This window comes from Alteromonas sp. MmMcT2-5 (assembly GCF_022348315.1).
GTDB classification, from domain to species: Bacteria; Pseudomonadota; Gammaproteobacteria; order Enterobacterales; family Alteromonadaceae; genus Alteromonas; species Alteromonas macleodii.
This window is the reverse complement of sequence record NZ_JAKRFB010000002.1, coordinates 57,672-115,342: the sequence shown is the minus strand read 5'-3', so window position 1 is coordinate 115,342 and position 57,671 is coordinate 57,672. Positions and strand designations below refer to the sequence as shown.

General features: G+C 44.6%; 52 protein-coding genes (1 of these 52 only partly in view). 20 read left to right on the top strand and 32 right to left on the bottom strand.

Going from position 1 to position 57,671, the window contains the following annotated elements; all coding sequences use genetic code 11:
• The 3 genes from MHN09_RS02550 to proB all read right to left on the bottom strand — a co-directional run.
• Window positions 1-542 carry the 5' portion of a D-2-hydroxyacid dehydrogenase gene (locus MHN09_RS02550; protein ID WP_239238959.1) on the bottom strand. Its footprint begins 475 nt before the window's first position, so the window shows 542 of its 1,017 coding nt (coding positions 1-542); the start codon lies at window positions 540-542; its stop codon lies off the left edge, out of view.
• A gap of 3 nt (window positions 543-545) precedes the next feature.
• Window positions 546-983: a thioesterase family protein gene (locus MHN09_RS02545; protein WP_014951416.1), complete on the bottom strand. Its 438-nt coding sequence runs from the start codon at window positions 981-983 to the stop codon at window positions 546-548.
• 125 nt (window positions 984-1,108) lie between these two features.
• Window positions 1,109-2,209, bottom strand: coding sequence for a glutamate 5-kinase (gene proB, locus MHN09_RS02540; protein WP_014951417.1), 1,101 nt, complete (start codon window positions 2,207-2,209; stop codon window positions 1,109-1,111).
• A gap of 193 nt (window positions 2,210-2,402) precedes the next feature.
• Between proB and MHN09_RS02535 the strand changes: the two genes are divergently transcribed.
• The 4 genes from MHN09_RS02535 to MHN09_RS02520 all read left to right on the top strand — a co-directional run bounded on the left by MHN09_RS02535 (window position 2,403) and on the right by MHN09_RS02520 (window position 7,886).
• On the top strand, window positions 2,403-4,865 hold the full coding sequence (locus MHN09_RS02535) for a M1 family aminopeptidase (RefSeq protein WP_014980757.1): 2,463 nt from the start codon (window positions 2,403-2,405) through the stop codon (window positions 4,863-4,865).
• Window positions 4,855-5,439 carry a DUF6702 family protein gene (locus MHN09_RS02530; RefSeq protein WP_239238956.1) on the top strand — a complete coding sequence of 195 codons (585 nt, stop codon included), beginning with the start codon at window positions 4,855-4,857 and terminating at the stop codon, window positions 5,437-5,439. The genes MHN09_RS02535 and MHN09_RS02530 overlap by 11 nt, the downstream gene beginning before the upstream one ends.
• A 284-nt stretch (window positions 5,440-5,723) precedes the next feature.
• On the top strand, window positions 5,724-6,143 hold the full coding sequence (locus MHN09_RS02525) for a hypothetical protein (RefSeq protein ID WP_239238953.1): 420 nt from the start codon (window positions 5,724-5,726) through the stop codon (window positions 6,141-6,143).
• Window positions 6,144-6,518: 375 nt separating this feature from the next.
• A complete protein-coding gene (locus tag MHN09_RS02520; protein WP_239238950.1) occupies window positions 6,519-7,886 on the top strand; it encodes an AarF/ABC1/UbiB kinase family protein in 1,368 nt (455 codons plus the stop codon).
• A gap of 174 nt (window positions 7,887-8,060) precedes the next feature.
• Here the strand turns inward: MHN09_RS02520 and MHN09_RS02515 are convergent, their stop codons facing one another.
• Both MHN09_RS02515 and MHN09_RS02510 read right to left on the bottom strand, forming a co-directional pair.
• Window positions 8,061-8,369 carry a DUF6482 family protein gene (locus tag MHN09_RS02515; protein ID WP_014951422.1) on the bottom strand — a complete coding sequence of 103 codons (309 nt, stop codon included), beginning with the start codon at window positions 8,367-8,369 and terminating at the stop codon, window positions 8,061-8,063.
• Between the two features lie 90 nt (window positions 8,370-8,459).
• Window positions 8,460-8,852, bottom strand: a complete 393-nt coding sequence (locus MHN09_RS02510; RefSeq protein WP_014951423.1) for a hypothetical protein — start codon at window positions 8,850-8,852, stop codon at window positions 8,460-8,462.
• A 381-nt stretch (window positions 8,853-9,233) separates the two neighbouring features.
• Between MHN09_RS02510 and MHN09_RS02505 the strand changes: the two genes are divergently transcribed.
• The 6 genes from MHN09_RS02505 to MHN09_RS02480 all read left to right on the top strand — a co-directional run bounded on the left by MHN09_RS02505 (window position 9,234) and on the right by MHN09_RS02480 (window position 13,551).
• Window positions 9,234-10,094 carry a DUF3014 domain-containing protein gene (locus MHN09_RS02505; RefSeq protein WP_239238947.1) on the top strand — a complete coding sequence of 287 codons (861 nt, stop codon included), beginning with the start codon at window positions 9,234-9,236 and terminating at the stop codon, window positions 10,092-10,094.
• On the top strand, window positions 10,081-10,665 hold the full coding sequence (locus MHN09_RS02500) for a DUF1285 domain-containing protein (RefSeq protein ID WP_061486859.1): 585 nt from the start codon (window positions 10,081-10,083) through the stop codon (window positions 10,663-10,665). The genes MHN09_RS02505 and MHN09_RS02500 overlap by 14 nt, the downstream gene beginning before the upstream one ends.
• Window positions 10,666-10,814: 149 nt before the next feature.
• The gene (locus MHN09_RS02495) at window positions 10,815-12,107 is read left to right on the top strand and encodes an amidohydrolase family protein (RefSeq protein WP_239238944.1); all 1,293 of its coding nucleotides are present in this window, start codon (window positions 10,815-10,817) and stop codon (window positions 12,105-12,107) included.
• A gap of 24 nt (window positions 12,108-12,131) precedes the next feature.
• Entirely contained in the window at window positions 12,132-12,722 is a 591-nt protein-coding gene (locus MHN09_RS02490; RefSeq protein ID WP_049586428.1) for a VTT domain-containing protein, read from the top strand.
• Between the two features lie 162 nt (window positions 12,723-12,884).
• Window positions 12,885-13,346 carry a hypothetical protein gene (locus tag MHN09_RS02485; RefSeq protein ID WP_014951428.1) on the top strand — a complete coding sequence of 154 codons (462 nt, stop codon included), beginning with the start codon at window positions 12,885-12,887 and terminating at the stop codon, window positions 13,344-13,346.
• Between the two features lie 25 nt (window positions 13,347-13,371).
• On the top strand, window positions 13,372-13,551 hold the full coding sequence (locus MHN09_RS02480; RefSeq protein WP_014951429.1) for a hypothetical protein: 180 nt from the start codon (window positions 13,372-13,374) through the stop codon (window positions 13,549-13,551).
• Between the two features lie 21 nt (window positions 13,552-13,572).
• Here MHN09_RS02480 and tusA read toward each other — a convergent pair whose 3' ends face one another.
• Genes tusA through rph form a run of 3 tightly spaced genes read right to left on the bottom strand, consistent with a single transcriptional unit; the run spans window position 13,573 to window position 15,235 of the window.
• The gene (gene tusA / locus MHN09_RS02475) at window positions 13,573-13,833 is read right to left on the bottom strand and encodes a sulfurtransferase TusA (RefSeq protein WP_014951430.1); all 261 of its coding nucleotides are present in this window, start codon (window positions 13,831-13,833) and stop codon (window positions 13,573-13,575) included.
• On the bottom strand, window positions 13,823-14,464 hold the full coding sequence (pyrE, locus tag MHN09_RS02470; RefSeq protein WP_014951431.1) for an orotate phosphoribosyltransferase: 642 nt from the start codon (window positions 14,462-14,464) through the stop codon (window positions 13,823-13,825). Before pyrE ends, tusA begins: the two co-directional genes overlap by 11 nt.
• A gap of 57 nt (window positions 14,465-14,521) precedes the next feature.
• On the bottom strand, window positions 14,522-15,235 hold the full coding sequence (gene rph / locus MHN09_RS02465; RefSeq protein WP_014951432.1) for a ribonuclease PH: 714 nt from the start codon (window positions 15,233-15,235) through the stop codon (window positions 14,522-14,524).
• Window positions 15,236-15,536: 301 nt separating this feature from the next.
• Here rph and MHN09_RS02460 point away from each other — a divergent pair, with 301 nt between their 5' ends.
• A complete protein-coding gene (locus tag MHN09_RS02460; protein WP_014977829.1) occupies window positions 15,537-16,400 on the top strand; it encodes a YicC/YloC family endoribonuclease in 864 nt (287 codons plus the stop codon).
• Between the two features lie 175 nt (window positions 16,401-16,575).
• Window positions 16,576-17,823, top strand: a complete 1,248-nt coding sequence (locus tag MHN09_RS21560) for an integrase arm-type DNA-binding domain-containing protein (RefSeq protein ID WP_239238941.1) — start codon at window positions 16,576-16,578, stop codon at window positions 17,821-17,823.
• 1 nt (window position 17,824) lies between these two features.
• Here the strand turns inward: MHN09_RS21560 and MHN09_RS02450 are convergent, their stop codons facing one another.
• Window positions 17,825-18,775, bottom strand: a complete 951-nt coding sequence (locus MHN09_RS02450) for an IS30 family transposase (protein WP_004587125.1) — start codon at window positions 18,773-18,775, stop codon at window positions 17,825-17,827.
• A 139-nt stretch (window positions 18,776-18,914) separates the two neighbouring features.
• Between MHN09_RS02450 and MHN09_RS02445 the strand changes: the two genes are divergently transcribed.
• Window positions 18,915-19,550 carry a hypothetical protein gene (locus MHN09_RS02445; RefSeq protein ID WP_239238938.1) on the top strand — a complete coding sequence of 212 codons (636 nt, stop codon included), beginning with the start codon at window positions 18,915-18,917 and terminating at the stop codon, window positions 19,548-19,550.
• Here the strand turns inward: MHN09_RS02445 and MHN09_RS02440 are convergent.
• From MHN09_RS02440 to MHN09_RS02425, 4 genes are all read right to left on the bottom strand, one after another.
• Window positions 19,526-19,771, bottom strand: a complete 246-nt coding sequence (locus MHN09_RS02440) for an AlpA family phage regulatory protein (RefSeq protein ID WP_049586422.1) — start codon at window positions 19,769-19,771, stop codon at window positions 19,526-19,528. The genes MHN09_RS02445 and MHN09_RS02440 overlap by 25 nt on opposite strands.
• Window positions 19,772-20,023: 252 nt before the next feature.
• A complete protein-coding gene (locus tag MHN09_RS02435; RefSeq protein ID WP_239238935.1) occupies window positions 20,024-21,748 on the bottom strand; it encodes a DUF927 domain-containing protein in 1,725 nt (574 codons plus the stop codon).
• A gap of 485 nt (window positions 21,749-22,233) precedes the next feature.
• On the bottom strand, window positions 22,234-22,611 hold the full coding sequence (locus tag MHN09_RS02430; RefSeq protein ID WP_239238932.1) for a hypothetical protein: 378 nt from the start codon (window positions 22,609-22,611) through the stop codon (window positions 22,234-22,236).
• 47 nt (window positions 22,612-22,658) lie between these two features.
• On the bottom strand, window positions 22,659-22,874 hold the full coding sequence (locus tag MHN09_RS02425; protein WP_049586417.1) for a hypothetical protein: 216 nt from the start codon (window positions 22,872-22,874) through the stop codon (window positions 22,659-22,661).
• A gap of 114 nt (window positions 22,875-22,988) precedes the next feature.
• On the opposite strand from MHN09_RS02425, the gene MHN09_RS02420 reads away from it, so the two are divergent.
• On the top strand, window positions 22,989-23,258 hold the full coding sequence (locus tag MHN09_RS02420) for a helix-turn-helix transcriptional regulator (protein WP_049586416.1): 270 nt from the start codon (window positions 22,989-22,991) through the stop codon (window positions 23,256-23,258).
• 12 nt (window positions 23,259-23,270) lie between these two features.
• The gene (locus MHN09_RS02415) at window positions 23,271-23,858 is read left to right on the top strand and encodes a hypothetical protein (protein ID WP_239238929.1); all 588 of its coding nucleotides are present in this window, start codon (window positions 23,271-23,273) and stop codon (window positions 23,856-23,858) included.
• Between the two features lie 76 nt (window positions 23,859-23,934).
• Here MHN09_RS02415 and MHN09_RS02410 read toward each other — a convergent pair whose 3' ends face one another.
• The 10 genes from MHN09_RS02410 to MHN09_RS02365 all read right to left on the bottom strand — a co-directional run bounded on the left by MHN09_RS02410 (window position 23,935) and on the right by MHN09_RS02365 (window position 39,379).
• Entirely contained in the window at window positions 23,935-24,801 is an 867-nt protein-coding gene (locus MHN09_RS02410; protein ID WP_239238926.1) for a phage integrase N-terminal domain-containing protein, read from the bottom strand.
• Between the two features lie 838 nt (window positions 24,802-25,639).
• Window positions 25,640-26,389 carry a SprT family zinc-dependent metalloprotease gene (locus MHN09_RS02405; protein ID WP_239238924.1) on the bottom strand — a complete coding sequence of 250 codons (750 nt, stop codon included), beginning with the start codon at window positions 26,387-26,389 and terminating at the stop codon, window positions 25,640-25,642.
• Between the two features lie 14 nt (window positions 26,390-26,403).
• Window positions 26,404-29,685 (bottom strand): type I restriction endonuclease subunit R, encoded by a 3,282-nt coding sequence (locus MHN09_RS02400; protein ID WP_239238921.1) that lies wholly within the window; start codon window positions 29,683-29,685, stop codon window positions 26,404-26,406.
• A 43-nt stretch (window positions 29,686-29,728) separates the two neighbouring features.
• The gene (locus MHN09_RS02395; protein ID WP_239238918.1) at window positions 29,729-32,671 is read right to left on the bottom strand and encodes a reverse transcriptase domain-containing protein; all 2,943 of its coding nucleotides are present in this window, start codon (window positions 32,669-32,671) and stop codon (window positions 29,729-29,731) included.
• 227 nt (window positions 32,672-32,898) lie between these two features.
• Complete coding sequence (locus MHN09_RS02390) at window positions 32,899-34,638, bottom strand: ATP-binding protein (RefSeq protein ID WP_239238915.1); 1,740 nt, start codon at window positions 34,636-34,638, stop codon at window positions 32,899-32,901.
• Between the two features lies 1 nt (window position 34,639).
• The gene (locus MHN09_RS02385) at window positions 34,640-35,725 is read right to left on the bottom strand and encodes an SIR2 family protein (protein ID WP_239238912.1); all 1,086 of its coding nucleotides are present in this window, start codon (window positions 35,723-35,725) and stop codon (window positions 34,640-34,642) included.
• A gap of 9 nt (window positions 35,726-35,734) precedes the next feature.
• The gene (locus MHN09_RS02380; RefSeq protein ID WP_239238910.1) at window positions 35,735-36,895 is read right to left on the bottom strand and encodes a restriction endonuclease subunit S; all 1,161 of its coding nucleotides are present in this window, start codon (window positions 36,893-36,895) and stop codon (window positions 35,735-35,737) included.
• Window positions 36,885-38,429 carry a type I restriction-modification system subunit M gene (locus MHN09_RS02375; RefSeq protein ID WP_239238908.1) on the bottom strand — a complete coding sequence of 515 codons (1,545 nt, stop codon included), beginning with the start codon at window positions 38,427-38,429 and terminating at the stop codon, window positions 36,885-36,887. The genes MHN09_RS02380 and MHN09_RS02375 overlap by 11 nt, the downstream gene beginning before the upstream one ends.
• 2 nt (window positions 38,430-38,431) lie before the next feature.
• On the bottom strand, window positions 38,432-39,031 hold the full coding sequence (locus MHN09_RS02370) for a restriction endonuclease subunit S (protein ID WP_239238906.1): 600 nt from the start codon (window positions 39,029-39,031) through the stop codon (window positions 38,432-38,434).
• Window positions 39,032-39,088: 57 nt separating this feature from the next.
• Window positions 39,089-39,379 carry a CRISPR-associated protein Cas2 gene (locus tag MHN09_RS02365; RefSeq protein ID WP_239238904.1) on the bottom strand — a complete coding sequence of 97 codons (291 nt, stop codon included), beginning with the start codon at window positions 39,377-39,379 and terminating at the stop codon, window positions 39,089-39,091.
• Window positions 39,380-39,812: 433 nt separating this feature from the next.
• Between MHN09_RS02365 and MHN09_RS02360 the strand changes: the two genes are divergently transcribed.
• The gene (locus tag MHN09_RS02360) at window positions 39,813-40,046 is read left to right on the top strand and encodes a hypothetical protein (RefSeq protein ID WP_049586398.1); all 234 of its coding nucleotides are present in this window, start codon (window positions 39,813-39,815) and stop codon (window positions 40,044-40,046) included.
• A 297-nt stretch (window positions 40,047-40,343) separates the two neighbouring features.
• Here MHN09_RS02360 and MHN09_RS02355 read toward each other — a convergent pair whose 3' ends face one another.
• The 5 genes from MHN09_RS02355 to MHN09_RS02335 form a co-directional block, all read right to left on the bottom strand.
• A complete protein-coding gene (locus MHN09_RS02355; protein ID WP_231514345.1) occupies window positions 40,344-40,625 on the bottom strand; it encodes a helix-turn-helix transcriptional regulator in 282 nt (93 codons plus the stop codon).
• Entirely contained in the window at window positions 40,615-41,952 is a 1,338-nt protein-coding gene (locus MHN09_RS02350; protein WP_049586395.1) for a HipA domain-containing protein, read from the bottom strand. Before MHN09_RS02350 ends, MHN09_RS02355 begins: the two co-directional genes overlap by 11 nt.
• 294 nt (window positions 41,953-42,246) lie before the next feature.
• A complete protein-coding gene (locus MHN09_RS02345; protein ID WP_239238902.1) occupies window positions 42,247-43,752 on the bottom strand; it encodes a tryptophan halogenase family protein in 1,506 nt (501 codons plus the stop codon).
• Window positions 43,730-45,403 (bottom strand): tryptophan halogenase family protein, encoded by a 1,674-nt coding sequence (locus MHN09_RS02340; protein WP_239238900.1) that lies wholly within the window; start codon window positions 45,401-45,403, stop codon window positions 43,730-43,732. The genes MHN09_RS02345 and MHN09_RS02340 overlap by 23 nt, the downstream gene beginning before the upstream one ends.
• A gap of 143 nt (window positions 45,404-45,546) precedes the next feature.
• The gene (locus MHN09_RS02335; protein WP_014977831.1) at window positions 45,547-48,477 is read right to left on the bottom strand and encodes a TonB-dependent receptor; all 2,931 of its coding nucleotides are present in this window, start codon (window positions 48,475-48,477) and stop codon (window positions 45,547-45,549) included.
• Between the two features lie 525 nt (window positions 48,478-49,002).
• On the opposite strand from MHN09_RS02335, the gene MHN09_RS02330 reads away from it, so the two are divergent.
• Genes MHN09_RS02330 through MHN09_RS02320 form a run of 3 tightly spaced genes read left to right on the top strand, consistent with a single transcriptional unit; the run spans window position 49,003 to window position 53,012 of the window.
• Entirely contained in the window at window positions 49,003-50,340 is a 1,338-nt protein-coding gene (locus MHN09_RS02330) for a GH1 family beta-glucosidase (RefSeq protein WP_239238898.1), read from the top strand.
• A gap of 17 nt (window positions 50,341-50,357) precedes the next feature.
• Window positions 50,358-51,965, top strand: a complete 1,608-nt coding sequence (locus MHN09_RS02325; RefSeq protein ID WP_239238896.1) for an MFS transporter — start codon at window positions 50,358-50,360, stop codon at window positions 51,963-51,965.
• A 45-nt stretch (window positions 51,966-52,010) separates the two neighbouring features.
• Window positions 52,011-53,012 (top strand): LacI family DNA-binding transcriptional regulator, encoded by a 1,002-nt coding sequence (locus tag MHN09_RS02320; RefSeq protein WP_239238893.1) that lies wholly within the window; start codon window positions 52,011-52,013, stop codon window positions 53,010-53,012.
• A 140-nt stretch (window positions 53,013-53,152) separates the two neighbouring features.
• Here the strand turns inward: MHN09_RS02320 and MHN09_RS02315 are convergent, their stop codons facing one another.
• A complete protein-coding gene (locus MHN09_RS02315) occupies window positions 53,153-54,322 on the bottom strand; it encodes a heparan-alpha-glucosaminide N-acetyltransferase domain-containing protein (RefSeq protein WP_239238890.1) in 1,170 nt (389 codons plus the stop codon).
• A 201-nt stretch (window positions 54,323-54,523) separates the two neighbouring features.
• On the opposite strand from MHN09_RS02315, the gene MHN09_RS02310 reads away from it, so the two are divergent.
• Window positions 54,524-54,991 (top strand): nuclear transport factor 2 family protein, encoded by a 468-nt coding sequence (locus MHN09_RS02310; protein WP_014977834.1) that lies wholly within the window; start codon window positions 54,524-54,526, stop codon window positions 54,989-54,991.
• Between the two features lie 51 nt (window positions 54,992-55,042).
• On the opposite strand, the gene MHN09_RS02305 is transcribed toward MHN09_RS02310, so the two are convergent.
• The 3 genes from MHN09_RS02305 to MHN09_RS02295 all read right to left on the bottom strand — a co-directional run bounded on the left by MHN09_RS02305 (window position 55,043) and on the right by MHN09_RS02295 (window position 57,640).
• A complete protein-coding gene (locus tag MHN09_RS02305; protein ID WP_014951442.1) occupies window positions 55,043-55,684 on the bottom strand; it encodes an OmpA family protein in 642 nt (213 codons plus the stop codon).
• Window positions 55,685-56,034: 350 nt separating this feature from the next.
• Entirely contained in the window at window positions 56,035-57,234 is a 1,200-nt protein-coding gene (locus MHN09_RS02300; RefSeq protein ID WP_075177149.1) for an HD-GYP domain-containing protein, read from the bottom strand.
• A 67-nt stretch (window positions 57,235-57,301) separates the two neighbouring features.
• Window positions 57,302-57,640, bottom strand: a complete 339-nt coding sequence (locus tag MHN09_RS02295) for an MGMT family protein (RefSeq protein ID WP_239238887.1) — start codon at window positions 57,638-57,640, stop codon at window positions 57,302-57,304.
• Window positions 57,641-57,671 lie beyond the last annotated feature (31 nt).

The window sequence follows — 57,671 nt, the reverse complement described above, 5'->3', positions numbered from 1 at the left end:
AGCTCGCCATGCCCAACAATTACCGCATGCTTACCCGCCAATTCCACCACGGGATGATTGAGTAAGCAGAAATGAGAAGATGTAGACCATGCTTGATTGCGCATATCGCGCTGATACGCCACAAAATTGGTGGCCAAATTCAACGCCAAGGTCAACGTATGTTGAGCAACGCTATCAGTGCCATAGCCCTCTACATTTTGAACGGTAATACCAGCCTGTTCGCAGTAATCACGGTCGATATTGTTCATGCCGGTCGCAGTTACACCAATATAGCGAAGCTGACTGGCCTGCTGTAAATCTTTGGCTTGTAGCACGACTTTGTTAACCAGCACAGCATCGGCATTTTTAATGCGCTCGGCCACATCTTCGGCTTGAGTTTGTTGATGAAGCGTAATCGCGGCGTCGAAATTGTTTTGTACGTCATCTAGTGACGAGGTATCAAGGCTGGGCAAATCCATGGTTTCGGCGTCTAGAAAGACAACCTGCTTTTGATTGCCGTTGCTCATCGCTTGTGATGCATTGTGTTTCGTCATTTTTGCCATGCTCTACATTACTTCCACAATCGACTCTAACGCTGTTTTCACATTAACAGGAATAGGAATGGCCTTGTCGGTTTTTCTATCTACAAACACATGCACAAATTGGCCATGAGCCACGCGTCGCTTATTCTCTCCGGCATAAACCGATAGACCATAAGTCACTGAACTTCTACCAATTTTGATAACGCGCAAGCCTACAAAAATGTCTTCAGGGTAGGCTGCCGGAGCAATGTACTGACACTGACTGCTTACCACATACGCCACGGATTGCCCGTTGTGTATATCTAGCCCACCTTCTTCGATTAAAAAACGGTTTACCGCGGTATCAAAGAAACCATAGTACACAACATTGTTGATATGTCCGTACGCATCATTGTCTTGCCAACGCGTGGCGATAGTGACTTTGTAAGGGTAGTCGGCAAGTGTAGGTGTGATATCAGTCATGATCGTCCCTTAGTGAATAAATGTATCGCTTTGTTGTTGGCGCAAATAATGAAAATCGATGAACGACTAACGCCAATTAATGTTTAATGTGCGGTAGTCTATTGCAGCGATTCTTTTGAGTAGCGCTATGAGTAAAGCACCATATCGTCACGGTGAATGGCAACATCCGTTGTTTCATAACCTAACACACTGGCAATTTCTTTCGACTTTTTCCCTTTTATAAGCGTTAAGTCTTTTGCGTTATACAGGCAAAGCCCCTTGGCAATAACTTCGCCTTGGCACACCACTTCAACAGCGTCGCCTTGTTCAAACAAACCGACGACATCAACAATACCCGATGGCAGTAATGACGCACCTTTTCGCACTAACGCCTCTTTCGCACCGCTATCAACGTCTATTCTGCCAGCGGTTTTTAGAGTATGGGTAAGCCACAGTCTGCGCGCGCTGGCGGGAGTGCTACTAGCATTGAATAGGGTTCCCGGCACTTTACCTTCAAGTAATGCATCGAAGGTTTCGCCTTTTCGACCGTTTACAATAAGAGTTTGAATACCGCTACTGGTGCACTTGTCTGCCGCTTCAATTTTTGTGCGCATGCCGCCAGTTCCTACCGCAGTTCCAGCGCCGCCGGCAAGACCGTAAATGGTGCTGTCTATTTTATCTACCTGTGGAATGAGTGTGGCGCTGGCGTCTTTTCTTGGATCTGCGGTAAATAAACCATCGATATCTGAGCAGATAATCAGCGTGTCAGCTTGAGCAACTAACGCCGTATAGGCACCTAAGTTATCGTTGTCACCCACTTTAAGTTCATTCACTGCAACCGTGTCGTTTTCATTCACAATGGGTAACGCATTGTGATTCAAAATTTCGCGCAAGGTATTTTTAATATTTACGTAGCGGGTTCTATCGCGTAGATCATCCGCCGTTAACAATACTTGTGCACAGGGAAAATCGAAAAAGCGCTGCCAGTTGGCCATCATTAAATTCTGGCCAATCGCAGCCATGGCTTGTTTTTCTGCAATAGATGCGTTGTGACGAACCTTCACTTTGCTGCGGCCCGCGGCAACACTGCCAGAAGAGACAAGAATAATTTCTTTGCCAGCTTCGCGACTAGCAGTAATAAATCGAGCAAGAGACAGTAAATAACGCCCACTACACTCATTGCCTTCAGGAGCAATAAGCGCACTGCCAACTTTTATAACGGCACGTTGCCAATTAAAACGGTTCATAGGGGGAAGAAAAAAGAAAACAAGAGCTTAAGAATACGACAGTTAAAGCGCGAAACAAAACGATCTGTTACAGTTTTTTTGCGTTAAAACATGGTTAGTTTACGGTCAAAAAATTGGATTGTGACAGGCATACTTATATACTAGGCGGTGTTATCTTATAACAATTCTAACTTACAAGTTGCAAGGAACCTGCATGAGCACCGCAAAACGACACTTTTTCTGGCTAGCGCCAGTGTTGTCTATGCTGATTTCTCTTCCTAGTACCGCCGCTATTAAACAAACTAAAGGCGATTTCGAAGATAAATTCCGTCAGCTGGACGAAGTTCTTCCTACTCCAAACGTATACCGTAACGCCGCTGGTGAGCCAGGCCACCAATATTGGCAACAACAAGTAGATTACGATATTGACGTAAAGCTACTTGAAGACAAACGCCGCATTGAAGCAAGCGAAACCATTACTTACCACAACAACGCGCCAGATACGCTTAAGTACTTGTGGATCCAGCTTGACCAAAACAAATTCCGCGACGATTCAATGTCTGCGCTTACTACCACGTTTGGCGGTATCGGTAACCGCGGGCCGGGTACGCAAGCTGCTAGCGGCGATGCGCCAGCTAAGCTAAGCATGGGTGCATTGCGCCGTCAGCAGTTTGTTGACGACAACGAGCTGGGCTATACCATTTCTCGTGTTGAAGACAAAGCGGGCAACGACTTACGTCACACAGTAGTTGGCACCTTAATGCGTGTTGACTTGGCTCAACCGTTGAAGCCAGGCAGCAAAGTTACGTTCGATATCGATTTTGCGTTTAACATTGTAGAAGAAGACGCGGTTTCAGCACGTGCAGGTTACGAGCACTTCCCAGATGACGAACGTGAAGGTGGTAACGACATCTTCTTGCTAGCACAGTGGTTCCCACGCCTAGCTGCATACACCGACTACGAAGCATGGACTAATAAAGAATTTATTGGCCGTGGCGAGTTCACGCTAGAATTCGGTAACTACGAAGTAGATATTACGGTTCCGGCTGACCACATCGTATCGTCAACGGGTGTGCTTCAAAACCCGAAAGACGTGTTAACTAAAACACAGCGCGACCGTCTGAAAAAGGCAGAAAAAGCTGACCGTATCGTATTCATTGTTTCACCAGAAGAAGCAATCGAGAACGAAAAAGAAGGCACGACTAAGCTTAAAACCTGGACCTTTAAGGCAGAAAACGTACGTGACTTTGCATGGGCCTCTTCGCGTAAATTTGCGTGGGATGCGCGTGGTTATCAGCAAGGCGGTGACACTCAACCATTGGTAATGGCTATGTCTTTCTACCCGAAAGAAGGTGGCGAGCTATGGCAGAAGTATTCTACAGAATCAATCATCCACACCATGGATGTTTATAGCCGCTTTAGCTTCGATTACCCATACCCAGTAGCCCAATCAGTAAATGGTCCAGTTGGCGGCATGGAATACCCCATGATCACCTTTAACGGCCCGCGTACAGAGCTTCGTGACGATGGTTCACGCACGTACTCGCTTGCTGAGAAACGTTTCCTTATTGGCGTGGTTATTCACGAAGTAGGTCATATCTATTTCCCTATGACAGTTAACTCTGACGAGCGCCAGTGGACATGGATGGATGAAGGTCTGAACAGCTTCCTAGACGGCGTTGCCGGTCGCGAGTGGGATCCTACGATCCCTTGGGGCGTTGAGCCACGTGATATCACTGGCTACATGAAGTCTCAGACGCAGGTGCCAATTATGACCCAGTCTGACTCAGTACTTCGCCTTGGCCCAAATGCCTATACCAAGCCTGCAGTAGCACTTAACATTCTTCGCGAAACTATTCTTGGCCGTGAGCTGTTTGATTTCGCGTTTAAAGAGTACGCGCAGCGTTGGATGTTTAAACGTCCTACACCATCAGATTTCTTCCGTACTATGGAAGAGGCGTCAGGCGTTGACCTAGACTGGTTCTGGCGTGGTTGGTTTTACACCACAGACCATGTAGATATTAGCCTAGACAGCGTATACAAGCTTCGTTTAGACACTGAAGATCCAGATATCGATTTTGCTCGCGAGCGCGAAGCAGAAATGGAAAAACCGAAGTCACTTACCGACCTTCGTAATAAAGAAGAAGGCAAAAAGCTTTGGGTAGATCGCTTTGAAGATATCAGTGACTTCTACGACGAAAACGATCGTTACACCGTAACTAACAAAGAGCGTAACAAGTACAAGAAATTCTTGAAAGATCTTGAGCCTTGGGAGCGTAAAGCGTTTGAGCGTGCGGTGAAAGAAGACAAAAACTACTACGTGCTAGATTTCAGCAACAAGGGTGGGTTGGTGATGCCAATCATTCTTGAACTAACGTTTGAAGACGGCACGAAAGAAGAAATGCGTATTCCTGCGGAAATCTGGCGTCGTACACCTAAAGCCGTAAGCAAGCTTATTGTTACCGACAAAGACAAAGAGCTGGTAAGCGTAACCGTTGATCCGCACTGGGAAACCGCAGACGTAGATGTGGAAAATAACCACTACCCGCGTCGTATCATTCCTTCGCGTATTGAAGCGTATAAGAATAAGCCGCGTAACACTTACGAGTACCGTGACCTTATGCACGACTCAAAGACCGAACTGAAAACCGACGACGAGGACAAAGATGACGAATAAGTTGTCTTTGGCTCGCTTGCAGCAGAGCGCTCATGCTCTGCTTGCAAGCGTAAGTGCATTCGCAATTACGGCTGCGCTATTAGTTAGCGCAATGTCGTATAGCACTGCAGCCCAAGCGCATCAAATAAAAGCAGCAATTACCACGGTACTGTTCAATCCTAGAACAGAAAATATTGAGGTGATGCACCGCTTTAATTTGCACGATGCTGAACACGCGGTTAAGGCGCTGTTTGACAAGCACGCGGATATTATGGACGACATAGAAACGCAGCAACAGTTCGCTGATTACGTCGCCCACCACTTTGCAATTTTAAATGCAGCAGGCGAGCCATTAAAGCTTGCTGATGTTGGCTTTGAAGTTGAAGGTAAGCACTTTTGGGTTTATCAGGAAACTGCTGAGCCGCCTGTACTTGACGGCATTAAAATTCGCCATGATGCATTGCGTGACTTGTGGCCAAAACAAGTGAATACGCTAAATGTAGAAGGCAAGGGTGATATCAAAACCCTGACCTTTGCTGATAGCGTAAATTTGCTGGAAGTAAGCTTCAAAAGCCAAAATAGCGACCATCACTAATACCTAACGGTATAAGTTTATGAAAGCCCACCCGCATTCCTTGTCAAACGGCAGTGATTGCGGGTGGGCTTTTTTGTTTACGTGCTTCACGGTGTTCTTGTAGATAATGGATGCCTACCTCAGCCTTTGCCCCCTCTAATTCGAGCGCCGCATTCGAATAGGGAAAATCCTAAAACACGTTTTCTAATTGTCGTGTGAGACCGAAGTCGTATAGTCATCTTGGCATGCATGCTCTACCTTAATTATGGATAAACAGTTACTAAATTCAGTTAATGAGGTACATCATGACCCATAGCGCTACATCACCGTTGCCTTCACAGGTCAAGAAACCCCAATCAAGAAGTGAGCGTAGTGCACGAAAACTACGTGCATCTAAAGCAGCTCAGTGCGCTGTTCAAGCAGAAAATGCAAAGCAAACGCAAGATGCCGATGCAAAGAACGTCAAACAAAACAATGCGTTCGCTGATAAGAAAAATATCATGTGGGTGCTGTTAAGTGGCGCAATGGCGCTAACCTTTGTCGTCATGCTGTTTTTGCCTGATACAGGGATGGGCGGCGGCCTTGTTTCCACCTATTCTGCCATGCTTTGGTGTGGCTTTTTTGGTGCAGCACTTTGGCGTTATAGAGTGACAAGTGGCTGGGCTGGGTTTGCTTATGGAAGCGTTGTTGGACTAGTGATTCAATTTATTTCACAGATAATCTAGCACACAGTGTTTATATAATTGCCTTGTACAACTTGCCTAGTTAGAAACCGCTGAGCGACTAGGAACGGTAAGTACACATTTCTTTTAAGTACATTATGGGCAATCTAAACGGCGCTTTTAAATCAGACTTCTGTTTAAACAGGTGTCTTATCCGTTGATCGCCCTGTGGCAACCTCACTTCCTAAACATTAAGTCCTGTTGATCTTTGATGTACAGCAATGGTCAACAGGTCCTCAATGACTTTTGGCTGGAAACCCGATCCAGACGTTTTGTCCGACAGTATAATTTATAAACTCCAGTTACTTTTTTAGGTTATGTTTAGCCAATAAAAAAACCAAACGTTACCCTTCGCCCTTAATAAAACTGAGTGAGCCTATGGCAGAGAAGCCCAATAAATCCGCAGAATCACCAACCCGTTCTAGTAGAGCGGTACCGACGTCGCGTTTATCGCGCATAGGCCGCTTGGGCTCATTGGCAGGTAGAATTGCAGGTAATGTAGTATCACAAGGTGCAGGACAACTGTTAAAGGGCGAGAAGCCCGCGTTGTCTTCGCTGCTCTTAACGCCCAAAAACATTTCAAACATTGCAGATCAGCTTGCCAGTATGCGTGGTGCAGCTATGAAGCTCGGGCAGCTTATTTCTATGGATGCAGGAGATTTTCTCCCCGAAGAGCTCGCGGTAATTTTAGGGCGATTACGGGACGACGCTGACCCGATGCCAAAAGACCAGCTAATTGCCACGCTGAATCAGTCTTGGGGCGAAAAATGGCAAGATGACTTACTTTACTTTTCCTTTGCCCCTATAGCTGCGGCCTCTATTGGTCAGGTGCATAAAGTCATTACGATGGACGGTCGGATGTTAGCAGTAAAAGTGCAGTATCCTGGTGTGAAAAAAAGCATAGATAGCGATGTAGACAACGTAGCTACACTTATAAAACTCACTGGCTTGGTACCCAAATCATTAGATATCAACCCGCTTTTACAAGAGGCTAAAGCACAGCTTCACCAAGAAGCTGATTATGTGCGAGAAGCTGACATGCTCAACCGTTATCGCGCGTTGGTTGAAAGCACCGACATCCAAAACAAGGGGAGTAATGCGTTTGTCATTCCGCAAACCTTTGCTCCCCTTACCACCAGTACCGTGTTAGCGATGGATTTCATAGAGGCGCAAGACTTAGATGCGCTATTAAACGAGCCTCAGGACGTCCGAGATGCCGTGGTGACGGCGGTAATGACTTTATTTTTTAATGAAATTTTTCATTTTAAGCTGCTGCAGAGCGACCCTAACTTAGCCAACTACCAGTTTAAACCCGATACAAAAGAAATCGTTCTGTTAGATTTTGGTGCTACACGGGATGTGCCTGACGCCATTTCAGCCCAGTATCAAGCGTTACTCAACAGCGCCGCAGCCAACGATAGAGCGATGATGCAGCAAGCCGCGTTTCGCATAGGATTAATTGACGAAAGCCACTCTCAAACGCAAGTCGACGCCGTCATAAACATTGGTATGGAGGCGTGTGAAGCGATTCGCTGCGAGGGCGCTTATGACTTTGGCCAAAGCGATCTCATTGCAAGGCTTCACGAAAAGGGAATGGCGCTGACTATGGAGCACAATTTTTGGCATACACCGCCAGTAGATGCCCTGTTTATACACAGGAAGCTAGGTGGCCTATTTCTGTTGGCTAAACGATTGAAAGCTAAAGTAGATATGCGAAAGGCAGCGGGCACATGGCTGAATCTATAACCTGCACTTCGTTGGTGTGTTAAGCGAGTAAGAAGCTACTTATTACACAGCTTATATATCGTTTGGATCGGTTTTGCGGTGCTGTGCCGTGTTTTACCGTGAAAGCGTTGCGCTGCGACAATACAGAACTCAAATAGGACCCACTTCAAAAGCCTATAGCACTCGCACAACAGTCTAGTAAGGCAAATCCATGCTGAACGGTAACGCCATCTGTTCTTTACTTTTTGGCGGGTTGCCAATCATTTCATCGTAAGGCGTATCGTGCTTCATTACCGCCTGCTGAACATGACAATGCGCGAAGGCTTCGCGAATGTGGCCGGCACTAAAAAAACGCATGGGCTTATCTTTGTTGTCGTAAAGCATGCCACTTTGACTGCCGATAGTGAGATAAACCAGGTAAACGTTCATCTCATACGACTGAACTTCCAGATAATCTATCGCGGTAGGCGACTCTTCAATATCTCGAAAATAGAACTTCTGCATTTTTCTACCTCATGAACCAAGTATGCACCTTGCACGCCCTATATTCTTATTTAATGACGGAAGTTAGGGCGAAAAAGCAGAATATATACGTTAGGCAAGGTGCTCAGGTTCATTAGATAGGTCTAGCGGAGGTCGGTGGTTTTTAAACCGTACTGCATTTGCCAACACCAGCAAGGATGCAAGAGAGCAGGCACTGTATAGGAACGCCGCCGTTCCCATTCCAGAAGCAATCCATAGTAATGGAAATACCAGCAACCTAGGGCCTTCAACAGCTAAAGCGACTTTCGCTTTAGACAGTATAAAGCCATTTTGTATACTCATAACAATGACAGTCGCTACAGCAATGATCTGATGCTTAGTTGACAAGTTATTGATATTTAAAAGGAGATAAAGCATTACTCCCAGCATGATTAGATGCTGCATAACACTGTAGCGTTTTACTGCTCGGTGTAATTTAGGGTGATACTGTCTAAACTTACTCACGCTAATTATCCTATAAGGGCACATTTAAGTTGAAACGGGGTCGTGAGGCTCGAAATATTCACTAATTATTATAGATAACAACGAGCTAGCATTTGCTTTTCAATGACTAATCAACACATTAGTACACAAACCCAATTTGTTAAACATTTGTTTTAAAATTATTTTTGCATTTACATAATATCGAATGTGAATGAGAAGAAAAAATGAGGGTTTTCCACTAAATTTGTATAAAAAGAAATCGGAAAGTGACTTTTTTACGTTAAAAAGTGTTCAAAATAAGGAATTTACAATCTAAGGGAACATTTCTCTTGATTGATTTTCTAAATTTGGGTGTTATCTCTGGTAGTATTACCAAAAGGATAGTTTTGTAGCGGAGTCATTATGAGCGAATCGTCGGAAAAGAAATCGTTAGGCCCACACTTTATCATTGTAGGCATCCTTCTTGTTGTTATTCTGGCTGTTGTGTTTTGGCCCAGCGACGATGAGCCTGAGCCAGTAGTTACGCCTGAGCCCGAAGTGACTGAACCTGAAGTGACTACGCCAGAAGAGCCTGAAGTATTTGAGCCTACTCAGCCAGCCCCAACAGTAGAGCTTGAGGAAAAAGACGAGGTTGAGCCGCTTCCAGAGCCAGTTGAACCAGAACCGGAACCTCTGGATACCAGCGATCCTGCGGTGAAAGCTTCACTTATTGAGAGTTCGTCTGCGAGCGAAGAAACCGTTAACCGCATGCTGGTTGATGAAGGTCTAATTCAACGCTTTGTGGTGTCGGTTACGAATCTAGCAAATGATGAAATGGCGCCTAATCACCAGTTACTAACGCCACCTGAGCAGAACTTCCGCGTATACTCTCAAGCAGGCAAGCAATGGATTGATGCAGCAAGCTATAAACGTTATACACCATACGTAGATATGTTGGAGTCATTCAATAACGAAGCACTGCTTAACATATACGGTGTTTATAAAGACGACATTCAGGCGAAGTACGCCGAAATTGGAAGCCCTGACCAAGACTTCAACAGCGTATTGCTTGAAGCGATTGATCAGCTTCTTGATACACCTGAAGTGCCGGTTCCTGTAGAGGTTTACACCGACTCGGTCGCCTACAAGTATGCTGATGATCGTCTAGAGAGTTTAAACGAGCCACAGAAACAACTTCTTCGTACTGGCCCAGATAACATGCGTCGCATAAAGGCAAAGCTACGCGAACTGAAAGTATTGGTTGAAGAGCGTGGATCTAACTAGATTTCAGCAGCAGCTTAAGGGCACGTCGTCAAAAGCGCGCCCTTTACCTCCTGTTGAACAATGGAACCCCGATTTTTGCGGTGACATTAATCTAACTATAGCGCTTGATGGAAGATGGTTTTATGAAGGCAGTCCTATTGGGCGCGCAAGCTTGGTTCAGCTTTTTGCTTCGGTGTTAAAGCGGGAAGGTGAAAAGTACTTCTTAGTTACTCCCGTAGAGAAAGTAGGCATTACCGTTGAAGACACACCTTTTCTTGTAACTCAATGGCATAGAGAACAGGGTGAATCAGCAAGTGACAGCACCTATGTGTTTACCACACAAACAGGCGACATTGTAAGGTTAGAGCGTGCTGATCAGCTCGAACTTCGCGTTCCGCCTAAAGCCATACAAGATCCAGAGGCAACGCCCATTCCCTACCTATGCGTTCGCAGAAACTTGTGGGCAAGACTACATCAAAATGCCTATTATCAACTGCTTGAACAAGCTGATGAAAAACCGGATGAAGCCGGCACGCAATTTAGTATTCAGTCAAACGGCATCACCTTTATTTTGGGTGAAGTAAGCAACTAGCCTACTTTGTTGCTTCTGTCTCTTCGAACATATCAAAACGTAATTCATCTTTAATAAAGCACCGTTAACAGCGCTTTGTTTTGCGTTATACCTCTGACTGCATTACATTCGATATAGTCTATAAAACAATCAACAAGAAGACCTATATCATGAACAAGCCTCTGATTACGCTGGCTGTTGCCAGTGCCTTACTTTCATCGCCCTTTTCCACTGTAGCCGACACGCTGATTCATGCAGGAAAAGTGTTTACTGGCACATCAAACTCTCTTCAGGAAAATGTGACTATTGTTGTTGAAGACAACAAGATCAAAGCGGTAAAAAAGGGGTTTGCTGAAGCCCAAGAAGGCGATACTGTCATCGACTTGAAGACGTCAACCGTTATGCCAGGTCTGATGGACATGCATGTTCATTTGTCTTCTCAACATGGTGGTCCACAAACGTATCTGGAGCGCTTTTCACTAAATGAAGCCGACTATGCATTACGGGCAGCGAACTACGCTAAGATTACGTTAGATTCGGGCTTCACCACGGTTCGCAACTTAGGGGATGGCTACAACGAAACCGTTGCGCTAAGGAACGCTATTAGTAAAGGCTATGCTACAGGCCCGCGTATTTATACCGTTGCTAAATCTATTGCTACTACAGGCGGACATGCCGACCCAAGTAACGGCTTATCTCATTTACTTCGCCCGGATGTAGGCCCCAAGCAAGGAGTGGTTAATGGCGAAGCTGAAGCGCGAGAGGCAGTAAGGACTCGTTACCAAGATGGTGCGGACTTAATCAAGATCACCGCAACCGGCGGCGTATTGAGCGTTGCTAAAAGCGGCCAAAACCCACAATTCATGACCGATGAATTAGAAGCAATTGTTGAAACGGCAAAAGACTACGGTATGACAGTGGCGGTGCACGCGCATGGGAAAGAGGGAATGAAGCGGGCTATTGAAGCCGGTGTAAATTCTATCGAACACGGCACTTATATGGATGACGAAATCCGCAAATTAATGAAGAAGCACGGCACCTACTATGTACCAACAATACTGGCAGGAAAGTTTGTAGCAGACAAAGCCAAAATTGATGGCTTCTTTCCGGAATTGGTGCGCCCGAAAGCTGCAGCCATTGGCCCGCTTATCCAAAATACCTTTGAACAAGCACATAAAGCAGGCGTAAAAATTGCTTTTGGTACAGACAGTGGTGTATCAGCCCACGGCGACAATGCGCAAGAGTTCTCATTAATGGTTGAAGCGGGTATGAAGCCTGCTGACGCGCTGCTAAGTGCCACCGTGAATAGCGCGAATTTACTAGGTATCAGCGATATTCTTGGCACGCTGGAAGAGGGTAAGTTGGCTGATATTGTTGCGGTTCAAGGCAACCCGCTTGACGATATATCGCTTATGGAAAGCGTGTCTTTTGTGATGAAAGACGGAGTCGTTTACAAGCAGTAGAAAAAATAAAGTGGTAGGGATTACATGGAACTAGGTAAAAAGGTTAAGCACAAAACCAAAAAACTTGTCGATTCTAAGCATATGTTAAAGGGCATCACTCTTGCCTCATTTTTAGAATCAACCATTGTTCCCATACCACTAGAAGCCGTAATGGTGCCACTAATGCAAGCAAGACGGGAGTCGCTTTGGAAAATTGCATTAATGGCCACCATAGGCTGTGTGATTGGCGCAGTCTTCGGCTATGCCCTCGGTTACTACCTCTTCGATATGGTTGGTCAGTGGCTTATAGATACTTTTTTTAGCCAAGAGCAATTCGACAATGTAAAACAGCAGATGCAAAACCAAGGTTTTTGGTTCGTAATGACCTTAGGTATTGCCCCTATTCCTTTTCAGGTTGCGATGCTTGCAGCAGGTGCAACCCAATACTCACTTCCGCTTTTTCTTTTAGCTACTGTTATTGCGCGTTCAATTCGCTATTTCGGACTCGCAGCCGTGGTTTATTACACAGGAGACAAAGCTGAGCAGCTCATTAAGCGCTACAAAATGAAAGCGGTTATTGCTATCACAGTTGCAGTGCTTCTTTTATGGTGGCTTTCAAATTTAATCAGCCAATAAGCTCGCCTGTACAAGTGACTCAAAGCACTTAATAGGCGAGACAAGCGATGCCGTTGGTTCACGACAACGTAAATATCAAATCAACCCAATAGATTTTTTGAACTTCACATTTGATAATGATTCTTATTTGCACTAATGTAATAAAAAACAGGAGGTGCTTATATGAATGTTCAGCGGCTATGCCCAGTTTACAAAAAGTGGCTACAGCTAAACCCTTCAAACGCGCGACAGCATCGCTATGCTATGCAAGCGCAGACGCAGCAAGCCCATCAACAGGGCAGATTGGATTATGCGAGAGAGTTAGGCTATCAAACCTTTGAGGCCGCAAAGGTTATCCTTAATGCGCTTCAGCCTACCTCTTTGCAGAAAGTCAGTGTAGTTCAAGAAGACGTACTCGCTTTTTCCACTATGGGAATGTACTTATCTTCTCTGCTTGCCGAAGAACATAGGAAGCGAGAATCTCACGCTATTTTACAAGAATGTCAGCAACAGCTTATTGCCATATTACCCCTGCATGCCACCAATCCTTCTATATGCAGGCTAATCGCGGCCATTCAGCATACCCTTGAGCAAACCTATGTCCCCCAAGCAAGCAAACGACTCGCTTCTGTGGCCGTGCATTAAATACTTTAGATAAAAGGAGATAGTTATGGCGTCGAAACAAATTTCAAGCGAAGACGGCTTTGTCTCATTAAACGTTAGAGCTTCTGTACTTCAAAAAATGCTTAATGGTGAAGTGCTACACATGACAGATATTCACTGTACCTGTTCGCGAAGCAAGCAGGTTTTGAAGCAACTTTTATTGCAGGCTGCTAGCGGCCGCGAATAGAAACAGTAACAAAAAAGGCGCTTAAGCGCGCCCTTTCTTAATAACGTATTGGTAAGGCATGGTCTCGGTTTGAGACGCAACCAGCGTGTGATCCATAAAGCGGCAAAAGCTAGGAATATCTCTGGCCGTTGAGGGATCGTCAGCCGTGACCGATAAAGTTTCCCCATCGGCCAGCTTTCGAATATTCAGACGCACCATCATTACTGGCTCTGGGCAACGCAATCCTAGCGCATCTAAATGCTGACTAGCCGCGCTAAATGCGCTGTCAAAATCAGATGCCATAATTTTCACGATAGGTGTTAATGGCGCTGATTTCGCTATCAAACCCGCCTTTCTCGGTCAGATAAGCCACGACATCGGCAAGCGATACAATAGAGATAACCTGAGTGCCAAAGTCGCGCTCGACCTCTTGAATAGCTGACAGTTCGCCATTACCGCGCTCTTGTCTGTCTAGCGCAATCAGCACGCCAGACAAGCTAGCCTGCTGCTGCTCGATTAAGGTCATCGATTCGCGAATAGCCGTACCCGCAGTGATCACGTCATCCACCAGCATAACCTTACCTTCTAGTGGGCTGCCTACTAGATTGCCGCCTTCACCGTGGGTTTTCGCTTCTTTGCGGTTGAAGCAATAAGGGACATCAAGGTCGTGGCTATCGGCCAATGCAACGGCTGTTGTTGTCGCAATAGGAATGCCCTTATAGGCTGGACCAAAAAGTACATCGAACGCAACGCCTGCGTCCATTAACGCATCAGCGTAAAAACGCCCCAACTTAGCCAAATCGCCACCGCGATTAAACAAACCGGCATTGAAAAAGTACGGGCTAACGCGGCCTGACTTTAAAGTGAATTCGCCAAATTTCAGTACGCCACGTTCAATGGCAAACTCAATAAAATCACGCTGAAACGCTTTCATGATGACCTCTTAATTTCTAATTTACGCGTTGGTTCTAACTACGTGTCGATGACTCGCTTACGCTAGCGCCGCTTTTTGAATGTCGAACAATTCACGTAAACCGTGCTTACCAATTTTCAGCATCTCGTCAAGCTCTTCAAACGAGAACGGTTCGCCCTCTGCAGTACCTTGAACTTCAATCAGCTTGCCGGTTTCGGTCATTACAATGTTCATATCTGTTTCTGCCTCAGAGTCTTCGGTGTACTCAAGGTCAGCGATTGGCGTACCTTCGTAAATACCTACTGAAAGGGCGGCAATCATATGTTTAAGCGGGTTAGTTTTGATAATGCCTTTTGCACGCATGTAAGTAAGTGCATCAACAAGAGCTACACACGCACCGGTAATTGACGCTGTACGCGTACCGCCGTCGGCCTGAATAACGTCGCAGTCTAACGTAATGGTGTTTTCGCCCAGAAGTTTTAAATCTACCGCTGCGCGTAGTGAACGCGCAATTAGACGCTGGATCTCTAACGTGCGGCCGCCTTGTTTACCGCGCGCCGCTTCACGGCCGCTTCGCGTATGAGTAGCACGTGGAAGCATGCTGTACTCAGCTGTAATCCAGCCTTTCCCTTGGCCCTTCATAAAGCGTGGCACACCTTCTTCTACCGTCGCATTACACAACACCTTAGTGTTACCAAACTCTACAAGAACAGAGCCTTCTGCGTGACAAGTGTATTGGCGAGTAATTGTAACAGGGCGAATTTGACTGGCGGTTCTGCCGCTTGGACGCATAGTGTTCTCCACAACGTAAGTGCTTAAAAAAGGGTAGCGTTTTACAGGTTTTATTGGCGATATGTGAATAGAAAGCCCAATTCGCGGTCAAAACCTATAAATTCGATGTAGCTACGAAATTGCGCCTAAGTATAACGCAATACCCGCGGCCGTTAAAAACGAACTTTACATGTTTGCTTATTGAATTACGTAAATGTGCGCTAATATACAAAATACAAGAAAACCTGCTGTAGATATTCACGTATACAACACGACATTCGGGTTGTTTTTGCAGGCTTTCAGTTAAATTTAAAGGATATTTATGATTTACAGCATGACAGCGTTTGCACGCGTAGAAACCAAAAAAGAGTGGGGCTCAGCCGTGTGGGAAATACGCTCGGTCAACCAACGCTTTTTAGAAACTTACTTTCGCCTGCCGGAACAGTTTCGCTCATTGGAGCCGGTTTTACGTGAACGATTCCGTAAAAAGCTAGCCCGAGGTAAGGTGGAATGTGCGCTGCGTTTTACTGCCAACGATGCTGCTGTAACTAAGCTAAGCTTAAATGAAGAGTTGGCTAAGCAAGTGCTTCACGCCGCTGACTGGGTGCAATCCCATGGCCAATCCACGGGGGTTAACCCACTAGACGTTTTGCGCTGGCCTGGGGTAATTGCAGCGGAAGAAGCCGATATGGACGCCATCCACGCTGACGTAATGGCCGCGTTCGACCAAGCTCTTAACGATTTTATTAGTGCCCGCGCTACCGAAGGTGAAGCCCTTAAAGGTATGATCACGCAGCGCCTTGACGCTATAGAAGTGGAAGCTGAAAAAGTAGCCGCGCGTATGCCTGAAATCATGGTGTGGCAGCGAGAAAAAGTGCAAACCCGCTTTGAAGAAGCAAAGGTTGAACTTGATGCAGGCCGTTTTGAACAAGAAATGATCATGCTGGCGCAAAAAGTAGACGTGGCAGAAGAGTTAGACCGTCTGAATGCTCACGTTAAGGAAACCCGTAATATCCTTAAAAAGGGTGGAGCAGTAGGCCGCCGTCTTGATTTCATGATGCAGGAGTTTAACCGCGAATCGAACACGTTGGGCTCAAAGTCTATCAGCACCGACATCACACAATCGGCGGTTGAACTTAAAGTCCTGATTGAGCAGATGCGCGAGCAGATTCAGAATATTGAGTAAAGCTCACTAACGCTCAGCAATATTCATAACCACATGAAAAACCTCGATTTATGTCGGGGTTTTGTTTTTTATCGTTCCGTATTTTTTCATTCTGTTTCATCCAATTGGTGAGTATTGTGGTGAGTATTTTTCACTGCTAGTCTCGAACTACTGGTGAGTACAAGAGGTGAAGAACGTGCCAAATTTAACTGTTAAACAAGTCAACATACTTGCTAAAGGCAATCCAAATAAAACATCCGATGGCAATGGGTTATCTTTTGTCGTTCCAAATCGTGGTGAACCTTATTGGTCTTTGAGATATTCTGTTAACGGTAAAAGAAGGGAGAAATCCCTTGGAAAAGCTCGACAGATAACGCTAGCAGAAGCAAGGGGACTCGCTGAAGAAGAGCGTACAAAACTTCGTGAAGGCCTGGACCCATTATCGAAGTTTGCAGGAAGTGTTCTCAACATTCGCTCTATGGACGAATTGTTTAATGATTACTACCAAAACAAGCTATTACGCTTAGTTCACCCGAACATTCCTAAAAGAAAGTATCAAAATGATATCTCACCTTATATTGGCAACATGGATGTTAGTAACATAACCCCTATTCACGTTAGGAACATCATAAGAAGCATTGCTGAAAGCGAAAGGCCTAGCGTTTCCAATGATGTACTGGATTTACTAAACAACTTGTTCAAACATGCAACTCAACTAGGTCTCACCCTTAACAATCCTGCATCTGTATTTTCATATATGGATGCTGGAGGACAAGAGAAGCCAAGGACTCGTTATCTCACGCTCGAAGAAATCAAGCCCATATATGAAATATTTAGACAGCATCCTGAGTCATTTACCCGGGATAACTATCTCGCTTGTTGCTTATTACTTGTTTTGGGCGTACGCAAAAATGAGCTGTTGCAGGCACCTTGGGCTGAGTTTGACCTAACGAATGCAGTTTGGCACTTACCTAAAAATAGAACAAAGAAAAAATATAAAGGCATTGATATACCTTTACCGCCAATAGCACTTGAATGGCTTCAAGAATTAAAAGTTAGAGGTGCCGGGTCTGACTATGTATTTCCCGCTAGACGCAGAAGTAAAAAGCCTTATATGGGGAGTGATACATTGAATCGTGCCATCGATGGGCTCTTCGGCATTGCACAAGGAAAAAAAATTCCTCCTCCTAACAGAATGGATAATATCGAACATTTTACAGTGCACGATCTTCGACGAACGTTTCGGTCACTGGTGCCAAAACTAGGGTTTTCCAGTGAGCTTGGCGAGCGTTGCCTAAACCACAAAATTAGTAGGCTAGATGATACCTATAATAAATATGATTATTTTAAAGAAAGATTGGAATTACATTCCAAAATGTGTGAATTTTTACAGGGGCATTTACAAGGGCCCGCGGATTCAACCCCGAAGTGCACCACTCGCTAAATTAAGCTGCTCTTCGTAATGTGTTGAACACGACCGATGGCTGTTTAAACCCAAGGCATTTCCTTGGTCTCGCATTTAGTGCTCGCTCAACAGCAGCAATCTGTTTGTCCGTCACCGTTCGCAGGTCTGTCCCTTTTCGGATGTACTGCCTCAGCAGTCCGTTAAAGTTTTCGTTCAATCCTCGTTCCCATGAGGAGTACGGATTGGCAAAGTAGATATCTGTTTTCAGCTTTTCCGCTACCAGCTCATGAGCGCAGAACTCTGCCCCGTTATCGGCGGTAATCGTTCTAACATGGCCGCGATAGCGCCATAGCATGCCAATCATAGCTCGACTTACATCAGCGGCGCTTTTCGCTGGCACTTTTCGTATCAGATACAGTTTACTTTTACGCTCAACCAGACTGACGATGGCACCTGTACCGTTTTTGCCTAATACGGTGTCGGCTTCCCAGTCACCAAACCGCTTTTTCTTATCAACAATAGCCGGACGACGCTCAATGCCAACTCGGTTCGGAATAATTACGCGCTTCGCGCGGCTGCCTTTTCGGTACTTGCGACGACTATGTCGCAACTGCTTGTGCAGCTTGCCGCCACTGAGTTTATCGCGCTGCACGAAACCGTAAATCCATTCGTGGCTGACGCTATGCCCTATTATTTTACCTACGCCAGCAATTTGCTCAGGACTCCATTTCTGGCTCAATCCGAACTCGACGAACGTGATAGTCAGCGCTGGTACACTAGATTTCGCTGCCTGACATCGTCGTTTAACTGTCTTAGCGTGAGCGACTTCAGGCAGATAGTGATTATCACGAATGCTGTTACGCCGGACTTCTCGACTGATGGTGCTGTGACAAACGTTCAACCGCTTCCCAATCTCCCGGTAGCTGAAACCCTCGCGTAAGTAGGCCTCGATCTGATATCGTTGTCCCTCGATCAACTGCTTGTATCTCATGGTAACTACTCATGTTTTTTGGCGATTACAGAGTACCACCAACATGCAGTTGATCTCTTCTCACCGTTTAACCATGAGTGGTGCACTTATTATCTGAATTCGGGCCATAATACAATCTATGAAGGACTAAAAGTAAGTAATGGTGAAGAAGTACAAACTTAAAAAGAAATTTTTTAATAAAAGTAGTCAATCAAAAAAGGACTTAACTCTGTCAGAAAAAGCGGCACCTCCCCAGGAAAGAAAAGGTTTTTTAAAAGACATAGGTATAGCCTCAATAATAGGTGCCACGTTCGTTGCCTATCAATTTTTAGATAAAAAATCAGTATCTTACGAAGATCTTCGTTACAAAGAAGCATCTCAGACATATGAAAAGCTATTGCGAAAAACAGCACATCTTTCAAACTACCTACTTTATAAAGATTATAAAGAGGAAGAATTCAAAAAATTAACTTTGGATTATCATGATTTTTTACAAAGTGATTTTTCTCTTTATAAGGGAGGTCAAGTATTTAGTCCTGCATATGAATTACTAGATCTTTATAAAGGATGCATTATGAGTCAGGATACGAGCCCCACATCAAATAATACAAACCCAACCGATAATTGCGCTATTGGAAAAATGAATGGATACCAATACAAGCTGTCAATTTGTGCTAGACAGTCTTTGGATGCTATCAAAGGCAAACCAGTATCAATATCAAGCCTTCCTGACGAAGCTCTCAAATCTTTATATGGTATCGAAGATAAACCTCAACGAAATGATTGTGGGTTCTGAACTGTCGAATTAATCCAAAGCAAAATATCAGACAGCAACCAGCGGGCTTTCCCCTTGCCAACGCTGGAGGCTGGCGGGGTCTCTCCCGCCTTTTGCATACGCCACCAGGTAGTTCGACTTATGCCGGTTCTGCGACAGCGCTCAGTTTCGCTTATCAAGCGCTCTTCTTCGCCATAAAGCTTCAAAATACCCGCTCGTTTTTCAAATAGCTCGTTATTCATGTTCGTCTCCTAATTCCACGCGATTCTTTAGTACCCAAGCATCAACCTCTGTTCTCTTAAAAAAGGTTCGCCGCCCTCCAAGCTTATAGCTGGGCAACCCGTCCCGTACTTGTTGACGCAAGAAATTCGGACTCAGAGCTGTGTACTGAACACACTCATCAAATGTGAGGAACTCTTTGCTGTTGAGAGCTACTTTGCAAAGTTGGCTTTCAATCACGCATTTTATTTCGTCAAATAGTTGGTCAGTAAGCATTAGTAATTCTCCCTCTGGGAAACTGGGAAAGTGGGATTAGCATTACTATTCAATGCTTTATCATTTGGATAAAAGTGGGATAGATCCACACTTTCACCGCATTCGCGACAGACTTTCTCGGGAAATATTTTAAAAAAACGTTTGCTGCCAATTTTGAATGTGCGGCGGTCAGGCTCATTAGAGCTTAGCCACCCCTTTTTCCACATAAGCTCCCTGACTTTACTGTATATTTGTTTATTCGGTTGATTTACCTCGGTTTTCAAAATTTGTTGAGGAATATACCAAACCAATTCCTGATCGAACTCAAACATACCAATGAAGCTATCGTTCCACTCTTCTTTTGGCGATAGGCTATGACGCCATTTTTTAATGAGCTTCAATATATCTTCAGTCAGCTTCTTATTCTCAGCATTTTCAGTTCCGTCTCTGTCATCGAGCCAAACCACAGCCACCTGTTTTAAAGCGTTTTTTGCGTCTCCTAAATGCCACGGAAGCAGTCCATAATTAGTCGCTATCTCCCCAGCGGCAGCGAGTAAAGCCAGTTTATCCAGGACATTATTAGCCTGGCTCCCAATGTCTTTTTTCCAAGGCCAATCTTCTCGGATACTCTTGTACTCTTTTATAACTTCATCTTGAGGAAAGTTAAGGCTAGAAAGTATTTTTACCCACGCTTTGGCAAGCGTTCCGAAATACTTTCGAGTAGCAGAACCTAAATGTTCTGCGAACTCTTTAGGGGATGAGAATTCATGAATGTTCTCGAACACATCAAAAGCACCAAATGTAGGTATGTCCAAAAAACGTACCATCTGGCCTGCGCTCACAGTCTTATTGTTTTCGTGGAGTAACTGTTTAAGTGTTATCTCGCCAGTACTCAGAAAGATCGTGTTCCATCTGTAGCGCCTTCCTAGAGATCCATCTTTTTCACTTCGCAGTTTTGATACACCATTACACAAATGATAAACCAGCCGATCCATTTCCTGTTCTGGGCATTGCTTAAACTCATCTAGGCAAAGCAGCATATTGTTTCTTGCACGAGCAATAGACTCGAGTCCATTTGCTGTAGAACTCCAGCTTTCACAGTAGGTTTGGTCAGAGTAAACACTGGCCGCCACCTTCATTGCTGTAGACTTTCCAGTTTTTGAGGCGCCAACAATCTGAACGCCAAAACTTTCTATTCCTGTCCATTCGATGAGAGGGGCAGCTAAGGCACAGCAAACAGAAAGAATCAAAATGGGATTATCACGGCAATAACTGCCCACCTGTTGTTGCCACTCGGCTAATGTTCCTGCTTCAGACAAGTTAGCACCCGCAAAATCACCAACATATACAGCAGGTGTGGTAGCTTCGCCGACTGTCCAATCAGGAGTGATAAACTGGCGGTCAACCCAACCACTTTGCTTGGCAGTAATTGCATGCTCACTACATGGATATTCAATTAGATAAGAAAGTAAGGAGTCCCAGGAAAACTTTTTTGTTGATAATTCAAACCCTGAATTCAAAAGCCTCTTTTTGAATTTCTTCGCCGAATAATCATCTACTTCCCCCATTGGCAGAACTTCACGTATTGATAGTCCGAAGTAATTCTTCCATTCAATTAATCGACCAAAATCGTCCCGCTTGTCAGGGGAAGAAACGATAGCTTTTACTTCTATTGGACCCGAAATTTTTCGCTCTTCACCATCTTTGTTAAGAGTGTATATCCCGTCCACTTTTGCTTTTAACATTCGTACTGTTCCTTATAATTCGAAACGCTATATCAGCGTATGAAACTGTCTAGAACAGGTTGCCAGAAGTCCCTCATCAGTGAGCGGAGAAAGCTAGGGTAACTTTCAGGGGGTTTTTCAAGCCTTTAAAAATGCGGGTTTAGAGAATTTAGGTATTCTATTTTCACGTATAACAGGCAGAAAATGATATCTTTGTACATTAAGAATTAGGCATGCCTAATTTTTTCGCTAGAGATATTGGATATCAGTCGAATTTATTGAGATTGTCGCGATTAAAATGAAATAGCAAAGCAAAAAGTATCACCAAAGCCAGAACCATGGCGCATCCTGTAAGCAACGGAGCCATAACTATATTCTCCCCTCTTTAATTGCTTCAAATAGATCGTGTTTTAGTTTGTCGTAGTGGCGAGTAGCGCGAATAGCCAGCACCATTAACACCCACATTTGAAACCATTCATATGTTGTCATAGCAGTTCCTGTTAATTTTAATGCCTGGTAATACCGGTAAATACGTCACCTTCCCAATTACACAATTCGATTACCCAATTGCTGATTTTCTGTAGCTTATTAGGATTATAGCCGGTAAACGGGAATGTTATTTTGGTGCTGCGCGCTTTAAACTTTGAAAAAGGCTCAAGTCTTACATCCCAGACAGCCCCAAATTCGTTGGTTACATCGAATGCAAACGCTTTTTGGGATATTAAAGTGAGTAACATATCCTCTTCTGTTTGAACATCCTTATCAAAAAGAAGGCCTAGTGGCTCACATTCGACTTCAATGCCACGCAGTCGATGTTTGATCTCAGCAAACGCGGGTAAAAATGGCCGTAGCTCAGAGTTATTAATCAATTTTTCTTCGTTCATAAAATCCGCCCCCGATTTGGCATGCCAAATTGGCCTATGTATTAGCTCTAATAATAAGTGTCGTATAACTCGCCTCGTGCCTGAGCATCCTCAGCCTCTTGACGAGTCATATGTTCGCCATCAGCGATAATATTACCCATACCATCATCAAGCTTATCGAGTTGTTCATTTTCTTTACTGCCTGCTCCGTCACCGCTGAAGATAGCACTAAGAACGAATAACACTATTACTGCCAAAATACCCAAAAAACCTTCGAAACCCATATTACCTCCAATCCCAATTTGGCATGCCAAATTGAAAGCTAAGCATTCCTTAGTATTCAGACTTCATTAAAGCTAAGAAAATCTTAGTTTTCAATAGCAGATCTCCTACACCAGTTGAAAAATAATGATGGTTCGCCGTTTCCAGCACGGCTAAAGCAAGCAAGAACAAGACTTGGTCTGTCCCAAAAGCAATTAGGTATAATGGCGGGGATGGATAACTTTGTTGCGTCTGCTCGTATGAACCAATACGAACGTGGTGTTCATACCCCCGACTTTAAAACTGTTGAGGCCTTAAGTGCCGTTTTGAGAGTGCCAACTGCCTTCTTGTTCTGCATTGAAGACGAACTGGCTGAGAAAATATTGGATTGGTCATCGCAATGTTGATTAACGTGAAGCATGGAAGAATTTAAGTCTCTTGAAAACCTGTTGTCGCCGGATGAAAGGAATACATTTTGGAGTGTTCTCGACGAAGAGTCGGGGGAAATGCGTTCAATTTCCTTAGAAGCAATATACCAGTCAATAGCAGATGTATCATTGGATGCGGTAGTTCCCGAAGATGTGAGGAGCCAGTTTAATGTCGCGAAGAATTTGGCCGCATACTCTTGGTACTGCTACCCATTCCATCAAGTATGTGAGATGAAAGCTTACTCGACGGTAGAGTATGCTTTGAAACAACGCCTAGAACATCACTGGCCATTTCCAAAACTTATCAAAAAATCAATAAGTTGGGGATTAATAAAAGACATTGGGTTTTGCCACCTAAAGAAACCTCTGGATGAATCCTCAACTGAATACAGCAAGTCTTTGATAGAAATAATGCCAGGACTAAGAAATGGCCTAGCCCACGGAGGAACAACTCTTCACCCCGGCTCGATATCAACTTTAAGGTTCTGCGCTGATTTTATTAATCAGCTATATCGGAATGAAATCAATAAGCCCTCTCGCGAAATAAAAGAGTGGCATGGGGGCTCTACCAAAGCCTGAAATTGCAAATACGCTATAGACTAGATTTGCTAATTTTTTTAAAAATTCTGCTCTTGTCGATTTGGCATGCCAAATTCTAGCTACCTAAATAGGCATAGGTGATCTTCAATCGTTCATGGCCCAGTTCACGGCTTATTTGCTCACGAGCCTTAGTATCTTTCTCATAATCATTAGGTGATAGTTCCCTTCTGCTTGGGCCGCCATCTGCGGGACATTTCCAACCAGTAAGTTCAAGATATCGCTCTCGGGCATAGTGATGACGTAGCCCGTGGTTCTTATTCAATCCGACGCGTATGGTTTCCCGGTCATACTGACGCATTTGATCGACATACTTTCTATCGGGTTCAATTAATGCTCCCTTGGTGACAGCGGCAATGTCTCTGATTAGCTGTTTTTGTGACTCTTTTAAAATCGGTATCTCTCGGTATTTACCACCTTTGGCCCAGGTTCCTTTTATTCTCATAGTCTGGACGTCTTTCATGGCATAAGACAAACTGAACTTCATACATTCTTCTTTGCGCAACCCAAACTCTTGCTGCAAACGCAGGGAAAGCTTGATTAAGTCACTTTTGATCTTTGCATGCTTATTCATGTCTAACGTTTTTGACTTACCAATAGGGTTGTTGCGAACTCTTGGAATGCCGTAATCATCATTGCTACGTGAACAGATATTAGGTTTACCTATTTTTTCGGCAATCCAACGCAAGGCCGCCATTCTGTTTTTTATTGTTTTTGCTGCTAGACCTTCATCTTGCCAATGCGTAACAAGATGATTGATATGCTTGGTTTTAAGGCCGGTCGGGTCTTTTAATCTATAACCATGTTTGAGTAGCTGCTTTGCAGCAAGGTTTAAAACTTTGCTTCGGGTAGCTCTAGTGCTAAAGCTACTTTCGCGGTGAGTGTCGTTCACCATTTGATGAAAACGATATCCTAATTGGCTCATTTCATGTTCCTCATAAATTTAAAAACTAATTTTTGAAAGTATTGAGAAAAACACCAAACCGAAGACCAGGGGGGCGAAATGCCAAAATAGGTAAGTTTTAAAGCCATATGAACGGTGCGTAACCGAGCATATTGTCGAAAGACATAAAGGCTAACTGGTCTAAAGCAACAAAGCTGAGCCGTGTGATTTCTGTTGAAAATGCAGCGCGAACTACTGTGGTTTATATTTGTGTTGTTTATAGTGGCGTGGTCGTTTTGACCAATAATGCTGCGAATGCAGCTCATCAGGAACGTGTTGCGGGCAGTGGATACGCCCTTTTTCTTTGTGCTCATTTCGAGCTAGTTCGTAAATAAAATTATCACAGTGATCAGAGATTGCAACACCTTTGTGACGCGCCCAAATCACCATCCCTCTTCTGACCCTGCAATTTTTTAAGGCGGATTGGGTGTCGAGGCATCATGAGCAGTGGCCTCGACGGGCGACTCTGCGAGTCGTCCCTACCTCTTTCGAGTAGGGACGACTCGTCGTCAATCCGCCTTAAAAAAACCGGGGAAAACTTAGGGGGGGTTTTCTGACGCACAATGGAGGAAGGTCAGTTATAGTTCAAATCAGTGGCTGCACACCAGCCCCGTCTACTCTACAGACGACCTCTACCTAGGTGGCCGTATGGCTAATGGTACAACCGGGCGTTGCCCAAGAGGTGAGTAATCCAAGTAGGTGTTTTTAGGTTTTTTAGCATCTACCGTCTCAAAGGATAGTCGTATCTAGATAGATACGCGGCCTGAGTTACTATCAAGGCGACAAAGGTGTGCAGCTACTATTTTATCTTTCGTAAACATTAGCTAAATATGAAGAACGCCATGCCATCCAGTCGTTCTTTCGTCTTTTCCCACTTTGGCATTACTTGACCCATTAGCCGGTAAAACCGCTCGCTATGGTTATGCTCAGCTATATGACAAAGCTCATGCAGAATTACATAATCAATGCACTCACGAGGCGCTTTAATCAGGTGAGGGTTCAGGGTAATTCGGCCATTGGGTGAGCAGCTGCCCCATTGGGTTTGCATCGTCAGTATGCGCAGCGGTGGTCGCGTTTCTACCCAAAGGGCTTGTTCCAGCATCGCATCGAGGCGCTTGGCGAAGGTTTCCTTGGCCCGTGCTTTGTACCAGTCAGTCAGCAGCACCTTCACCTTGTCAGTAGACTTCGCTCGAACTGAAACTTCCAGTTTGCCACGCAGGAGTTTCACGCCTTGAACCTGCTCAGGCGCTTCAATCACTTTCAGCAGGTACTGCTTCCCCAGGTAGTAATGGCTCTCACCACTGATGTATTGCCGAGGAGTGGTGAATTCAAACTCTTTGCGGAAATCCCGAAGCTGCTCATATATCCAGCGCCCACGCTTTTTAACAGCGGATAACACGGCTTCGCTGTCAGCCCCCTCAGGAGCCGATGCGATTACCCGACAATCGGGATGAACCTTGATTAAAACCTTGCCAGTAGCTTGCGGGCGCTTAACTCGCTCAAACGTAATCTGCTCGTCACCGTAGCGGAAGCTCATGGTCTGACTGTGGGGTTTAATCGACACATTCATCTGGTTAAACCCATTCAATCACCGTTCAACCCGACCCGAGTGATCTGAACAATCATCTCAACAATCTTCTTGGCCTGATCCATACCGCCCCCAATGACCTTGCATTCTTGGAACATTCGGGGAAGTAGCTTTTTACGAATGTCGGATTCAATGTTCTGTGGATTGATGGAGTTTTCCGCGACAGAGGTTTCTACTGCCTGGTCAATTTCAAAGGCAACTTTGACCCACTTATCCTGAACTTGCTGGTCGAGCGCTGCCAAAGCTTCAGGCAGTACTTTCTTAAACACACCAAAATAAGCCTGGGCATGGCGATTACCAGCAAAGGCATCGGGTATGTCGTTCAGGCGTCTGTCTTGAACTTGCTCTTCGAATTCACGGAATAGCATGTACTGTTTCAGTGGATGGTCGAATAGCGTTTCGGCCTCTTCAATGGCTTGGCGCAGCAGTTTTGAGAACGCTTCCTGAGCATAGGGGTCATCCCGAAGCTCTTGCTCAATCATGCGGGTTACGCGGGTTTTGATAATGTCGGTTTCGTTGCGGGTTTTATCTTCGCTCCAGTCTTCCGGCTGTTGCTTTTGCCCCATCTTACCCACTTCATACACGCCATCGGGTTCTTTAACCTCAACACCCACCACATGCTTATCCAGCAGCTTTTTCACTTGTTCTGCGTATTCGTCGTAATCAATCCTCTCACCGGCATCTTGTTGCACAAGTTGGCGCAGGCTGGAGAATTGCTTCACCGTTTCTTTGTAGTGATGACGATCCTGGTTGCTAAAGCTCTTGTCTTCAAAGAAGGTCGCCGATTGCAGCGCTACCTTCAAGCAGCTGGCGAAAGCCGTCAGGGCTTCGTAGAAGTCTTCACGTACCTTCAGATGCACGTCAACCAGCTCGCCGCCACGCTCTTCAATCTTTGGTACCAATACTTGGCGCAATTGCTCGATGTCATTCTTGTTCTTCACACCATCGAATATGGCCCATAGCTGCTTATAGAGCTGTGGCAGGCGCTTGTACTCGGTACTCATCTGGTTGTAGAGGCCAGCAATATCATTGATGTCGTAACCGCCCTGAGTGCGGGAGGCCAGATCCTGATATTTCTGGATGGTGGTATCCAGTTCCGCCAGAATGCCGCGATAGTCGATGAGCAGACCAAATTTCTTTTTGGGGTGCAGACGGTTTACCCGTGCAATCGCTTGGATCAGATTGTGCTCTTTCAGGGGTTTATCGATATACAGCACAGTGTTTTTCGGTTCATCAAAGCCAGTGAGCAGCTTATCAACCACGATGAGTATCTTGAGTGAGTCATCTTTGTCGAAACGTTCAATCAGGTGCTTGGTGTAAGCCTGCTCATCCTGGCTGCCAATATTGTCTTTCCACCACTGGGTCACTTCGGGTGTGCTGGCCTCATTCACAGCGGTGTTACCTTCACGGCTATCGGGCGGGCTCATCACAACGGCAGATTCAAACAAACCGGCTTCGTCCAGATACTTTTTGTACTTGATAGCAGAGACTTTGCTGTCGCAGGCTAACTGACCTTTCAAACCTTCGTCGATGTTCTTTATGAAATGGTTGGCAATATCCAAGGCAATCAAACGAATACGATCATCGGCACCGTATACTTGGCCTTTTTTGGCAAACTTGCGCTTTAGGTCGGCCTTTTGCTCGTCTGAAAGCCCTTCGGTAATACGCTCAAACCAACTGTCGATGGCACGTTCATTAACATCTAGGTCGGGAATGCGCTCTTCATACAGCAGAGGTGTAACAGTCTGGTCTTCCACCGCGCGTTGCATGGTGTAAGCGTGCACAATGGGGCCAAACTTATTGGTGGTCTTGTCGTCTTTTAACAGTGGTGTGCCGGTGAAGGCGACAAAGGCAGCATTAGGCAGCGCCTGCTTCATACGAATATGGTTTTCACCGCCCTGGCTGCGGTGGCCTTCGTCAATCAGCACAATGATGTCAGAGCTGAGGTTTACACACTCTGGCATTTTGGTAGCGGTATTAAACTTCTGGATCAGTGAGAAGATGATCCGCTCTGTGCCTTTACCAATCTGTTCAGCCAGGCGTTTACCAGAGGTCGCCATGGCTGCTTCTTTGTCTTTTCTACCGGCCAGTTCACCGCCCGAGGCAAAGGTTTTGCTCAGCTGGGTTTCCAGGTCTACCCGGTCAGTCACCACCACAATACGGCATTGTTTCAGGCTTTCGTGCAAGATCAGCGCCTTACTTAAAAACACCATAGTGAATGACTTACCAGAACCCGTGGTGTGCCAAATCACACCGCCTGCACGGCCACCAGTGCTACTTCGGGTATTGATGCGCTCAATCAGTCGCTTAATACCAAACACCTGCTGATAACGGGCGACGATTTTGCCAGCCTTTTTATCGAACAAGGTGAAGTAACGGGTCATATCCAGCAACCGAGTAGGGCTTAACAAGCTAATAAGTAATTGGTCTTGCCCAGTAACAGCCAGTTCTCCCGCAGCGGTCAGGCTCTTGTACCAATCTAGGTCTTTTGCCGGACGGTGGCTGAATAAGCCTGCTATCTGCTCATTTTTTAGCGTTTTGTTTTTTAAGGCGTACATCTCGGCATCGGAGATATCTTCTTCACGCCAGGCAGCCCAGAACTTAGCGGGTGTGCCGCAGGTACCATAGCGACCTTCGTTGCCGTTTATGGATAACAACATTTGGCTATAGGCGAACAGTAACGGGATTTCATCATGACGCTGGTTACGCAGGCTTTGCGAAATGCCTTCGTCAATGGTGGGGCCTTTTTTAGCATTGCCATCCGGGCGTTTCGCCTCAATTACAACCAGAGGAATACCGTTCACAAAACACACGATGTCTGGTCTGCGGCTTTCTACGCCGCCAGAGCGGGTAACCATAAACTCTTCGGTAAATACAAAGCTGTTATTGGTTGGGTTTTGCCAATCAATCAGTGCAACAGTCGGGCTAGCTTTTTTGCCATCCACAAACTCAGTGACAGAGATGCCATACAGCAAGTGGTTGTATAGGCGCTCATTAGCAGTTAACAGGCCCTCGTTAAGTGCAGGGCTGCATACCTCGGCAATCAGGTTGTCGATAGCCTTTTCAGACAACGGGTAGCTTTTACCGGCAAAGGTGAAGGTGCGCTTATGGAGTTCACTGCGCAGCACCTGGTGTAAAACCACTTCATCGGCTTTACCACCACGAGCGGTTAATGCGAGTTCAGGAGAGAGGAACGACCATCCGAGGTTGGTCAACAACGTCAGCGCCGGTAATTTGGCACTGTATTCTTCCTGAAATTTGGGTGTGAATTGTGTCATTCGCTATCTCTCTTCAACACCTGATACCAGTGGTTCAATAAGTTCATCGGCTGAGTACCGAGTCACTGTCATAACCTGGGGGGAGGTGTTTAAAATAATCTTTTGAGCCTGGTTTTGACTTGTATTGAAAATCCCTAAGCCCTTTAATGTCGAGTTTTGTAGTCAGTACACAAGGGTTGTCACCACCTTTAACATAGAGCATCGTCTTGCTCTCGGTTTTAGTTGGTCTCAATACGCAAGAACCCCCGTATTGCGAGGTATTTGCTTGAACTGTGTAGCAATGCAGATCCCGGACGGCGGACTCCAGAATATGTTGATAGTAATTTGTGTCTTTATTCCAGACGCATGCAAATAGAAGATCGATCTGCGATTTGAATAAAACTCGGTGTGTGATGTCTGATAGTTCGAAGCAGTTGTATGTCGCAAATGACAAACCACGCCATGACACTTTGTGGTAATAGGCATTTTGCTTGAGTACAAGATTACCAGGCTTAAGCCTTACTGCTTCTAAAAGCTCTAGTTCGGCAGGGGCATAATGATTTTTAACGCGAGCTGTCATTACACAGGACTTGTACTTGCCAGACACCTTAAATGGCAGCGCTTCTATGATCAAATTATATGCGACGCCATTCGATACCCAGTGTTCAAGTCCGAAGACAAGACCAATTTGATGTCTACGCGAAAATGACACCATAAACGGAAGCCAACTTACAGGTATAGCAACTTCAGGCATCACTAATAGATCAGCTTTTTCATAAAGAGCCGAATTTAGGATGCTATAAAGATCCTCCTGACGTTTAAAGCTAAGGTTTGGCTGTCGATCTCGACGAACAGCACTGCTGATATCCTCTTCGTTTACTTTAAGATTTGCGATTGCTAAGTTAATCTGGTCTTTAAGTTCCTTGTCAGAAATCGATAGGCTGGATTTAACAATCCCTGTGGTGTCTGCATCTTCAGATGTAAAATCAACGGGAAATTCGAGCCCAAAGAATCGATGCTTATAGGCATCTATTGTTTCTGTTAGCCAGCCATTCAAATCGTTCTCAGTGGCGAGATGTTTTCCCAAATGAAAGATCTGCCACTCGTCGAAGTGTATAAATCGTGGAGAAAAAGCAATTTTGTTTTCATCTAACTCGATATCCTCATTGCTTGTAAAATCACTTTTAAATGTCAGATCGGCTTCTTCAAGAGAATAATTTGCAAGAGGCCAGGCAACGAGATGATGACGAATAAGGTTGGAACACCGAAACTGCCAGGAAAAGGAATGCAAATCAGATGCATAGCTTACTAATTTATTTAATTCAGATTTATTACCGTGAAATACATTCTCATCTTCAATAAAAAGAATGTCGATATGAGAAGGAAAGGGTTTTATATCCAACAGCCCGATGGTAATTGCTAACGCAATCTGGTTGTATAAATTAAGGTCTTCCTTTAGCTTCTTAGTAAACCGTTCGGAAGGTTTCCTAGAGTTTGGCATAATGCCAATAATCTTGTTTATTTCGGCTTCAACATACTGATAAAAAAAAGATGTAAATCCGTAATTTCTGGTAATTACCGAGTATTGATACAGCTTTTCCCATAAACGGAAAAATTGAAGTGCGTTCTGCCCCTTAAAAAACTGCTTAAGTTGTGGCAGAACCACATCTCTATTGTTCAGTTTGCAAAGTCTATGGGCTGTTATATGGCTGGATAGGTACTTTGCTAGTTCTGTCTCATTTTCAGCTAGTCCAACGATGCTACGCAATTTATTGGCAGACCCATCATAGAGTACATCGTATGCAAATCTGTCGAGTTCTTTATCAATATGATCGCTCGGCAAAAATTTGAATGCGCTGCTTCTTTCATCAAGTTCTTGCTTAAAGACTTCCAATCCAGCACGGCTATGCTCCTTGTCAAAGAACTGCAATATGAGCTTATCCTGTTGCATTGGCAACGTATTGTCAGCAACTGATATTACATATTCGGCATTATCGCCAGTTGCTGTGAGCACAGAACTTAAATAATGATTTACAAATGATGGTATTGGGTTTTCTACATCAAACTTAGGACGTTTGAAGACTATTATAATGTCATCGACATAGCGGCCATAATAGGCAGGTCTAACATCGTCACCAATAGAGAAATCAAAACCTGAAAGATACCAGTTGGCGATGATGGATGCTGACGCCATTCCGATAGGCAAACACTTTTTATCTTTGCACTTAATATGAGTTTGCTTGATTCTAGGTGCAATAACTTTCTGGTAACGCGTGTATATTGCGTCCAATACAAGGTTGAGCGTTAACGCAAACTCTGTGAGTTGAGCGTTGTCTGAATAGTGATTTTCAATTTCAGCTTCAATGTTTTCAAAATCTAAATCCACATGAAAGAAGTATGATTTCAAGTCGAGCGATAAAAGTGCCACATCATCGCCACTCTTAGATACTTGAGTTGCGACCTCTAAGGCCTGATCGCGCCATTGGTTGTATTGGTCAATATATCGCTTGAAGACCTCTTGTCCAGAAAGGTCACTATCTTTTGAAAAGTTAAGAGCTGAGGAGTGCATCCGATTACCGTAGCTGTCCTTGCTCATGCCTTTCTCAAGAGCAGGGCCAACAAATAGACACCACAGCATTTCAATGATATGGATTTCTACTGGAGCATTGATGAAGTAGTTAACTTTAGAAACCTGATATTGCTCAGAATCACGGACATTACTAATGAATAAACCTGAATTCTGGCTTGGTTTGTCTTCGTTGCGCTCTACAAGCTTTGGAAGCAAGTGGTAGTTAATACTTTTCAGCCAATCCTTGAAATATTTGTGGTTGCAAGGATTTTCTTGATCAAAAACTTCTAGAATGGATTCAAACACCTCGTCCAATTCAGTGTGGCAGGTCTCAAACTCTGCCATACGTTGCTTGAGAAACAGATTAAGGTTCTCATGGTACGCATAGCTCTTAACGAAGAGGTACGCTTTTTTAATATGCTCAATATTTAATTCCATGAGAAACACTCCTTATTTTTCAGTTTGAACCTGAGTCTGTGTGCATGGCAATAATAATTTTTATTCATTGCTTTTCGATGTAGTACAGGAGAAAAAAACGACCACCCGAGGTTGATCAACAGCATCAGCGCCGGTAACTTGGCACTGTATTCTTCCTGAAATTTGGGTGTGTATTGTGTCATTCGTTATCTCTCTTCAACCCCTGATACCCGAGGTGCAGTTTCGGGTTATGGCTTTGTTCTGTTTTGTCTGCGCATGTTTTCTACAGCCAACGCAAAATCGGCATTGGTAACGTCTTCTTGCCAACGAGACCAGAAATCTATTGTTGCACTCAATGGTTTTTCAGCAGGAGGATCAATTTTTATTCTACTCGGCAGCAGTACCGAGTCGCCTACCACCATTGCTTCCCCAACATCCATGATGGGTAATGCTTCTAAGAGGCTTTCTAGGCTTTCTGGTAGTAATTTTCGAACAGTTGCTTGGTCATCCGCGTTTGTCAAACGCAATGAAATGATGTTGTTACACTGGCTTAGAATGGTGGCACTTACATCAGAAGGCCGTTGGCTCACAATCATGAGTGCAACGCCATATTTCCGACCTTCTTTAGCTATCTTCTCAAATGCTTCAACCGCTCTGCGCTCAACTGGGTTACCTTCTTTTCTTGGCAGATATAGATGAGCCTCATCACAGACAAAAGCAACTGGTCTGCGACTATTCGGATCAGTCCAGAACTGAACTTGATAGATAATACGAGCAACCAGGCCAATGATGACTGGCAGTATGTCAGCGGGAACCTCTGAGAAGTCGATTACTTTAATACTTTGTTTTTGATTGCCAAAGCCCATTAGTTTTTCAGCAATCATACTCAACGAATCGTATTGGTTATATTTGTCTGGGCTGTTGAAGAGGAAGCCATAACGTCGGTCGTTTAAGCGACTGGCCATGCGAACCAATAGCCTAGAGAATTCGCCGTTAAAAGGACCGTTTTTTAGGCCTTTTGCTCCCTGAACCTTTTCTTCATTCAGATATTGAAGCTTTCCAATAACTTCATTTAGGGAGTATGGAACTGGACTGTCTAGAGTAAAAGACTGCAATAGATCGGTCCGACCATTCTCTTGTAAGAAAGCTTTTTTCTGCTCTGTAATTGCATCTTGCACAACCACAACTTGGTTATGTGCGCTGAACTCGCTGCGATCAACAAATAATGATTGAATCTCTTCGGAATTGAGCAGCCAATACGGCAGGAAGAGCAATGAGTCATCATCTACGTCAACCTCATCCGGCCCTGGTACTCTCAGTTGCTTAGCATAAGAAAGCTCCTTGTACTCACCATGCAGGTCGAATACAACAAGGTTTGATGAAGGTAGCTGCGAGCTTCTTTCCAAAATAGAGGCAACCGTCCATGATTTGCCAGAGCCGGTACTGCCAAGCAAAGCGGCATGCCGCTGGAAAAGCTTATTGCCATCGACATAAGCGCGTGCGTTTTCATTAAGCTTATAAGAGCCCAGTTCCAGTGAGTGTTCTCCATCGCCACACTCAGAAATCACACGCATAAATTCTTCTAGGTGAGCGTCTTTAAGTACGTAACAGGTTGAGTCGATTTCTGGGACGTGATCAAGTGATCGTGAAAACTTATATTTTTGAGCGACTGCATCCCAGCGGGCTGCACCCATCAAGGTGATCTTGACTGTATTGACTACGCTATCTTCAAAAGCATCTATCTCGTCAGCATCATCTTCCGCTATTTCCGGTGTAAGTGGCTGAGTGACCACCGCTTTAATGACTTTATCAATCATGCCAATCAGCCAACATTCAGTTGCACCGCTGAGTTGCACGGTTACAAGCTGTCCAACTCTGGCTTTACGTAGATCTTTGTCATTGTTAACCAGAATGGTTACTTTTCGGGTATCAACTTCACGGATGTTGCCAAGCGTATAGCTGTCATCATTGAAAGTAAAAAGTGCCATGTTACCCTCCTAAAAATTCGTTGGTAAAAGCGTCAAAACGCCATAATTCCTTGCCATCAATATGTAGCCAGTTTTCAAATTTTGAGTTGTAGATCCTGCTTTTGTCTGAGTCAGCCTGTTTGCAGATGAGCCACATGTTCGGACACTTGCCTAGCCACTCTTCAATTCTTGGGTTCGAATCCCGAGTAATCACCAAAGCACGGCATTGGTCTTGTTCAAGCTTTTGCCTAAATGCGTTGTTAACAAGCTGGGAATCGTTAAAGCCAAACCCTAAAAACAGGAAGCTAGTATGGTTTCCGACAGCTGTGTCATATTCGGCTAACTGTGCTCTGTCCTTGTGTAATCGTTGATATTTGGCCGTACCAGGAGTGATCATGGCCCGTACAACGCCGTCAGGTTTGCTGAGTATCCAGCTGTTACATTCAATAAGCTGGGCTTCCCATTCAAATGTATTCAACGAACCGTGCGGCTTGTGTAGTCGGATATGTTTGCATTCAACAATTCTTAATGGCGGCCTTGTCTTACCAAGACCTTTCTGAACGGATTGAACAGACTTTTTTGCCTCAGCCCAGTCGTAGCGACGAAGGAAACCACCGTGAAACCCTGTAATGTAAGGGATCTTGTGCCGGACAAAGGCGTATTCAGCCAGCAAATCGTAATTTGGTGTGGCGACGTGAAGTTGTTTATCAGCCTGCGGCAAAGCTTCAACCAGCTTTTTCAATAGCGAGCCAGCCGGCCAATCGCTTGAGCCAGACATAATAGAATGAGCGTAATCGTTGTCGTGGTGCGCAACAAAGCTGGCAGTAAGTTCTACTATTCGATTGGTCAGCGCCTCATCTTTGATGAAGTCCATTGCAGATTCAAAATCATGACTACCGACATCAAGAGCAGAGACCACTTGCTGCCATTGCTGTGCTTGTGCTTCGGTCATTCCATGAGCAAGCTCGGCTCTAAGGTGGCGCTCAAGAGCTGGCATCCCAAAACTCAGATCAAGTGCACATGAAGTTCCTGTGCCAAATAATACAAACGGCTTGTCTGTAAAAAACTCAGCAATCGCTTGATATGCAACGTCCTTTGTTAGCTCCACGTGCCCTCCTTAGCTCACCAAAACTCTTCGTTTACCCGTCAATAACTCCTGCATCAGGGCTTTTTTCTCTTGCTTTAAGGCATCGAGCTTTTGTTGCAGAGCGGAGATTTCCTGGTCGGCGGCGCACAGTACGGTGGCGATTTTTTGTTGTTCTTCAATGGGCGGTATACTTACACGTAAAACCTCCAGATCTTTCGGATAAACATGAGGCTGAGCACCACCGCTTTGCAATGAGTAAATCTTCGATTGCATATGCGACATCAGTTGATAAATAAAGCCAATATCTGAATTTTCTTTAGCGATGACGACAGAGCAATCGGACGCCCATAGTTTATAAGGGTGATATGCTACATACCCCGCATACGCACCGCTTGCACTAACGGTTATCACATTCTCGTGTGTGAAATCTCGATGGGTGTAAGGACTGCTCTTTCCTCCAGCGATAACCGGATAGTCGCCCACTATGAGGTCTTTGCTGCTTAATGCTTTACCTTTAGTGATTTTACCAAGATCACTTAGGTGACCATGCTTCCACTCCCTACGAAACCTAACCCCATTCTTATCCAATAGGCGCTTCTTGCAGGTAAGAATTTGTTGCATCAGGGCTTTTTTCTGCTGCTGGCTGTTGGCGAGCAGTTGTTCGGTGGTGGTGATGGCCTTATCCCAGGTGGTAAAGATTTGGGCGATTTTCTTTTGTTCGGCAAGTGGAGGGGTCAGCAAGCGGTAGCGCTTTAGCTCTCCGGAGTTCAAGTTTGGCTTGCCGCCGCCTGCACATAAACGATTTACTTCGGAAATTCCACGATCTGAATTTATGTGCGTTGACAGGTAGAATGAATCCAACAATTCAGGATTAGGTCTTGCTATGAGGGTTGTGAATGTTAAAGCGCCATCAAAATCTTTCGGTACTACACAGGCTTCACCAATGTTTGATCCAGTTCTTACTGCAACAACGTCTCCATGCCTTACTTTCTTGGACTTGTTTGAATTGGCAAAAACTTCATCAATGTAGACAACGGAATCACTATTGAAATAGTTGCGCTTGATGTTTTGATTTCTGATCAATTTTACACCGCTAGTCCTCATAAAAGGCGTAACTGAAATTGCTAACCCAACTGCAATTTTCTTACATAAGAATTGAAGCTCTTTTACCTCCCATCCGTTAGGCACCATAACCAAGCTCCTCCAGATACTTGGTCATCTCGGTTTCCAGCTCGGTCAGCTGTGCTTTCAGTTGCTCACGTTCAGCACGTACCGCCATCAGGTCAATTTCTTCCTCTTCTTCAAAAGTATCGACATAGCGCGGGATGTTCAGGTTGTAGTCGTTCTCTTTTATCTCTTCAAGACTGGCGACATAGGCGTATTTATCAACGCTTTCACCAGCCTTATAGGTAGCGACGATTTTGGCGATATTCTCTTCGGTCAGCAGGTTCTGGTTTTTACCCGCTTTAAAGTCACGGCTGGCGTCGATGAACATTACAGAATTATTCATTTTACCTTTGTTGAAAATCAGGATTGCCGCTGGAATACCCGTGCCGTAAAACAGCTTCTCTGGCAGACCAATCACCGCATCCAGCAGGTTTTCGTCAATCAACTGTTTACGAATCTTTCCCTCGGATGAACCACGGAATAGCACCCCGTGTGGTACAACCACGCCCATGCGCCCCCCAGGTTTACCTTGGGAAGCAGGCTTCAGGGTTTCAATCATGTGCAGGATAAAGGCATAGTCGCCTTTGGTTTTAGGCGGTACACCACGGCGGAAGCGGCTGAATTTGTCGTGCTCGGCTTCGTCGTGGCCCCATTTATCCAAAGAGAAAGGGGGATTGGCCGTTACGATATCAAACAACATTAAGTCGCCGTTTTTATCCAGCAGCTTGGGGTTACGGATGGTATCGCCCCATTCAATTTTGTGGTTGTCCTCTCCGTGCAGAAACATGTTCATTTTAGCCAGCGACCAGGTAGAGCCGATGGCTTCTTGTCCGTACAGGGCGTATTGCTTGCTACCGTGGTTGGACACGACTTTGCGGCCACACTTCATCAGCAGCGAGCCAGAACCACAAGCCGGATCACAGATGCTGTCGCCCGGTTGCGGGTCTAACAACTCGGCGATCAGGTCACTGACTTCTGGCGGGGTATAAAATTCACCGGCTTTCTGACCACCGCTGGCGGCAAAGTTTTTTATCAGGTATTCGTAGGCGTTACCGATCACATCCAGCGTACCGACGCGGCTCGGTTTAAGGTTTAGCTCTGGCTTGGCAAAGTCTTCCAGAAGGTGACGCAGAATGGTGTTCTTTTGCTTTTCTTCGCCCAGTTTGTCGGTGTTAAAACTGATATCCTGGAACACGCTTTTACCGGCGTCTTTTAGTTTGGTGCCATTGGCTTCTTCAATGGCGTGCAATGCCTGGTCGATGCGCTCACCGTTACCAGGTTCGTGACGGTGCTCAAAGAGTGTATTGAAGCTTGCAGCTTTGGGTAGTACAAAGCGCTCGTTTTTCATCATTTCTTCGATGAGTTCAGGCTCGTCGCCGTACTCGGCCTTATATCCATCGTAATGATCTTGCCATACATCGGAGATGTACTTGAGGAACAGCATAGTCAGGATGAAATCTTTATAAGTATCGGCACTGATGGTGCCACGGAAGGTATCACAGGCACTCCAAAGCGCTTTATTTATACTGTTTTGGTTAATTTTTTCGTTTGCGCTCATATTCAATTCGTCTCTTTTAATAGTTGCTGAAACACGCCTTGGAGCATGTTTTCACGATTCTTTAATAATGCTTGGGTAAGTTGCTGTTCGTGTTCCCACAGTCTATTTAGCTCAATAATATGTTGCTGGGTTTTTAGCGAAGGAACGGCGATCTTCAATTTTTTAAGGGTTTCAGCCCTTAACATAGGCATACTGGTGCCCTGACTTGATTCGATTAGCGCTCGTTGCATGGCTGGTTGATTGAGAACCCAACATAAAAATTCAGCGAGAATATGCTTGGTTGGCGTCAGCACCAAAAACTGACTACTCACTACTACTGGCATTGAAGCACTGTCGGTAGGTACTAAATAAGACGCTTTAAAATAGCCGCCTCGGGCCGGAAGTAACACACTTCCAGCAGAAACAAAGGCGTTATCTTTCCCTGTCCAGTTGATTTGAGGGAGAGATACAACTGGCAGATTAAATGAAATGCCATCTTGATGTATTTTTCGCACGTCTTTTATTTGCACAACATACGCATTGCCACCTACTGCCACTTCCTCAACTTTTTCGCGGAAGGTATAACCAGTACGGATATTCGCGATGCTATTTAGGGTTTTCATTATAATTGCTCGTTCATTAGATACTCACGGCAGTAATAGCCATCCATGGCCACTTACTTAAGCTGCTTTCTGCAACTGCTCTTTAAGCCAATTAGTCATTGTGTTATCAGTGTCATAATCCAGACTTCTCCAGGCAGCTTCCCCGTGAAGTCTTGTCACTAGTAACCCGTCATCTTTGTCCATTACTGAAGCCAATGTATCGCGAATTTGACTTGCTGATTGTTCTGTTGCTATTAACCAGCATGATTCTAATGGTTTTGCCCATGTACCATAAGACTTAATTTTGCTGATTAGATCCTGGTAGTTTCGTTGATTTCTCAGATCGTAGTTAATTTGATATACTTTCATTGTTCATTTACCTCGTAAGTTAAGTTGCTATTAGCTATCGGTTAATGAAAGCAGTGACTGGTTGCCGCCTGTCACTGCAATCCTACTTTACTCATGCAGTATCAAAAAAACACAGTAGACACTCTACGCACAAGATAGGTTAATAGTTACCTAGATTTATGCTCGCGTCAATATTTATTTTGCAGTAACTCTTCTACTGCATGATGATTACATTACTTTCTATGTACTTAAAAAGCCCTAAACCACTTCGTTCAAATCCTGTAAAGCCATAAATCGGAACCCCGCAAGCGGGGCCCCCTTGCTTCGCAACCCTTCGGGCGATTTCTAGCTTGACTGGCTTTTCTCTGCGTAGTGCGTGTTGGCCATGAGGTATGGCGCGCCTTTAGGCGGCAAGCGCCTAAAACTCACCAACCTCATAGCGAAAGGGGCTTCTATGAAAACTATGGACTTTATAAAAAGGGCTAAAAAAGTAGAATTTGCTGATATAGCAAGGTCGGCAAAGCCGATTGAACGTACCACTCTTAAACACGTTCGGACTACAGATAAATGCTACCTGGTTAAAGCAGGCAGTAAGTTACAATTTTGGATCACCCGTGATGATTACTTGTTGTCTGTGAATGTATCTTTGCGCTCACCATTTTGTGTTTGTACTGACGCAGATAGTTAGCTATGTTTCCCATATCCCAACTTTCCCAGTTAGAAATTGACCATTTTTTTATTTTTTTTCATAAATTTTTTCGATTTCTTTATGGTGAGTACACTGGTGAGTAAAAGGGTTTCAAAACGGGCCAGAAATACCTTGCAGCCCCTGACATGCATGGAATTGTGAAAATTAAAACGATAAACAGATTCAGAATATCGAGTAATATCCGTTGGAGTCCAAAAGCCTCCGCTAAAGCCCAGCCATGCTGGGCTTTTTTATTTTTTATGAAACCCCATGAGTTGATGCACCTCAAAGATAATTTTATATATCGCGGCGAACTGATCGAACAGAAAGTTGAAAACCACCAGGCGCTAAAATTTTATTTAGTACCGAGACGCGAGGATCGGTATTCCCTTTCTCGATATCGCGCAATGTTTTATCAGACACCTTAATAAATTTCGCGTACTGTGTTTGGGTCATGCCATAAAGTTGGGTACGAACCTGCTTTACTAGATCGCCTATGCCGATAACATTGTTCGCAAGATCACTTTCAAGCTGAGCTAAAATTTCTTTTCGTCGTTCGCCCGTCAACCTAACCATCATAGACTCCCATTGCCACTAACTTAGTTTTAGTGTTACTAAAACCAATCGCCGGAAAATTTAATATCTCATCTGGGCAATGTAATCTTTTCAACCTCTCAGGCAGGTCGATTAGTTTTTCTGCCAGTTGCCGCAAAAATAAAATCATTTCATCAGGCTCACAAAAATCTGAAAGCTGCTCTGCAATGATTAAAAAATTAACGTGCCCACCTACTTCGCAACTTCGCCCCCACTTAAATAAACGGGTTATGCCTTCTTCATCGGCTTTCATAGGAGCAAAATCATAGATAGGTGCAAAACAAATATCGCCGTCAAATTTTAAAAATGAAATGTTGCGGCCGTGATTGTCTGAGTTACCGAAGACAATATTTAGAAAATCTCTCACAACATATTGCTTAGCAAATTCGTTTTTCGTCATTTGAGTTGCAGACTTTATTCTTTGCCACACCGTCTCCATCACATCAAAATGATCTTGATAGCTGCCAGGTTCGGCATTAATGATTGAATAAATACTTTCCAACCCAATACGACTAGCCACACCACTTTCTATGCGGACGTCAAAGCGAGGTAGCCATAAACTAGCTTGGCCACTTTGTTTATCTTCTAATGTTTTTAACTTTTCAACATCGATGGTGGAAACATTGGTACCTTTCAGGATCTCCGAAAGAGCCTTATAAAAAACGCCCTCAGCTTTTAAGATGTTGTTATCTCGTGCTGAGCGTCTATTTCTAGCAAACTTGGTTAAATAAGGTGTGGCGGTCAACGGCTTACCTGCAAAGTCCCCATCAATGAAAACATTATCGTCTTCAAGCATGAGTAGCAGTTTTGGGGCAACACCACCAGCTCCTGTCGCCCCTCCTACTGCGGAGCCTTGTTCATTAGCATACTCTAAAAAGTCATATTGCAATGAAATCACGTTCTCAATTGGAAAACGGCGAGAGTCGATATTAGCATCTGTCGGTACGGCTTCTTTTATTCTTAAGTTACCAACGGGCGACATACAAGCATTAGTCAGCAGTGCGTAATTTTGCTGAAACTCGTCTGAGCGACTGACATTAAGATAACTGAGCCACCAATCTCGAGACTTACCCACCGGCAAAATATCATCTAATAGAGCTGGCCAATGAGGGTAGTCTTTAGGAACAATGCTGATAGGTGCATTGACGGAGCATGCCCAGCAATCTTTGACCTCATAGCTTGCGACCTTAACAATATATTCATGCTCATAGTACAGCGAACAACTTGCATTGATCCGCTCATCAGAGAAACACAAAGTAGCAGCATCCCACCATTGACCTTGATTAAATAATTGCAGTGTGACTGTTTGCATCATTTATCCAGTAGTTTATTACCGTTAAGTACTAAATATTAGCAGAATTTCGGTACAATTCTACCGTTTAACTGCAAAGCAGCAATCATTTACAGTAACAAACTACCGTAAACTACAAAATGGATTATCTATTTCAGTACTTTGTATGCGTTTTTCCCAATTTAGATAGCACTAAACCCAGACTTCTAGCTGGGTATGGTGCTGATGCAGTGTGTTTGGTAACTCTTTAGTTAGAATCTGCTTGGTTCATCGTTAACGCGCCACCTGCCGCCAACAACTAACGCTTCTAATAACTCATCTCAGATACTGTGTTAAGAACGCCTCGTGCGAGGGGAGTTTAGCCACGTGATTATCCACCTGCTGCTTTAATCCTGCCATAAACTGCTTTAGTGACTGTTCACTCATCTCATCGGCAACACGATGATACTGGCTTGGTGTCATGCCTTGGCCCATTAATACTTGGGTCCAGGAATCAACACGGAAAATATCTCCGTCATCTAAAAATACGCGGCCAGACTCGGCAAATAAAGCCAATTTATGCTCAAGTGACGGCGGAATCTCCATGCGTTGGCATTGCTGCCAAAAGGGGCTGTCCTCGCGCTGTGTCACCTTGTAATGCATAACAATAAAATCGAGTATGGCCGACATTTCGCTATCAAACTTATTATTGTATTCGTCGATTGCGCTTTGGGTGATGCCATCAAAAGGAAATAGGCGCATTAAGCGTATGAGGCCAGTCATGATTAGATGAATGCTGGTCGACTCTAAAGGCTCAATAAAGCCACTGGATAGCCCTAGCGCCACGCAGTTTTTATTCCAACCACGCCTGCGTTTTCCCGGCGTAAAACGAATCACTCTCGGCTCATTAATGGGCGCGCCTGTCACCTGCGATTTAAGTGTATTGATGGCGTCTTCATCGCTCATAAATCGGCTACAAAATACCAATCCATTACCCATTCGTTCTTGAAGAGGTATTTGCCAGCGCCAACCGGCCTGATGTGCCACACTTTTGGTGTATGGCACAGGTGGGGCTGTAAGCTCAGTTTGCATAGCTACCGCACTATCGCAGAAAAGATAGTTTCGCCAATCGTCGTAACCGGTGTGAAGGGCTTGTTCAATAAGCAGCCCTTTAAAGCCTGTACAGTCTATGAAAAAGTCGCCATCTATGACTTCATCGCTTGCTAATCGAAGGGACTGGATGTTGCCTGATTGCGGGCATACTACGACCTTTTCTATGTCTCCTTCCTTGTGAGTTACCCCAGCATCACACGCTAGAGACTTTAAAAATCGACCGTAAGCAACGGCATCAAAATGATAGGCAAAGTTAAGCGGCATGGCTTCTGATGTGGCGAACTTGCTCTGTTTAGCGGCAATAAGTTCCGGGCAATAATCACCAAATTCACCACCAAATCCGTATTCTTTAGCCCTCAGCCAAAAATGGTGAAACTCGCCAGCCCAACACTCTCTTCCGGTTATACCAAAAGAATGAATATAGCTGTGACCTTGTTCACGCCAATTTTCAAACTCAATCCCCAGTTTGAACGTAGCTTGTGTGGCACGCATAAATGCTTTTTCGTCGATGCCAAGCAACTTGTGAAATGTTCTAATAGGCGGAATAGTCGCCTCGCCCACACCTACAATACCAATATCTTTCGACTCGACTAACGTAACGTTTATTGACTTACCCAAAAGCCGTGACAGCGCTGTGGCCGCCATCCATCCCGCAGTACCGCCACCCGCAATGACTACGTTCTTAACGGGCGTTTGATTTTTACTGCTATCTAAACCCAATACGGTCATAAGAGGCGTCCTTTTTATCTGAAGTATTTTTTATGTCATTACAACTCGAAGCTGAAGCGTGCTCGTTCTTTTCACGTTGAGCATGCGAGGGCACGTGTTGTTTTTCATTGTTGTAGCGCTTTGCAATATCATTGAGCAAAACTCTGTTAGACGGCAATCCCTGCAGATAAGCGTTTTTAGTTTGTTGTAAGGTTTCGCGAATGCGAACTGCTTTACGCTTATGCTTTTCATTTAGCCGTAAAGGCGATGTAGAAGAAGAAAAGCCCATTCCATATAGTACATACTGATAGCTAGCAGAGGGGAAAATCTCTTCGTTCTCGATAAGATCTAAGCGTGAAGGGCTTTGATACTTCCACAGTTCAAGCAATTCAGCGAGAGAATCGGGTATAGACGCCTTCTCTCTTTGCGCTAACCAATACGGCCCTTCTCTATCGCTTAAAGCATAATGTAGTTTTAGAAAGTCGATAACGCGCTGCCAGCGATATGCAAAGCGCGAGTTGTAGCGCTTACTGGCTATTTCCATGTGTGCTTTGTTTTGCGGAAAAGCCTCACAGAGCATACGTAAGCCAAGTTCGACCATGGCAATGGCTGATGCTTCAAGCGGTTCAACAAACCCCGAAGACATTCCTAAGCTCAAACAGTTTTTTACCCAAAACTGTGATCTATAGCCAGGCTCAAAGGAGAGTGTACGAAAAGAAAGCTCTGCATCTTGTGCACTAGGGTAACGTTCACGAACGTAGTCAATCAGCACCTGCTTTGCTTGCTCTTCGTTTGTGAATTGAGAAGAGTAAACTAGGCCTACACCTCGGCGGTGCTGCAACGCAATATCCCACGTCCACCCACAGGTTTGTGCAGTGGCCACTGTGGTACTTTTTATTTCAGCATCTTCGTTTGAATAAGGCACTTGAAGCGCAACGGCGCGATCGTTGAGCATTGTGCGCTTAACCGGTATCCAGGGAATAGTAAAGTGTTCCTTGATAAGCAAGCCGCTGCTGCCAGAGCAGTCGATAAATAGATCGCCAACTATTTTTTTCCCGTCCTTTGTTGATACGCTTTCAATATCCCCGTTTTGATGAGAGTGAACACTGTCAACATGACCAACGACATGGGCGACATTTAACTTGTCTACGCAATGATTTTTTAACAGCTCAGCAAGTTTTGTGGCGTCGAAATGGTAACCGTAATTGAGCACATGGGCGTAGTCCGGCGTAGCAATTTGCTTGGGCGCCTTGCCTGCGGCACACATGGCGGCTTGTAACGAAAACGCATCTTCGTACGATGTGTTTGGTGCGATTGATTTCCAACATGTATAAATATCGAGCTCGTTGTAGCCTGTTGGAACGGTAAATGGATGATAATAGCAGTGCCCGCCTTTACGCCAATTAACAAAGCTGGAGCCTTGCTTGAAAGCACCATGACACACCGTTAAGAATTCCGTTTCACTAATACCAATATCAAGAAGGGTATCGCGCAGTGACGGCCAAGAGCCTTCGCCCACACCTAAAGAAGAGATGTTGGGTGACTCTATCAAGGTAACGGTGTGATTCGCGCTTAGTTTTGCGGCAAGTATCCCTGCTGCAAGCCACCCAGCCGTACCACCACCGACAATGACGACCCGATGCATACTGCAATGACTTTCATTATCACTCATACGTTAAGAACCACGATATGCCCCACTGTACTTCTACAAACATGTTCAGTCGTTTTTCTGGTTACTATTCAAACAGCACTATGACAAAAAAACCCGCTAAAGCGCAACCCTAAGCACTTTAGCGGGTAAACACACCCCAATCGTTAAAACTTGTAGCGAACTCCCAGTGCATAGCGAGCGCCAAGCTCATCTAATTTCCACAACATAGCACTTGTTCTGCCGTGTCTACGGATATTTTCATCTGTGATGTTTATCCCTTCAAATGACACCGTAAGATCTTCAGTGATGTCGTAAGAAACATTGAAGTCTATTTGTGAATAGTCTTCGGTATAGCCCGGCTCATTAATGTACTGAGAGGTTGTATCAAGGAACTTATCACGCCAGTTGTAGGCAATACGCGCTTGCAAAGCATCTTTCTCATACATCAAGATGAGGTTTGCTGTGTCACTTAGTCCCACAAGGGCAAACTGAGTTATCGATGGATTTGCGTCATTATCAAAACCAATATCACCTTGCACTGTGGTGTAGTTAGCCAGTACCCCGAAGCCGCTATCACCAAAGAAGTGCTGCGCAGCAAGTTCGAAACCGTAAATATTCGCCGCTTTATTGTTAACAGGTTTAGAGTTAATGAAGGTAATCAACGGATCTTCGCTATTGGGCAGCACATCGAATTGCTGCTCAAACTGTTCGTCAGTCAATGAGTCATACTCGATACCGTTTTCCATCGCAGCAACCATGTTAAACAATGACGTATCATTAATTGGAATACCACGCGCCTCTAATTCAGCGCGAGCCGCCTCTGCACGCGGTCCATTGGTAACGTCTCTCAACCCAAAGATATTTTCTTCAACTTGTTCATTACCGATAAAGTTCTTAACACGCTTATCGTAAAAACCAACCGACACATAGCTTGTCTCATCGAAATAATATTCGAACGAAAGATCAAGGTTGTCTGACTCTAATGGTATTAGCGATGGGTTACCTGAACTCGCGGTGGCGGTAATGCTGTCAGTAAGAATTGTCGGCCCGCTTTGAGGCGATACTGTCGCAGCGGCGCTCAAGTTGTTGTACGTGGGTCGCGCTATTGTCTTACTGTAAGAGAATCGCGCAATCATGTTTTCAACAACTTCGATATCGAAATCTAATGCAGGAAGTACATGGTCGTAACTTGATTCAACTTCAACATCTTCCATATCGCTTCCAAAACGGACGTTGAAGTCATTATTACCTTCCCACGCAATGCCGCTAGGTAAACTTATATTTGCAATTGAAGTTACATCGGTATTTTCGTAGCGTACACCTGCCAACAGGTTGTACTCCATGCCGTTTAACTCGCCAGATAAATCCAATTCGAAATACACCGCAGTTATGTCTTCTTCAATAGTACGGTTAGTTGCAAACGGGTTGTTGGCAAGAAAATCAAAACCGTATTCTTGAGCAGCAAATGCACCAATTTGCGCAACGCTACCGGTAAAGCCCTGAGAGAACATCCCCTCAGTATTGAAATCGCTAAACTCACTCGCCAAATCCAGCGGTGTTAAAGAACCAGCAGGAAGCTCACCCGGGTTCTCAATTCCCCAGTTGCCCATGGTGTGGCGGGTTAGAGATTGGAGCGATGTGCTCTCCATTGAGCGTGACTCAATACCAAAGTTAATGCTTCCGGTATCCATAACGTAAGAGCCATCAAGACGAGCTTGAGTAATCTCGGTGTCTTGCGACGAGAAATTCATGTCCAATATCGATGTACCTACATCATCTTGGTCAAGCACGCCATTACCGTTAAGATTATCACGAGCTTCATCGTCAAAATCGACGAACATAATAGGGAAGTCACCTCTGAAATCGACACCTTGCCCTTTAACTACGTTTGCGCCTAAACCAAGATTTGTCCACGTTCCATAGGGCGCATCTGGGCGTCCTTCCGCCGTCGAATTATGAAGGTCGAAGACTAGAGTTAGCTCGTCATTTACGAAGTACTCAAGGTTTAAGCCGATCGATTTGTTTTCGTTGACTTGGTTTAGTTCTTGAAGCGCCAAGCCTAGATCACGAGGTAGCAAATCTCGGCGTTCCTGAGTGATTAATACTGGCGTTTTTACCGTTTCATCATCAAAGGTTAGTTCGGTGAAGTACCTATCATCCATCCATATCGATTGCTCGGCTCGAGCTTCGTATAAGTCTTGCTTTGAATAGGTGTAATCAAGCGTGGCCGTCATTTTTTCTGAAGGAGCAAACTGGAACGTTAGCTGTGCATTCGTTCTTTCACGCTCTCGGTCTGCCATGTAATAACGTAAATCTGAGGGAATGGCGAAAAGCTGTCCCATGGCTGGTGCGTTGTTCAGCACAATTGGGTCACCGCTATCTGGGTTCGCTGGATCAGGTGATTGGGGCACCGTGCCATCAAATGGATTTACGCGCCACTCGTTCACAAACGCACCTTGTGCAGCACTGTCGCGCTGTTGGAATGAACCGGTAAACGTAACGCCAAAGGTATTGTCATCATTGAGGTAATTGATGAAGCCTGATACTTCAGGCGTAACATCATCACCTACACGGTTAGTCGTATCATGCAGTGCTTTTGCGCCTACACTTGCGGTAATGCCATTGTCAGATGCTTGAAAGGGACGTGCTGTTCGTATATTTACCGTAGCCCCAATCCCCCCAGTTGCAATACTCGCTCTACCTGTTTTGTACACTTCAACCGCTCTAACACTTTCAGAAGCAAGGTCAGAAAAATCGAAGGCGCGAGAATTTGCTGCTCCGCCACCACCAGGTAACGCAGAACCAGGCATCGTACGTCCATTCAGCGTTACCATATTGAAGTCAGGTCCAAAACCACGCGCTGTGACTTGGCTTCCTTCACCATTATTCCGACTAATTGAAATACCAGTGATACGCTGTAGTGACTCTGCTAAGTTGGTATCAGGAAATTTACCAATATCTTCTGCTGAGATGGCATCAACAACACCAGCAGAGTCACGCTTGATACCCATCGACTCTTGAACACTACTTCGTATGCCTGATACCTGAATAACTTCTATGTCTTTTTCTGTTTCTTGCGCCGTCGCAGATGACATCACGCCGCTACTCAAAGCGGTCCCGAGTATCAATGACAAACTTGCTGCGATCTTGCTTTTATTTGGTGTTGTTTGTGTCACGGTCTATCTCTCTTTAATAGTGGCTTTTATGTGTGTTGTGAACCTTACGCGCTGCCAGAAAGGGCTTTCCCAAAGAGAAACTAGAACACCCAGACATAAGAAAGCGCTTTCCGAACATTAATTCAACAAAAGTTTAAGATCAACACATTTTTTACAATTAATTCACAGACAACAACTATATAGGAGAACACCAAACTCCTCATAAAAAATATAAAACCATTACATTCAATAATTTACAAGAATACCAAAGCTCTATTAGATTCCGGTATTAGTCATATAAATATTATCAGTCACTTAATTCCATTAACGTAAAAATGACACAAATATGAGAAAGCGCTTTCTAATTGTTTTTTATTTGTGCTATAAACCGCTTTGTTATTTCAGATTCATTGTACTGCCAGCATCCGTTTAGAATTTGTGCAGTAAGAAAAAGGTTATCGACATATGAACAGCATTTCGCTTCCCGCAGGCAGTCCCTTACTCAAAAATTCGTTTCTTTATGGAACTGCCACGTCAAGTTTTCAGATAGAAGGGGATGTCGACAACCGTCTCGAATGTATTTGGGATAGATTTTGTGAACGGCCTTCAGCCATTGCTGATCACTCCAATGGCGATGTCGCCTGTGATCATATTGCTCGCTGGAGAGAAGATTTCGACATTTTGTTAGACTTAAATGTAGACGCTTACCGTTTCTCTATTTCTTGGCCGCGCGTTATCACTCAAGAAGGTGAGCTAAACCCAAAAGGCGTTGCCTTTTATAAAACGCTAGTTGATGCGTTAAATGAAAAAGGCATTAAGCCATTTGTTACCCTTTATCACTGGGATCTCCCGCAGCACCTGGAAGATAAAGGTGGGTGGCTTTACCGACAAACTGCTTTTGCATTTGAAGACTATGTTGACAAAATAACGCGGGCGTTAGGCGAGTCCGTTTTTTCCTATGCAACGTTCAATGAACCTTTTTGCAGTGCTTATTTAGGGTATGAAATAGGCGTACACGCCCCGGGCAGAACGGGTAGAAAATACGGAAGAACTGCGGCTCATCACATTTTGCTAGCACACGGCCTTGGGATGAAGGTGCTTAGAAAAAATGTCCCAAATAGCGAAGCCGGTATAGTATTGAATTTTACGCCATGCTACCCCGCTACACAAAAGAAAGAAGACCTCTTAGCCACCCGCAAAGCAGATGACTATATCAACCAATGGTATATGCAGCCCGTAATGGAGGGAAGCTACCCCGAAGTGTTATTTGATATAGACGAAGCGGATAGACCACCAGTTGAAGCTGGTGATATGGAGACAATCTGTCAGCCCATCGATTTCTTAGGGGTAAATTTCTACACGCGATTACACTATTCTGCGCCCAAAGAGAAAGGCGCATTGTATTTCGAGCATCCTCATCAAGGTCCATTGACCGATATTGGTTGGGAAATCTATCCAAAAGCGCTTTATGATTTACTTACTTCATTAAACGAACGATATACGCTCCCTCCCATTTTTATAACTGAAAATGGTGCTGCAATGGCAGACGAATTCAAAGATGGTCTTGTTAATGATGTGGATCGGGTTGATTACTACAATGCCCATTTAAACATGGTACACAACGCAGTGATTGATGGAGTAGAAGTGAGTGGTTACTTCGCATGGAGCCTCCTTGATAACTTCGAGTGGGCGGAAGGATATGAAAAGCGATTTGGGCTAGTTTATGTGGATTTTGAAACGCAAAAGCGTACGCTTAAACTTAGCGCCAATGCTTATAAAGCGCTCATAGCAAGTCGAACATAACAACAGTGGAAATAGCAATGAACCATAAGCTGACATTAAAAGAAAAAGTGGGTTATGGCATGGGAGACGCTGCGGCTAATTTAGTTTGGCGGGGCGCACTTGCATATTTGGCGGTATTTTATACCGATACTTTCGGTATTACAGCCGCTGCAGCTGCGATGCTATTTCTTGTCGTTCGTCTCTCTGACGGTGTGACCGATATTATCATGGGAATGATTGCTGACAGAACCCAGACTAAGATGGGAAAGTTTCGCCCTTGGATATTAGGCTCCACTCCTTTTCTTGGCCTTTTCATGATCCTTTGCTTTACCACACCTGATCTCTCGTATTCAGGCAAACTCATTTACGCTTACCTGACCTACATCGGACTAACCTTAGCGTATACGGTTAATAATGTACCGTACTCAGCGCTAATGGGCGTGATGACCAGTGATGATAGAGAGCGTACAAGTTTGTCTGGCTTTCGTTTTGCTGGGGCATTCTTTGGTGGACTGCTTGTTATGGGATGTTTGCCTATGCTGGTGGACTTGCTAGGCCAAGGGAACACTGCTGTAGGATATCAATATACCATGTGGTTGTTTGCCACGTTGCTTGTCATATTAATGTGTGTAACAGTTTTTACCACGAAAGAGCGCGTTACGTTGCAGCAGCTTTCAAAGCCTCAAGACACTAAACTCGACTCTCCAAAAACAGAGACAGGTACCCAAGTAGCGCCCGCTCCTCGTTCACTAACATCTGAACTCATCGACTTGGGAAAGCAACTACCGTTAATTCTAGTTCCTCTTTTAGCAATAACCGCCTTCTTTTATTATCGAGACGTTTTAACTGGGGCAATCTTCATTATTGTTATAGCGCTTACTACTATTGCAATTAAACGGTTAACTCGCCGACCGGAAGCCGAGAACACCCGTTCTCAGCAGGATATTATCGACCTGCTTTCCAACAAACCCTGGCTAATTTTGTTAGGAATGGGTTTTCTAACCATGATGTTTAATGGCATCAAATATGGCGTTATTGCCTACTATTTCAAATATTACATGGGCAATGAGCTACTCACAGGCTACTTTTTCATTTCACTGCTGGTGGTGTCGATTTTCGGCGCATTAGCAACGTCCAAATTAGCCGCTATGTTTGGTCGCAAGAAGCTCTTTATTATCGCGCTGTTAGCAAGTAGCGTATTGACCTCTGGCATTTATTTTGTTCCTCAGAAAAGCGTGAGCGCCATATTCATTCTAGGTTGCAGTGCAGAGTTTTTTGCAGCCATATTGCCTACCTTATTTTTCTCTATGCTAGGAGACTCGGCAGACTACAGCGAATATAAGACAGGTCGAAGAGCCACCGGACTCGTCTACTCTGCAGGCTCTTTTGTTCAAAAAACAGGGGGAGGCTTCGCAGGGGCGCTCGTCTTGTTGGTATTAGGAAGCTATGGCTATAACGGTCTTGATATCAATACAATTAATCAAACGCTTCCGGGTATGAAGTCTTTAATGAGTTGGATACCGGCGCTATTTGGCTTTGCTGGCGCGGCGTTAATCTGTCTGTACCCATTAAATGACGAAAAACAAAAAGAAGTTACACAAGCTTTACTCTCTCGACGTAGCGAACAACCGCCGATATCGGCATAATACAGTCAGTTAGAGTGATTGTTTTAGAGAACGAGGTCTTATCACGTGCCCACCATTTATCAAGTTGCCGAGCGTGCAGGTGTTTCTTTATCTACGGTATCCCGCGTATTAAATGGTAAGGCTTCGGTAAACAAAGTACTGAAAGAACGCGTAGAGAAAGCGGTTAAAGAGCTAAATTACCGTCCAAACTCTGTCGCTCGTTCATTGGCAAATAACCGCACTGACAGCGTCGGGGTACTTGTACCTGAACTCAACGCCCCGTTTTTTGGCGATCTGATGCAAGCTGTAGAGTCAACGCTGCGCGCTGCAGATAAACATGTCATTATTTCGGTAGGACGGAATTGCCTAGAAACAGAGAAAGATGCGGTAGAGTTTCTTATTAGCCGTAACTGCGATGCACTCATCATGCATGCAGAAGCATTATCCGATGAGTATTTATTGGAGTTAAACCAGTCGAAACTTCCCGTTGCTTTGGTTAACAGACAGGTGGAAGGGCTACCTGAGGCATGCACTAGCCTCGATAATGAAAAGGGTGGATATCTGGCTACACGCCACTTACTCGAGCTAGGCCATAAGGACATTGCATATATTTCTGGACCGACTGACAAGCGTGACGCGAGCTTGCGCTTGGAAGGACATAAACGCGCCTTGTCGGAAGCAGGGTTGCCCATAAACCCACAGTTGATATTTAACGGCGACTATTCTGAAGAAGACGGGAAGATTGGCTTGTTAGAGCTCATGGCGCGCGATGTGCCTTTCACGGCTTTAGTGTGCGCCAACGATTGGATGGCATCGGGTGCGATAAGCTGCGCGAGAGATTTAGGCATGAGCCTTCCCCATGACTTGTCTGTGGTCGGTTTCGATGACGTGGTATTTGCCCACCATGTTTTTCCTCGTCTTACCACGGTGAGTAACCCAATTGCGGAAATGGCTGAAATGTCAGCCAAGTACATTCTTAATAAAGTATATGGTCAGGCTAATAACGTTCAGCTGTATTTCGAACCTTCCTTGGTTGTTCGGGAATCTACGGTAAAACATGAAGGATGAAGCCAAGCTGGTAAGTCGAAAACCGACTTTCATCTAAACTCTTAATTAAAACTTTCAATTAAGTGCCTTTCGCTCCCAATAGCGCACTTTGCTATCCACCTTAATGATGATACGACCCACAATAGACGCGAAGGCCTGTCTTACAAGTATTTAAGCCAAGGGGCGTGGTGCTTTGATTTATAGGCGCTAAACCATTTAACAGGGAAATAAAGCACTAAACTAAGGCCAGCAGCTATTAACCATATTTGATAAATATGGTCTACGCCCACGTATTTTCCTTTATTCGCCCCCCAAATAAAGAATGCAATACCGTACATCACCAGCAATACGTACAAATGCAGGATGTAGAAAAACATCGGGACCGAGCCAAAGGTGTCGAGAAACGCAAACTGCGTATCCTTAACGCGCTCGAAAGCAAACAACAATAGAAACATGCCGGCCAGCGTAAAGAGCAAAAATGCTAAAGATGGGGGGTATTTGGTCAAATTAAGTAATGACATCAACGTAGTGATGGCACTTTGTTGTAGCTCCCAAGGCAAGGTCTCACCATAAATATTTAAACCGCGAAGTAGGAAAAATAGGCTGAGCGACACTGTAAATAAACCAAGCAACCACCGACCGCGTCGCGCTTTATCAAGCTGTTGACTGTAAAGGGGCCCACATGCATAACCGAGCAGTATTACCCCTATCCAAGGAAGCACGGGATAACTCACTTTAATGTTTAGGGCGGCTGACTGAAGTATATATCCTCTATCGTGCAGCATCGTCCAAAGCGTATAGCCTGTTTCATGTGGAACATAGCTAATTGGCGTTAGTGCATTATGTCCAAAGACAATTAAGAGGCCTAAAATGAGCAACAGAGTTCTTGGAAGATAACTCAATACAGCCAGAGCAATCATGCTGATACCTATGGCCCACATCACCTGAAGATAAAGCGTTTGGAAACTCGCCCCCCAGCTAAACGTAATAAATGTGACCTCTAAGAACAGAATAAACAATCCACGCTTAATTAAGAACTCTCTGACATTGCGTGTCGGCTTGGCCTTATTCGCTGAGTCCATTGGATTGGCATAGAGCCATGCAGACAGCCCCGTCAAAAACACAAATGTGGGTGCACAGTAATGGGCGGCTAATCGTGTGAAAAATAGAGAAGGTGACGTGGTATCGATATCCATAGGATCGGATACCTGCAAATGCAGAAAAAAGCGCTCTCGCACGTGATCGATAAGCATAATCAGCATGACCAAGCCACGCATCATATCGATGCTTCGAATACGGTTTCGTTGAATACTAGAAGACATTTTAGCCATTACATCAAGGAGGAAATATTTGCTATCAACACAACTTCGTTCAGAATTTAACGGTAGTTTTAGCCACTCACAGCATCGATAGTTAAACGATTAACCCAATGCTATAACATTGCAGTAAACAGTGGCAATTATTTGCTTCGAATATACTAATGATGCGTTCAACAGCATAATAAGAAATACTAGAAGAAAAACGGAGTCACTATGAAATATCTATTGTTAGGTCTGGTCATGCTTGCTGTTGCGACGACGGCCGTTGCGAACAACGACCGCGACGCAGTGAATCAGACACTTAATGCTCTACATCACAATGCGTCTATTGCAGACTTTGAGCAGTATTTTGGTTTGTATCACGACAGCGCGATCTTTATTGGCACCGACGCATCTGAGGTATGGACCAAAGAAGCGTTTAAGGCGTATGCCAAACCTCACTTTGACAAGGGCAGAGGATGGACATACCACCCGCGAGACAGGCATATCTATTTTTCCCCTAATCACGATGTAGCCTGGTTCGATGAACTGCTCGATAATGAAAGCCTGGGAGAAACACGAGGCACGGGTGTCTTAATAAAAGAGGGAGCGAAGTGGAAAGTAACCCAATACCATTTAACGATCCCTATCCCCAACGCGCTTGCAGATAGCGTTGCTAATCAAATTAAAACCATGCAATAAAAAAGCCCCGACGTAACGGGGCCTTTGTTTCTCTTTAGGTCTTAACTACCTTTAGGTATTAGACTGTGTGAGTGGTTGAATTTCCATCTCTACTCGACGGTTCATCGAGCGGTTTGCTGCACTATTGTTAGGTACTTTAGGTGCGTATTCGCCCATACCTACCGTCGTGATACGCGTCGGGTTAACGGAATAGTTAATAAGTAAATTCTTAACCGCTCCTGCACGACGCTCAGATAAAGACTGGTTGTACTGCTCAGAGCCAGTGTCATCCGTATGACCTTTGATCATAAGAACGGTTTTTTCGTAATTGTTTACGACTTTGGCAACGTCTTGAAGAACCGGATTGAAGTTAGGGCTGATGCTAGAACTGTCAGTAGCAAAGGTAATGTCGCCCGGCATGATCAATCGCAGATTATCGCCTTCTCGCACAACTTGAACGCCGGTATCAGAAAGCTCATTTCGAAGCTCTTCTTCCTGTTTGTCCATGTAGTTACCTATCGCACCACCTGCGATTGCACCTACCGCAGCGCCCCACGCATAACGACTTTTGTCGTTATCACCTGTCGCTTTACCCAGCAATGCGCCTACTACCGCACCAATAGCGGCACCTTTTTGCGTATTATTCGGATCAGTTGCGCAACCTGCTACCGTTAGTGACGCAGCAATCAAACTTACAGCAAGAGTCTTTTTCATAACTTCCTCTTATTTCAATTAAAAGCTCAATATTGATGAGTTGCATTTATCCATTGCCACTCTCAATAAGCTCAGTGTTAGTTTTGCATTAAACAACTACAGTGATAGCAATTAGCGTTCCACTGGCAAATATTCTGTATGTAAGCAATAACGAGTATCTGAGCGCCACTAGTTCGTTTCCTGCTTAACTTTTCCTAAAAATCAGCACTCAAAGGCACTACAGCACTTCATGTTTAGAGGATTGTAGGACATCAAACCTGAACGTTAGCTAAATGAACGTTGGAATAAAGAAGAAAAGATGCGTTGGTACACAGTGTAAATACTACACTGTGTTGCTAAAAAGTAACGTTTTAGCCTATTGAAACTGAACGCTCAAAAAATGCGTTCACATCAATCTTATAGTCAGACGCTATGACGGCTTTGTTGATACTGATTGTTTTATCCGATGATAGGTCAACATCTTTCGGCGTTAGATAGTGGTTACTGCGAACCGAATAAAAAACCTTTACGAGTGGCGTAAGCGGGGAGTCTCTCTGTTCAAGCACCATCGCTAATTTATCATTTGATAATAGAACTAGGCTCCCTACGGGATAAACGCCCAGACACTTTATAAACTGTTGAACAAGTGACTGGTCAAGACGCGTTGGCGCATCACTCATCAAAATAGAGAATGCCTTTTGGCTAGACATACCGGCCTTATACACCCGGTCCGCGGTGAGTGCATCGTACATATCGGCAATGGCAAGCATTCGGCCCGCTTGGCTAATATCCTCACCTTTGGTCCCAGCAGGGTAGCCTAATCCATCCAATCGCTCATGATGCTCACTAATCGCTTGAATCAGTGGCTGCGCAATTTCCGTACTTTTTAAATAGTCGACCCCGTGCTTTACATGACCTTTCATGATCTCCATTTCGCTGTCCGTAAGGCGGCCTGGCTTATGAAGAATTTCATCTGGAATTTTGATTTTGCCCAAGTCGTGTAGAAAGCCAGCATAGGAAAGGTCTTGCACCTCTTCTTCAGACATCCCTAAATACTTGCCAAAATTGGCGAGTAAAATAGCAACGTTCAGAGAATGCTCTAGTAAATAGTCGTCTTTTTCTCGAATTTTAGTCAGACAAAGCAACGCATCGGGGTTTCTATCTACCGACTCTACCAACTTGTTTGAAAATGCTTTGGGAATACTCGCATCAAAAGGCGTCTCTTTTTGTACATTGGCAAGTAACAACTTTTGAATTGCCTTTCCTTGCTCGTGAAGCTTTGCGGCTCTTACCAGCTCATTTTCTAGTGATACTTTTTTTGATTTTACCGGCTGATCAGAAGGCGAGTTTTGGTGCTTTTCCACAGTGGCCGATGAGCTAGGTTGCTCAACGTTAAACGCCTTATCTGTATCAATGGCGAGGGTTTTCACACCTCGCTTTCTAAGTGTTTTAACCACGTCATCAGACGTAACGCGGCCTTGGCTCGTAACCCTCAACGCACCTTTTTGCTCTAAAATTTGATGAACAAACATGCCTGGCACTAACTGATCAATAGTAATCTTTTTTATCATCTTATATGCACTGCACTATATTAATCGCCGTATATTTGCTAACTGCTTTCATATAAAAAGTGAAAGCTCAGTACTCTAACTCTACTAGTATAGTGTGTAAATCTGGCTTCCAACCAAACTTCGTCATATTCACTCGGTAGTTTTTAACGACCACACCTTCCTCTGCTAATCGCTCTCGCTGCTCATCCGCTTTATCAGAGCCAGCAGGAAAAGCAATTTTACCGTCTGCACGTAGTACGCGATGCCAGTGGCAGTCAGCATTTATCTCTCTTAAACACTTTCCCATCATTCTAGCTCTGCCGGGTAATCCACACAGGTCAGCGAGCAAGGCGTAACTTATTACCTGTCCCTCAGGCACTAAAGAAAGCGTTTTCTCTACTCGAGATTGTATTGCTTCATTTGGCATGTTGTATATTATCCTATCTATTAAGTTACTT

Bases quoted from the DNA above. Each gene is read 5' to 3' on its own strand.
- MHN09_RS02415 (WP_239238929.1), top strand. From the start codon at position 23,271: ATGGAAGAATTTAAGTCTCTTGAAAACCTGTTGTCGCCGGATGAAAGG.
- pyrE (WP_014951431.1), bottom strand. From the start codon at position 14,464: ATGAAAGCGTTTCAGCGTGATTTTATTGAGTTTGCCATTGAACGTGGC.
- MHN09_RS02480 (WP_014951429.1), top strand. From the start codon at position 13,372: ATGGCGTCGAAACAAATTTCAAGCGAAGACGGCTTTGTCTCATTAAAC.
- MHN09_RS02450 (WP_004587125.1), bottom strand. From the start codon at position 18,775: ATGAGATACAAGCAGTTGATCGAGGGACAACGATATCAGATCGAGGCC.
- MHN09_RS02395 (WP_239238918.1), bottom strand. From the start codon at position 32,671: ATGGAATTAAATATTGAGCATATTAAAAAAGCGTACCTCTTCGTTAAG.
- MHN09_RS02490 (WP_049586428.1), top strand. From the start codon at position 12,132: ATGGAACTAGGTAAAAAGGTTAAGCACAAAACCAAAAAACTTGTCGAT.
- MHN09_RS02375 (WP_239238908.1), bottom strand. From the start codon at position 38,429: ATGAGCGCAAACGAAAAAATTAACCAAAACAGTATAAATAAAGCGCTT.
- MHN09_RS02495 (WP_239238944.1), top strand. From the start codon at position 10,815: ATGAACAAGCCTCTGATTACGCTGGCTGTTGCCAGTGCCTTACTTTCA.
- MHN09_RS02400 (WP_239238921.1), bottom strand. From the start codon at position 29,685: ATGACACAATTCACACCCAAATTTCAGGAAGAATACAGTGCCAAATTA.
- MHN09_RS02325 (WP_239238896.1), top strand. From the start codon at position 50,358: ATGAACCATAAGCTGACATTAAAAGAAAAAGTGGGTTATGGCATGGGA.
- MHN09_RS02405 (WP_239238924.1), bottom strand. From the start codon at position 26,389: ATGAATGTGTCGATTAAACCCCACAGTCAGACCATGAGCTTCCGCTAC.
- MHN09_RS02315 (WP_239238890.1), bottom strand. From the start codon at position 54,322: ATGGCTAAAATGTCTTCTAGTATTCAACGAAACCGTATTCGAAGCATC.
- MHN09_RS02545 (WP_014951416.1), bottom strand. From the start codon at position 983: ATGACTGATATCACACCTACACTTGCCGACTACCCTTACAAAGTCACT.
- MHN09_RS02310 (WP_014977834.1), top strand. From the start codon at position 54,524: ATGAAATATCTATTGTTAGGTCTGGTCATGCTTGCTGTTGCGACGACG.
- MHN09_RS02425 (WP_049586417.1), bottom strand. From the start codon at position 22,874: ATGGGTTTCGAAGGTTTTTTGGGTATTTTGGCAGTAATAGTGTTATTC.
- proB (WP_014951417.1), bottom strand. From the start codon at position 2,209: ATGAACCGTTTTAATTGGCAACGTGCCGTTATAAAAGTTGGCAGTGCG.
- MHN09_RS02300 (WP_075177149.1), bottom strand. From the start codon at position 57,234: ATGATAAAAAAGATTACTATTGATCAGTTAGTGCCAGGCATGTTTGTT.
- MHN09_RS02305 (WP_014951442.1), bottom strand. From the start codon at position 55,684: ATGAAAAAGACTCTTGCTGTAAGTTTGATTGCTGCGTCACTAACGGTA.
- MHN09_RS02350 (WP_049586395.1), bottom strand. From the start codon at position 41,952: ATGCAAACAGTCACACTGCAATTATTTAATCAAGGTCAATGGTGGGAT.
- MHN09_RS02525 (WP_239238953.1), top strand. From the start codon at position 5,724: ATGACCCATAGCGCTACATCACCGTTGCCTTCACAGGTCAAGAAACCC.
- MHN09_RS02505 (WP_239238947.1), top strand. From the start codon at position 9,234: ATGAGCGAATCGTCGGAAAAGAAATCGTTAGGCCCACACTTTATCATT.
- MHN09_RS02430 (WP_239238932.1), bottom strand. From the start codon at position 22,611: ATGAACGAAGAAAAATTGATTAATAACTCTGAGCTACGGCCATTTTTA.
- MHN09_RS02460 (WP_014977829.1), top strand. From the start codon at position 15,537: ATGATTTACAGCATGACAGCGTTTGCACGCGTAGAAACCAAAAAAGAG.
- MHN09_RS02365 (WP_239238904.1), bottom strand. From the start codon at position 39,379: ATGAAAGTATATCAAATTAACTACGATCTGAGAAATCAACGAAACTAC.
- MHN09_RS02440 (WP_049586422.1), bottom strand. From the start codon at position 19,771: ATGAATAACGAGCTATTTGAAAAACGAGCGGGTATTTTGAAGCTTTAT.
- tusA (WP_014951430.1), bottom strand. From the start codon at position 13,833: ATGGCATCTGATTTTGACAGCGCATTTAGCGCGGCTAGTCAGCATTTA.
- MHN09_RS02445 (WP_239238938.1), top strand. From the start codon at position 18,915: ATGGTGAAGAAGTACAAACTTAAAAAGAAATTTTTTAATAAAAGTAGT.
- MHN09_RS02390 (WP_239238915.1), bottom strand. From the start codon at position 34,638: ATGGCACTTTTTACTTTCAATGATGACAGCTATACGCTTGGCAACATC.
- MHN09_RS02335 (WP_014977831.1), bottom strand. From the start codon at position 48,477: ATGTCATCTGCGACGGCGCAAGAAACAGAAAAAGACATAGAAGTTATT.
- MHN09_RS02340 (WP_239238900.1), bottom strand. From the start codon at position 45,403: ATGAGTGATAATGAAAGTCATTGCAGTATGCATCGGGTCGTCATTGTC.
- MHN09_RS02380 (WP_239238910.1), bottom strand. From the start codon at position 36,895: ATGGTGCCTAACGGATGGGAGGTAAAAGAGCTTCAATTCTTATGTAAG.
- MHN09_RS02515 (WP_014951422.1), bottom strand. From the start codon at position 8,369: ATGCAGAAGTTCTATTTTCGAGATATTGAAGAGTCGCCTACCGCGATA.
- MHN09_RS02370 (WP_239238906.1), bottom strand. From the start codon at position 39,031: ATGAAAACCCTAAATAGCATCGCGAATATCCGTACTGGTTATACCTTC.
- MHN09_RS02345 (WP_239238902.1), bottom strand. From the start codon at position 43,752: ATGACCGTATTGGGTTTAGATAGCAGTAAAAATCAAACGCCCGTTAAG.
- MHN09_RS02330 (WP_239238898.1), top strand. From the start codon at position 49,003: ATGAACAGCATTTCGCTTCCCGCAGGCAGTCCCTTACTCAAAAATTCG.
- MHN09_RS02295 (WP_239238887.1), bottom strand. From the start codon at position 57,640: ATGCCAAATGAAGCAATACAATCTCGAGTAGAGAAAACGCTTTCTTTA.
- MHN09_RS02435 (WP_239238935.1), bottom strand. From the start codon at position 21,748: ATGTTAAAAGCAAAAGTGGACGGGATATACACTCTTAACAAAGATGGT.
- MHN09_RS02410 (WP_239238926.1), bottom strand. From the start codon at position 24,801: ATGAGCCAATTAGGATATCGTTTTCATCAAATGGTGAACGACACTCAC.
- MHN09_RS02535 (WP_014980757.1), top strand. From the start codon at position 2,403: ATGAGCACCGCAAAACGACACTTTTTCTGGCTAGCGCCAGTGTTGTCT.
- MHN09_RS02520 (WP_239238950.1), top strand. From the start codon at position 6,519: ATGGCAGAGAAGCCCAATAAATCCGCAGAATCACCAACCCGTTCTAGT.
- MHN09_RS02355 (WP_231514345.1), bottom strand. From the start codon at position 40,625: ATGATGGTTAGGTTGACGGGCGAACGACGAAAAGAAATTTTAGCTCAG.
- rph (WP_014951432.1), bottom strand. From the start codon at position 15,235: ATGCGTCCAAGCGGCAGAACCGCCAGTCAAATTCGCCCTGTTACAATT.
- MHN09_RS02485 (WP_014951428.1), top strand. From the start codon at position 12,885: ATGAATGTTCAGCGGCTATGCCCAGTTTACAAAAAGTGGCTACAGCTA.
- MHN09_RS02530 (WP_239238956.1), top strand. From the start codon at position 4,855: ATGACGAATAAGTTGTCTTTGGCTCGCTTGCAGCAGAGCGCTCATGCT.
- MHN09_RS02360 (WP_049586398.1), top strand. From the start codon at position 39,813: ATGAAAACTATGGACTTTATAAAAAGGGCTAAAAAAGTAGAATTTGCT.